Here is a 55,700-nt window from a genome sequence, read left to right as displayed (position 1 = left end):
CGGTCATCCGGCATTCCATCGATTGCGTAGTCTGCCGTCTGGCGCTCATGTGCGGTCTTGTCCCGGGCATCAAACTTGGCCATGGCCAGGCAGGCCTCGATCTCTTCAGCGACTGTCTGCCTGTCGCGATGGCGAAACAGGGCCAACGCCCTGCCACTGTCAACGAACGCCCGAAACAGTGGCGACAGATCGCCGATCACGCCGATATTGCCATCCACGTAGATAGAGTACTCCGCCCGCGGGAATACCTCATGCGGGAAGAACTTGTGGTAGCGATTGATCTCGATCGCGGAGGAGGCCTGATACACCGGCGCAGCGCCTCGCCATCCAGGCGGTGCAGCGGCCTCACTGACACAGACGAACTCTGCGTTCATCTGTTGTCGGGCGGGTGGCAGCACAAGGTCATAGTCGCCCACTACGTTCGTATAGACTGTCACGGCAGGCAATGGCGCCTTCAGGCTCATACGACGCCTCCGACCTGCACCTGCCAGCGATTATCGCGCCCCATGGTCACCACCGTCGAATATACGTTCCACCAGGGCGTCAAGCATTGGTCCCTCCAGCGCCTTCAGTTCCTGAAATCGCCGGCGACCGGCGGCCACGAGCTCGGCGCACAGCTCCTCGTCATGCTGCACTTGCAACACCCGGTTGCGCAGCTCTTCCATGGACCCCACATCGAAGTAAAGCGCCGCTGCAGCACACACCTCGGGGACACTGCTGGTCGCTGCCGCTATGACGGGCGTTTCCAGTTCCATGGCATGCAGGGGGGGATAACCGAAACCCTCATTCTGCGAGGGAAACAACAGGCAGCGCGCGCCGCGAATCAGCGCGGCCAGCTCGTCCCTTTCTACATAGTCGATAAACTCGAACCGACTGCCATTCTGCAGACTTGCGCTCACAGGATTGGGCGCCACCATACCTACGACCTTCGCCGTGGCGGTCCCTAACATTCCCTCCGCCATCAGCGTATCCAGTACCTTGCAGGCGGGCAGGACATTCTTCACCCAGCGATCCGCGCCGAGCAGGAGATAGTAATCGCCCTGCTCTGTATCCGCTGGTATCTGCTCCGCCAACTCGACGACGGGGCTATGGGCAACCGTTATCCGCGACAGGTCCAGCTGGGGAAAAAAAGACTTGAGGGAGTAGCGTGAATGACGCGACACCGTCACAATCTCTGCTTCATTGCGAAAAATCAGCTTCGCCAGTTGTTCCTGTGCTCTACGTACGCGGCGCTCAGACTTCCGAGTTGCCTGCAGGAAAGCCAGTGTCCTTCCAACCCAACTGTCGGCGACCCTGCTCTGGGTGAAATCGACCGGCAGTTCCAGGTTTCGAAGACCGTGAATCGTCATCACGAACCGCACGCCATGGGAATCGACATCGGCATACTCGTAGGGCAGACCGGAATAAAACGTACTATAGCCCCCGGCGCCCAACAGCCCCTCAATCTCGGCCCAGGAAGCGACCTCAATCATTTTAACGCCAGCCGCACGGCACTGAGCGGCGACCGATTGATCAAGCTCCAGGCGAGGGTTGTAAACCGCATGAAATCCGTCCCATCCCCTGCCGACAGCGCGCGCCAGGACCTGCTTGGTATAGTCCGCTCCGCCGTGGAACCGGTACCCGGCGACCGGCTGGGTCGCCAACAAGTCGAACAGTACGGTCATCCCTGTTTCGCCTCGGCGTCAGGTGCTGCAGCAGCACCTGGTACCCGGGCCAGGGCCAGCAAAGTCATCGGATACGATCTGGCCCAGGGGTTCATCTGACTCAGCCGCGAAAAGAGCCGCACCAGAACAGGCGGCAATCCCTGGCTCGCGAAAAACAGGTGCTCGGGCTTTGCCCTGTTTATCTTTCGCACATACACCGGTTCCAACCCGACAGACTCCAGCAGCGCATGCAGCGAGTCAGCGGTAAAAAAATTGACGTGGGTGGGATCCGTATAGTGGTTGAAGGACAGGCCTGACGCACGCAGCTCAGCCGGCGGTTCACAGTTGGGCACACTCAGCAGTACATACCGGGTAGCCACCCTGAGCATCTCGGTTAGCGCTTTCTCAGGTTGCCGCAAGTGCTCCAGCACTTCGAAACTGTATACGGTCGCAAAACTGTCATCCGCGAACGGGATGGCTTCGGCAGAGCCCTGGGAAAATAACCCGGGTGACTGTAGCCACTGATCGTTCTCTTCAACGTCAAAACCACGTACCCGCTCGCCTTGCGCATTGAGCGTCAGCACATAATCACCTGAGGCACAGCCGACATCGAGATACGGACCATCGAGCACCCGCAACGCATCATAGCGCTCGGCAACAATCTTGCCCCAACCCTTGCGATAAACCGCTGTACTGCTCATGAATCGTCACCTTCGGACGCACTACGTCCTTCTCCCAACTGCACCACGTGATCCGCGAACGCGAGTGTTTTTCGCCGATGGGTGATCATGATGGTGGTCAAGGGAGGGTCCAGGCGCTTGAGCTCAGAGAGGACTGCATCCTGGGTGCCTTCGTCGAGCGCGCTCGTGGCCTCATCCAGAAACAAAAGCGGCACCCCTTTATAGAGCGCCCTGGCGATACCGATGCGCTGACACTGCCCGCCACTCAAAAGGCTGCCTCGCTCACCGACCTTGGGCGCATCGTCGGCGGCACTGACAAGATCATCGACCCGCGCCAATCGTGCTGCCCACAGCACGCGCTCATGATCAATATCCTCAGGCGCATCGCCAAACGCAATATTCTCCAATACGGAGCTGTCCGTGAGGTACACATCCTGCGGCACATAGGCGATGGACGCCCGCCAACTCGGCATATCTGCTGCAACCAGCTCGCGCCCATCGACGGCAATACAGCCCGTATCAGGCTGCAGCAACCCCATCAGCATCTCCAGCATCGTGGTTTTACCGGCACCGGAAGAGCCTGTAATTGCAGACAGTTTGCCCGCCGGGAAGCGCACATCGAGGTCATTGAACACCGGGTTCGCCGCACCTTCATAGCGGTAAGACACCCCCTCCAGACGGATACTGTCAGTCGGCGTAATCAGGTCGGGGCTGTCCACCAGGAACGGGTTTTTTTCAGACGAATTGGCAAGATGCACGTAGAGCCGTTCGAACACAGCCTGCGCACCGCGAATCTTGGTTAGCGCCACGTAACACTGCTGCACTTTAGGCACAATCTTAAGTCCTGCCAGGCCATAAAGCGTCAGAACCGGCAAGGCGCCGGCCAGGCCATCATCGCTACCCAGCAGGTAGAGCGTGACCAATACCATACCCGCCAGCATGATCGCTTCTATGACGAAGTACGGTGTCTCACCCAGTATGCTGTTGTCCGCCATCGCGCGATCAGAGCGCTTGGTATCGCGCTGGTAACGGCGCAGATACCCCGCCTCATAGGAGTAGAGCTTTACGTCCCGGATTCCGCCAAGGCTCTCATTGAGCACCTGGTTACGCTTGCGCCCCAGCAGGGAAATCAGCAAGCCGTTGGCGTGAACCCGCCGGCGTACAAAATTAAAAATCACCAGGTAAGCCACCGCCAGGACCAATACCGTATTAATCGCGACAAATGGGTCGACGAAAACAACAAGCGCAGACAGCAACACGATGGAAAACACGCGCGCGTTGATCCGGAGTGCAGGTGTCAGCAATGCATTGCTCAGCAGCAGGGAATCGCGCATGACGCCCTGAATCATTTCAGCGCTGTTGGTTGCAGAGTGAAACGTCATGTCGCGAGAGAGGTAGTAACCGTACAGGCGCGTCGATATTTCCCCGCCAACCCGAAACGAGTAGCGACTCATCAGAAACTGGGAAAAAATCATGATGCTGTTGCCAGTAATAACAAGACCGACGAACAGGGCACCCACCAGCATCAAGAATTCATCGTGTGCTGGCTCGCCCAGGGCACGGTGCAGCATTTTCAGGTATTCGTTGGACTCGGTGACATCCGGTGAAGAGGCCAGCGCGATAAAGGGCATGATAAACGCGGTACCCACCAGCTCGGCAATAGAGGACAACAGCATGAAAAACTGCAAGATAAGCAGCTCTCGACGCTGCTTGCGGGTCAACAGCTGATAGAGTCTGACAAAGGTATTTATCATTCTATTGTGATGGCTGATTGTGTTGTGAGCTGCATGATCCAACCACAGTCTGTAGGGACCTCTCCAGGCTAGGGCAGCCTTGTCCGGGCCCTCAGCCGATCCGCCATTTGTGCTACCACCACTGTTGGTGTAATTCGTCAGAACCGCCCGGAAAGACTACTTCCTGATTTTATTGACGCTTCAGCTCATCAAGGCCTGTAATTCCATCTCATTATCGTAATGCATATTTCGACGCATGGCCAAGGTGTTCAATTCTATCGTCTTTCCTCGATCAAGAGTGTGCTGTCTTCCCACAAAATAAACATCAGCTGGCGTCAGCTTATTGAGCGATTCTTGATAGTATTCGTTTTCGTAATCCAAAAACTCGCCGATACGTTGCTCCAGGTTCCCCGACAGTAGTTATTCTCCTCAAATATCTGATTCTCAAGCGTCTGGTGCCGGTGTTCTATATGCCTTGGATCTTTGGGTGGTACGGTCGGTCTCGCTTGTGGTCCATTCCCCTGTCATCGAGGTAATTCGACAGGTCACTGGCAATGTTCAAGGGGCTGTATTGCGCTAGCAGACGCGGCTTGTTTATTACCTTTATCTGATCAAGGCCTGTGAAGCTCAGTGCGTCTCCAAGCGGATCTGAGACGTCGCAGGCCGCCATTGTTGTGCATAGGAGCCAAGCCAGGATAAATCGGGTGTGGTCGTCGAGAATTTTCTGTAGATAATGCTAGTCCCAACCGATGATCTCGCAGTACGTAAAATACGTCTGCTACATCTCTCTCACTCGCAGGGTGAGATGTTGGAACTTGTCGCTTGCTTCCAACAGGATAAAGGTTGGACTAGTGATCAAATCTTGCGCTTTTAGGGGCCTATAAGTGGTAGATTCAGAGACAAACCGTTCTCTCGTGCATGTTAGTCACTGCGATTTTCCGTAGTAACAGTATCTGCTTCTCCAGCGCAAGATCTACAATAGCAACCTGCTCACCCTCACGCAGTTTGTTTCAGCTAGAACGAATAACAGGTTTGCGGTTTTAAGGTACATCAATATCCCCCCTGCTTCATACCGTTTCAACCTGGCACATAATGGCGATCGCTGGATCTCTCGGCGGGCCAGCGTCTGTTTTCTGACAGGCTGGACTGTTCCACCAGGTGGATCATTTCATGCTTCTCTGAGGCCGAATATCTCATATTCTGTCAGCCCCATCCCCGGTTACCCTTTTATTTGCAGCCGGTTTTCCATGAGAAACTCAGTTACAGCCTCCTTGAGAGCGACAGCTTCATTGCGGAGATCTTTGACCTCCGCAGGTGTGGCTTCCCGCTGTGGAATACTGCCGCGGTGTAGTCCTTCTGATATTGGGTAAGTTTCGTCAGAGTTGGGTTTGTTGAGATTATGGTTCGTCATCGTCATCCCTCTCGATGTTAGCGATGAGCAGAATGTTTTTTTAAGTAATCAGGCCCATAAGTCTAGATGATGCTGATTGGGTGAGAATTACGCTAGAACTGGCCGCGTAGTTAAGCGTTAAGTTGCTCAGGTCTTCGGTTTGGTGGAAATCCTGACATAGCTTCACTATGGTCTTTGCTTTGGTTGAGAGGCCTTTAGGATAGAATACGAAAGGTTCTACTAGGGATTAGTTTGGTTGGTAGGAACTTCCCATATCGAGGAGGTTCTTGACGTTAGGGGCTTTGAATTCTGGCTTTTTTTCATATGACCGAAGATGAGGGAGGCGAGGGCGATGCCAAGTCTATCATCGCATCCGCGACTCGGTGGTTAATCCGTCCTAGGATACCTTCACCATCCAGGCCGATGGCGGCCAATTGCGCCTTATGGTCACCGTGCTCGATGTATTGATCGGGGATGCCACAGTGCAATACTGGCGTTTCAATGCCATGGGCGGCCAGCAGTTCACTCACGCCAGCACCTGCACCGCCTGCGACGGCGTTTTCTTCCACGGTCACCAGCAACTCGTGGTTCGCGGCCAGTTCAAGTACGCGCGTATCATCCATGGGCTTAACCCAGCGCATATCCACCAGGGTAGCGCCTATCTGCTCGGCTGCTTCACGGGCGGCAGGCAGTAGCGTGCCGAAATTGAGAATGGCAATGTGGCGGCCTTCCATCAGAGGTACTGATTTACCAATGGTCATGGGGGTCATGGCTTCCACGATGTTCACGCCCGGACCGGTGCCGCGGGGGTATCTCACCGCCGCAGGCCCAGGATGCTGGTAAGCCGTATACAACATCTGCCGACATTCATTCTCATCAGACGGCGCACCAATCACCATATTGGGGATGCAGCGCAGGTAGCTGAGATCAAACGTGCCGTGGTGCGTCGGTCCGTCCTGGCCCACGAGGCCAGCGCGGTCGATGCCGAAGGTTACGTCGAGGTTTTGCAGGGCCACGTCATGAATGAGCTGATCGTAGCCACGCTGCAGGAACGTCGAGTAGATAGCGACGACGGGTTTGACGCCATCGCAGGCCATGCCGGCTGCCAGGGTCACAGCGTGCTGCTCGGCGATAGCCACATCGTAGTAGCGGTCGGGGAAGCGCGCAGCGAAATCCACCATGCCGGAGCCTTCGCACATGGCCGGGGTAATGCCCACCAGTTTGTCGTCCTGCTCGGCCATGTCGCACAGCCACTGGCCGAATACGTCCTGATACTTGGGCCCCTTGGGTTTGGGTGGTTCGGTCGGTTGGGGGCCTTTGGGCTTGGCCTCGACCTTGTTCAGGGCGTGGTAGCCCACCGGATCTTCCTCGGCCGGTGTGAAGCCTTTGCCTTTTACGGTGCGGATGTGGAGGAACTGCGGGCCCTCCAGATCCTTCATGTTCTCAAGGGTTTTCACCAGCCCGGGAAGGTCGTGTCCGTCCAGTGGGCCAATATAGTGAAAGCCCAATTCCTCAAACAGGGTGCTCGGCGCCACCATGCCTTTCATGTGTTCTTCGGTGCGCTTGGCCCAGTCCCACAGAAAGCTGAAGCGCTCCAGGAAGCGCTTGGAGCGCTCGCGCATGCCGAGGTAGGTCTTGGTAGCCCAGATCTTGGCGAAGTAGTTCGCCAGGCCGCCGGTGTTGTGGCCGATGGACATCTGGTTGTCGTTCAGAATCACCAGCATGTTGGGGCGTTCGTGGCCGGCATGGGCCAGGGCCTCGAAGGCCATGCCGCCGGTAATGGCACCGTCGCCGATCACGGCGATCACCTTGCGGTCCAGGCCTTGCTGGCGCGCGGCCAGGGCCATGCCCATGGCGGCAGAGATGCTGGTGGAGGAGTGGCCCACACCAAAGGTGTCGTATGCGCTCTCGCTGCGCTTGGGGAAGCCGGAGAGGCCGCCGGCGTGGCGCATGCTGTCCATCTGCTGCATGCGGCCGGTGAGGATTTTGTGCGGGTACGTCTGGTGGCCCACGTCCCACACGATGCGGTCATCGGGGGTATTGAACACGTGGTGCAGGGCAATGGTGAGTTCCACTACACCCAGGCCGGCGCCGAAGTGCCCGCCGGACTGACCCACGCTGTACAACAGATAGGCGCGCAGTTCCTCGGCGAGCTGAGTCAGCTCTTCCGTGCTGAGCTCGCCGGTGGGGCGGCCCGCGTCAATGCCGCTTAACAGCGGTGTGGCAGGCGGAGTGAGGGGAATCTCGGAAAACATCCACCAATTCTACCCCAATTTGGGGGCGGCGGTCAGGGTTGTAGGGCAGTCTTGTCGAGCTGATTCTGCACTAATGTGGAGAGTCGCAGGTAGCCGTGCTCATTGAGGTTGGAGCCGTCAGAGCGGAAATAGGCGGCCTCGGGCAGGCCCTCGCGGTTCTGCAGCAGCCGATTGAGGTCCAGCAGGGCCACGTGGGGGCGCTCTTTCACCCATTCCCGGAGAATGACCATGGTCTCATCAATGGTTTCGTGGTCGCTGGGGTGGAGCAGGGTTTTGACCGGGCTGATAATGAAAAACTGCTGGGTGATGTGTGCCCGTTCGTCGGTGGTCACAAGTTCGGCAATACCCTCGGCGAGATCCTCTGCAGACTTGTTGTCGCGAATATGAAACTCGGTCACGCTGGGCAGGAAGATGACTGTTTCCGGCTGATAGTAGCCGATCAGGTCGTCGTAGTGATACACGATGTCGTCGACAATGGCGTCGCCAATGCCCCGCATTAACACGGGTTTGGGGGCGAGCAGCTCGGGCAGGCCGTCCCACATTCTGGCGCGCATGCCGCCCACAACCACGATGGGTTTTTCAGGTAATTCGCGGGACATGTCCTCCCTGCGGTAGTCTTCGATGTCATCGGTCCACACTTCCGGCTCGCTGTTGAGGGCGTCGGCGATATTGGATGACATGAGGAAAACCAGGTGCACGAGCGGTACCGCCAGAATGACGATGCAACTAATGCGTATGGCCTGCCACGAGAACATGGGCTATTTTATTACCAAATTCAGTCAGTTAGGCCGCAGTTTCGCGTAAAATGCCCAGTTGGGCAATAAACGACCTATTTGCTTGTGACCTGGTTCGCAGCTTTTCCCGGCCAGAGTATGATTAATCCCTGCAATGTGTAGGATTTGACCATGATCTACCAACGCCACATTCCCCGGGAGGAGTTGTTTTCCGCCCAGTTGGAGATGCTCATGCAAAATGGGCAGATGGCGACTGTGGTGGCGAATCTGGTCGGCCTGGTAGCCACCATGGGCATTTTCTGGCCGTTCGTGGAGTTCACCAGCATTATGCTGTGGGGCGCCGCGTTTCTGATTCTGTTGCTGGTGCGTTCGCTGTCCATGAGTAATGCACTGGTGAATCACAGCTATCGCACCAATCCCCGGGGCCTGTTCTGGCGCTTGATTCTCGGTTCTGCCGCCACCGGCCTGGTGTGGTCCTCCGCGTATATTTTTGCCGCCACCCGCGTGCCCATTACCATGCAGTACACCTTCCTGCTGCTTATCGTCATGATTACGGCGATCTCGGTGGGCTTCTCGGTGATTGTGCGCGAGTACTTTATTTCGTTCCTGCTCACCGCCCTGTGGCCTATCGCCTGGTGGAGCCTGGTGCATTACTGGCACGAGCCCTACAACCTGCTTATTGGCCTGGTGCTGCTTGCGTTTACCGCGGTGCTGATTGTGATCTGTGATCGGGTGCATCGCACGTTCCGCAATATGCTGGCGCTCAATTGGGAGCGGGAAACCATGGCCCGCGAGCTCGGCGATATGGCCGGTTCGCTGCGCGATCGTAACCGCCAGCTGCGCGATGCCCGGCGCCAGCTCACAGATCTGGCCAACATTGACGAGCTCACAGGCCTGGGTAACCGGCGCATGGTGAACACGGCGCTCAAGGCGGAAATCAACCGTGCCCGGCGCACGGCGATGCCACTTTCAGTCATTCTACTGGATGTGGATTACTTCAAGGCCTACAACGACACCTATGGTCACCCAGCGGGTGACGAGGTGTTGCAGCGCCTCGCAGATATCATGCAGAACGCCACCAGCCGTGCGGGTGAAGTGGTGGGGCGTTATGGGGGTGAGGAATTTATTCTTGTGCTGCCGGGCTCGTCGCCGTCATCGGCCATGCGCATTGCCGAGCGCCTCAAGGAATTTATTGCCGAGGCCGCCATCCCGCACGGTGAATCCCAGGTGGCTGGCCACATAACGGTAAGCCAGGGCGTGGCTACGGTGCAGGCGGATGCGGATGTCACCCCTGAAGACCTGATCAAACTTGCTGACACGGCCCTGTACAAGGCCAAGGCCTCTGGCCGCGATGCCATTGTGCTGGAAGACGCGCCGCGCCAGCCCCGGGTAGCCGAAGCCTAATTCGATTCCTTGAAACGATGGATCTGCCGGCGCTGCTTTTTGGTGGGGCGGCTGACGGGGCGGTCGATCATGCCGCCGGCGGCCTTGCGTGCTGCTGCGGCCTCTTCACGGCGTTGCACGCTGTTCGCGGTTTCGCGGTAGAGTTGCTGTGCTTCGGGGGCGCCCCGGCGCTTGTCTGACAGGGCCTCGACGACAACCACCTTCTCATCCCAGCCCTGGCGAATCTGTAGTTCATCCCCGATCTGAATCTCCCGGGACACTTTCACGCGCTGGCCGGCCAGGTGGACTTTGCCGCCTTCAATCGCGGCCTTGGCGAGGCTGCGGGTTTTGAAGAAGCGGGCGGCCCACAGCCATTTGTCGAGGCGCAGCTTTTCGGTATTGAAATCGTTCATGGGTCAGGGTGGGGGTTGGTCCGGCATGATTTCGTCGAAGTGGTGAATACCGGGGAAGCGGGTGTCGATGCGCTTCTGGCGCTGGCTGTCCGGTTGCAGCAGGGTCAGCAGGTGGGCAATGCCGTAATCGCGGGCGGATTCCAGCACACGCTCGGTGTCGTCAATAAACAGGGTGCGCGCCGGGTCGAAGGGGTGCAGCGCCTGTAGTCGGTGCCAGAAGGCCTGCTCTTCCTTGGGCGCGTCCAGATCATGAGACACCACAATGCGGTCGAACCAGCCGGTGATGTCGACGCGGTCCATCTTGATGTCCAGGGTTTTGCGGTGGGCATTGGTCACCATCACCACGTCCCGGTGGGAGGCATGCAGGCGGGTGAGGAATTCCTCCACGTGGGGCGCATGGCCACCATGTGTTGAACTTCGCGCTTGAGCGCGGGGATATCCAGCTGCAGCTGTTCCGACCAGTAGTCAACGCTGTACCAGTTGAGAGAGCTCTGATTCTGCTCGAACTTGCTGTGCAGGCGCTCGGTGGACTCGGCTTCGCTCAGCTGGTGTTCCCGGGCATAGGCCTGAGGCACGTACTGCATCCAGAAATAATTATCGAAGTGCAGGTCGAGCAGCGTGCCGTCCATGTCCAGCAGGACGGTATCGATGTGTTGCCAATCAATCATGGCTTGATTATCCGGCCCCGGACGGTCTGCGACAAGAGCGACCTGTCCTGCGGTGGTATAATGGGGCCATGATGAATCTTGCGGCCCTGGTGCCACCCCTGCTCGACCTCTGCCGCGAGGCGGGCGAGTTAATCTGTGAGCACTATCATGCGCCGAGCGCCGATCAGTACGAGGCCAAGGGTGACGATTCACCCCTGACCCTGGCGGATATTGCCTCGCATCACTGTCTGGAAGCGGGGCTGGCTGCGCTTGCGCCTGATATTCCCATTCTCTCTGAAGAATCGCCCCCTGAGGCGGTGGCCAGGCGCCGAGAATGGTCCAGCTTGTGGCTGGTGGACCCTCTCGATGGCACCAAGGAGTTTCTGGGCCGCACCGGGGAATTCACGATCAATATTGCCCTGGTGCACGATGGAGCGCCGTTGCTGGGTGTGATTTACATACCCCTGGAGGCTGTGGCATATGTCGGCGTCCCCGGTGAATTTGCCCGCCGGTATGGGCCGGAGGATGAAGTGAGCGATATCGCCACTCGGGCGCTGGTTGCCGGTGAGCCCATGCGAGTGCTGGCCAGCCGGCGCCATAAGGGTGAGCGGCTCGGGGCCTGCCTGGCGTGGCTGGAGCGTCACTGGGGTGAGCTGGCCCGGGATAACAGCGGCAGTGCGCTGAAGTTCTGCCACCTGGCGGAGGGGCGGGGCGATTTCTACCCGCGCTATGCGCCCTGTTGTGAGTGGGATACGGCGGCGGGCCAGGCATTGCTGGAAGCAGCCGGCGGTGCGTTGGTGGGGCTCGATGGCCTGCCATTGCGGTACAACGCCCGCGATACCCTGCTCAGCGAACCCTTTCTGGCGGTAGGTGACGCGGGCCATGCGCTGTGGCAGCAGCTACTGCAAGAAACCTGATTTGGGATTGAACACGATCAAAGCTTGTACAGCTATTCCCTGTGGGGTTAGTCTTGCACTTTGATCGAGGATAGCCGCGGTACTGTGCACTAATGAGTGACCCCACCCACATCGGCCCGAATGGCGATGAAAACCCGGAAGCAGCCAACGAGGTGATGACACCCGCCATGCGCCTGCTGGAGCTGCAGGCCAAACACCGGGCGCTGGACCACCGTATCCACGAAATGTATGCCTACCCCTACCAGAACCAGATTCTGTTACAGCGCCTGAAAAAAGAAAAACTGCGCCTGAAAGACCAGATATCACGCCTCAAGGACGAGATGATCCCTGATCTCAATGCCTGAGGCCTATCCACCCGGGAGAACACTATGAAGCCTTTGATGAGCACCCTGGCCGGCGCGTGCCTGGCCGCGCTGATACCCAATTTTGCCGTGGCTGAGGAAGCGCCGCCTGAAGTGACTGTGACACCCATCGCGGGCCGCTGTATTTTCTACAGGGGCGCGGCGGTAATGTAGTGGCTTCCGTCGGTGAAGACGGCGCGCTGATCATCGATTCTGACTACGAGGCCTACGCACCGGCCCACCAGGCCGCGGTGGCTGAACTGGCGGGCGGGGAAGGGGCGCCCAAGTTCCTGCTCAATACCCACTGGCACTTCGATCACACCGGCGGCAATGCGTTCTTCGGCGAGCGCGGCAGCGTGATTGTGGCCCACGAAAATATTTATCAGCGCATGAGCACCAAGCAGAACATCAAGGCGCTGGGCCGGGTTACCGAACCCAGCCCCAAGCCTGCGCTGCCGGTGGTTACCTACGGTGATGCGATTGCCATGCACTTTAACGGCGACACCATTGAGGTGCAGCACTATCCCACCAGTCATACCGACGGCGACAGCATCATGTTCTTCGCCGCCGAGAATGTGGTGCACATGGGCGATACCTTCTTTTACGACCGCTTCCCCTTTGTCGACATCAGCTCCGGGGGCAATGCGTTCGGCCTGATCAAGACCATTGAGACTGTGCTTGCGCGTATCGACGATAAAACCGTGGTCGTACCTGGCCACGGCCCCCTGACCGACAAGGCGGGGCTGGCGCGCTATCACAACATGCTGGTGACCACGACCGGCCAGATCACCGCCATGCTCGACGAGGGTATGTCGGTGACGGACATTGCGGCCAAGGGCCTCGGTGATGAGTGGGACAGCTGGGGTTCTGGATTTATCGATGAAGGCCGGTTTATCACGTTTGTTGCCAGCAGCCGCTAGGCGAGGGTGAAAGTGGGCGCTGGCTTAGTCCAGTGCCCCTTCGAGATTCAGCAGGGTCTTCTTGGCATCCAGCCCGCCTGCGAAGCCGGTGAGGGAACCGTCGCTGCCGATCACCCGGTGGCAGGGAACCACAATAGGAATCGGGTTGCGGCCGTTCGCAGCGCCCACGGCGCGCATCGCCTTGGGCTTACCCATCTCCCGGGCTATGTCACCGTAACTGCGCAATTCACCAAAGGGAATGCGCGCCAGCTGCGCCCATACCGCATTCTGGAATTCGGTGCCTCCGGGCGCCAGCGGCAGATCAAAGCTGCGCCGGGTGCCAGCAAAATACTCCTGTAGCTGTTCAACACACTGCGCCAGCGCAGCGTCGCTCTGTTCGATCTGGCCCGCGGTGTCGCTGTGCTGCTCCGGCCATTCAATGGCGGTGATGTGCTGGCCATCGGACAGCACCCGCAGGGTGCCGATCGGGCTGTTGAGATATTGGTAGTTCATTAGCTGAGGCTCCTCCACAGCAGGTTGGCGGCATAGGAGCGCCAGGGGCTCCAGGGCTCGCAGTCGTGTTTGAGAGTTTTGCCGTTGCCGCCCAGCGCTTCCCAGGCTTTGACCAACCCCAGGTCGCCCAAGGGGAATACATCGGGGTGGCCGGCACCGCGAATTGCGGCCATGGCCACCGTCCAGGGGCCGACGCCTTTGAACTCGGCCAGGGCTTCGAGTGTCAGGGTTTCTTCGCAGTCGCTGAAGGCCGTGCACAGCGCCTTGAGGGTGTCGCGGCGCCGGCCGGGCATGGGGAAGGCGCTGTCTTCCAGTGCTGCCAGCGCTGCAGCGCGGGGAAACACCAGATAGTTCTCGCTACAGGCAGCGGCAAACCGGCTGCAGATGCTGCGCGCGGCAACCGTGCTCACCTGTTGGCCGACAATCGCCCGCACGGCCGCTTCGTAAAGCGACCAGTGGCCAGGTGAGCGGCTGCCCGGGCTGCGCTTGAGTAGCGGGCATAGCTCCGGGCTGGCGGTCAGACTCTGGTGAATCACTTCCGGGTTGGCGTCGAGATCAAACATACGCCGCACTCTCTGTACTATTGTGCGCAGCTGGCGGTGGTCCGGCAGGCTGACCGTCAGGGCCAGCGCCGGGCGGCTCTTTACCGGCGTAACTTCGAGCCAGGCGGGCTGCCTGTCGCAGGTAAACTGGCGCCGATACGTCTGCCCGGTGACCTGTTCTACACCTGCGATCTCATGGTGGGCAAAAAAATCGATGACGCCAGCCCAGTCGTAAGGCGGGCGGTACTGCAACTGCAGCGTGATGGTACTGGCTGTATCAGGCCGCCGGCCGCGCCCCCGCAGTTGGGTCGGTGTGAGCCGGAAGTGTTCCTGCAGGGCGCTGTTGAAACGCCTCACGCTGCCAAAGCCGGCAGCGAAGCCAATGTCAGTAATCGGCATGTCGGTTTCCGCGAGCAGCTTCTTGGCGAACAACAGGCGTTGGTTCAGTGCGACGGCCTGGGGTGACACCCCGAGTTCCTGTTCAAACAACTTGCGCAGGTAGCGCTCGCCTATGCCCAGCCGCGCGGCAAGATCCGCCAGGCTGCCGCTGTCCAACGCGCCGGCGCGTATCAGGTTGAGGGCCCGATCGACAGTGGTCGCTGTGCCTTCCCAGGCCGGGCTGCCGGGGGCGGATTCCGGGCGGCAGCGCAGGCAGGGGCGATAGCCGGCGCCGGCGGCCTGGCTGGCGAGGCGGTAGTAACTGACGTTTTTTTCTGCGGGGGGCGCGCCGGGCAGATGGGGCGGCAGTAAATCCCCGTGGTGCGCACCGCTAGGAAGAACTCGCCGTCAAAGCGCGGGTCTCTGGCGAGGCGGGCGCGGCGGCAGGTTTCGTGGTCGAGTTCGGGGCGGTGTGCAGTGTCCATGGAGAGCAATATAGCGCCCGTCAGGCCTTGCGACTAGCCAGAATCGGCCCTGTATTGACTGCTGCAATCTGGCGCCCGCCGTATTAGACTCGGCGGTCTTGCTATACCTGTGAGGTGGTCTGTGGACCTGATTGAATTAGCTATTCCCTTTTTCGTGCTGGCCATGCTGGTGGAACTGGCCTGGGGCGTGAAGAAAGGGCGCAATACTTATCGCCTGAATGACAGCGTCAGTAGTTTGTCGCTGGGCGTGCTCAGCCAGGCGCGGGCCTTTGTCACGCTCGGTGTGGGGGCTATGTGTACCACCTTGTGACCGAGCACTTCTCCCTGCCGCTGATGGATGCCAACAGCGTTTGGACGTGGATGCTGGCCATTGTGCTGTACGACTTCTGCTACTACTGGCTGCACCGGCTGGGCCACGAGCGCACGATTCTGTGGGCAGCTCATGTGGCCCATCACCAGAGCGAGGAATACAACCTGACGACGGCATTGCGTCAGACCAGCACCGGCTTCTTGTTTGGCTGGCTGTTCTATATTCCCATGTTTGCGCTGGGTATTCCCGCTGAGGTGGTGGTCACCGCCGGCGCGATTAACCTGATCTACCAGTTCTGGGTGCACACCAAGCATGTGGGCAAACTGGGCTGGTACGAGGCCATTTTTGTCACGCCGTCCAACCACCGCGTGCATCACGCCCAGAACGATGTGTATCTCGATCGCAATTACGGTGGCATTTTCATTTTGTGGGACCGTCTGTTTGGCACCTTCCAGGAAGAACTGGATGAGGAACCGGTGGTATTTGGTATTCGCGGGCCGTTGCGCAGCTTTAACCCGATTCATGCACTCACCCATATCTATGTCGATATGGCTAAGGACAGCTGGCGCGCACAGCGCTGGTCCGACAAGCTGCGGGTGTGGGTGGCGCGCACGGGATGGCAGCCAGTGGAAGTTGCCGAGCGCTATCCACGTCACAAGAATGATCTGTCTACCTTTACCAAGTACGACCCAGAGGTGCCCGCCATTGTCTCCCGCTACGGCTTTTTCCAGCTGGTGGTGGTGATTGCGCTACTCGTGTACCTGCTGCTGTCTGAGCTGAGCTACTGGCAGGGCGTTGCTGGCTGGGCTATGTTACTGGCTACCACGATGACCACCGCCTACTGGCTTGAAGGGCGGGCGGTGCAGGCGGTGATGCGCTGGGAGTGGTTGCGCCTGGTCGCACTGGGGCTGGCCATGGTGTGGAGCGGGGCCGGGGCCGGCCTGATCACTGCGGTGGGCATTTATGGCCTCGTGAATGTCGTGTGGCTGTGGTGGATGGGGCGCGACACAGCGATAGCGGCGCAACCTGTCACCTGATCAATGCAGCCGTGTCGGTTCCACGCTGATCGACGCTGAGCCGTTGTCGATGTAGATCACGCCACCGGCCACGCTGATATTCAGCTGCATGGTGCGCGTGACCATCTCCGCCAGGGCCTGGGCATCGTCCCAGTCAATTTGCCAGACCTGTAGCCTTGGCAGTGCGGCGATGGCTTCGCCGTTCAGTTTCCACCAGGTAGCGGCACTCTTGCCAAAGGCATACACCATAACTTCGCGCGCGCGGCCTGTGGCCTTGCGCAGGCGCGGTTCTTCGGGCTGGCCTACCTCTATCCACTGCTCCAGTTCGCCGCCGTCGCTGTGGCGCCACAGGTCGGGCTCGTCGGTGGTCGACAGGCCCCGGGTAAACTGCAGGCCCCGGGCATTGTTGAGACAGAACGCCAGCAGGCGTACTCCCATGCGTTCCACCGTTTCTGAGGGGTGTTGGGCCAGGGTCATTGCCAGGCTTTCATAACAGTGGCGATCGCTGTCGGCGAGTTCGATCTGGGCTTTGTAAATTGTCGGTTTAAGGGCCATGGATAGTTAAGCGTTGTTGCTCAGTTGGGCGGCGGCGTGCTCGGCGAAGCCGGCACCGGCCTGAGCGTAAAGGTTAAAGACGGATATGCCGTGTGTCTCGAGCTCTTCGGCTTCCTCGCGGAATCGCACCACCGCAGCCACGCGACCCTGGTAGTCCAGCTCGCGCAGAAGATCTGCCACCAGCACATTCTCGGGATGATTGGTCAGTGCGAGCAGCACCAGGTCCACCTCGGTGAGGTCGACCTGCACCCAGAAGTCGGGGTCGGAAGCGTCGGCGGGCACGACACGCCGATGCCGGCGTGTATGCTCGGCAAGCTTTGCTTCGTTTAGATCAACCCCGAGTACTTCTGCGCCGTGGGTTTCTGCGAGCGTATCGTAGGCACCGGTACCAATGTTACCCATGCCGAGTACGATGATGCGTGCGCCGCTGGTGTCAGGGCGCTCCCGGCGTAATCGGTCTGACTCAAACTTTCGCCAGAAGCTGTGGTACTTCCAGTACAGCTCATGGGCGTAGCGGTTGAGCGGCGCGGAGATAACAAAGCTGATCGCAATGGCGAGTGAAATGGCACTGGCCCACTGGGCATCCAGCCAGCCGGCCTTGGCGGCCACGGCCACCACCACCAGGCCGAATTCACTGAAATTGCCCATGGCACAAGCAGCCAGTAGAGCGGTGCGCGGGCCGGTGTGCAGCTTCGTCATCAGCGGGAAGTACAACGGAATTTTGACGATGGCCAGTACCCCGAGCAGTACCGCGAGGATCAGCGCTTCCTGTTGCGGCCAGCCGCCCAGGCCAATGGATAGAAAGAAGCCCACCAGGAACAAGTCCTTGAGGTTCATCAGGTTGCGGCTCAGTTCCTTGCCTTTTTGCGAGCCGGACAGCAGTGCGCCGATGATCAGCGCGCCGAGGTCACCCTTAATGCCGACAAACTCAAACAGGGCGGCCCCGCCGAGGGCGAGGGCCATGCCGGCCAGGGTGAACAGTTCGCCGTGGCCGGCGTAGCTGAGCAGCCGCAGCACGGGCGCGCGCAGCAGCCAGAGCGCAGGTAGTAACAACGCAGTGGGCTCGGGCCACATGCCCTTGGTAGCTGACAGAAACAGTACCGCGGCCAGATCCTGGATGACCAGAATGCCAATGGCGAGATTGGCATGCCGCGAGGACATCTCGCCTTTCTCCTGCATGACCTGGATAACGAACACGGTGCTGGAGAAGGTGAGGCCAAAGGCAATCACCAGAATCTCGGTAAAACTCATGTTCATGCTGGGGACCAGCGAGTCGTAGAGCCACAGCACGCCCATGAAAAACAGCTGCATGAGCTGCATGTGTATCAGCGTGGTGCCCCAGACCTTGGCCTGTAACAGGTCGCGCGGTGACAGCTTCAAGCCAATGGTGAACAACAGTAATGTGACACCCAGGTCGGCCAGGTGATTCAGCAACGAGCCGGCTTCGATGTTGGTTTCGTGCAGAACAAACCCTGCGGCTAGATAACCTATCAGCGCAGGCAAGCCGGCAATGCGCGCCACCAGGCCACAGCCCAGGGCGATCAGAATAATGAGAGGGTCGAGAATCATCAGCCGGGCGTTTGTTTCCAACGCAGAATTAACACGGCGATGCAGCATAGCATTGCGGTGGTATCGGTCGCGATGGCCAGTTGGGTGGTAGGTGTCAGTGGCTCAGGCAAGGCTTGCAGAGACATGAGTATGTTGACCGCGCACAATGCGGTGGCCACAAATAGGGTGAAGCGCGATTGTCCGAACAGGCCGAGCCCGACGATGAGGTAAGTAGCGCCGAGCACAATCGCCATCACCGCGGCGGCGTCCAGCGGCCGGAACCAGGGGGAGGCGAGGTAGGCTACGCCGCTGGCACACACCAGCCAGGCGGCAAAGGTTCGAATCGTGGATGCGCGCGAGGACAACATGCGCGCAATGTACCACGGTTATATGACAAGTGCTCTCGCCGCGCGCGAGCCTGTCTCTCTGCCGAGGGCGGCGGAGATGCGATTGCCCGCCGCGATCAATTTTTCGAGATCGACGCCGGTTTCAATGCCGAGGCCATCGAGCATGTAGACCACGTCTTCCGTGGCGACATTGCCGGAAGCCCCTTTGGCGTAGGGACAACCACCGAGGCCCGCCACGGACGCGTCCACAGTGGCAATGCCGTACAACAGTGCAGCGAGAATATTCGCTAGTGCCTGGCCGTAGGTGTCGTGGCAGTGCACCGCAAGTTGGTCGGCCTGGAATTCGGCGAGCAATACATCCAGTAATCGGCTCATGCTGCCTGCGGTGCCGGTGCCGATGGTGTCGCCCAGCGACACTTCGTAGCAGCCCATGTCGAGCAGGGTGCCGGTAACACCCTCAACCGCCTCGGGGGCAATCTTCCCCTCGTAGGGGCAGCCCAGCACGCAGGAGACATAGCCGCGCACGGGAATCTTATGGGTCTGGGCAGCGGCCGTGACATCCTCGAAGCGCTGCAGGCTTTCGCTGATACTGCAGTTGATGTTCTTGCGTGAAAACGATTCAGAGGCGGCCGCAAACACGGCGACTTCATCTGCGCCGGCTGCCAGTGCCCGCTCAAAACCCTGTAGATTGGGGGTGAGTGCGGTGTAGCGCACGCCGCTGCGGCGCTGCAGCCCGGCGAAGACCTGCTCACTATCGGCCATTTGCGGTACCCACTTCGGGTTGACGAAACTGCCAGCTTCGAGCGCTTGCAGGCCGGCTTCGGCCAGGTCATCAAGTAGGGTCAGTTTGGTCTCGAGGGGAATAGTTCCCGCCTCGTTCTGCAGGCCGTCTCTGGGACCCACTTCAACGAGAGTGACGCGTTCTGGCATGCTCATGACTTAGTCTTCCGCTGCTGTGAAGGCGAGTAACTCGGCGCCGCCGTCGACGAGATCTCCTGGTTGGTAGTAAAAGCTGTCGACGGTGCCGTCGGCGGGCGCGCGAATCGTCTGCTCCATTTTCATGGCTTCCATCACAAGCAGAGCATCGCCTGTATTTACTTGCGCGTTTGGCTCAACCAGTAGTTCAACAATGGTGCCGTTCATGGGGGCATCGAGGCCGCCATCGGTGCCGCTGCCATCAGCCTCGCCGGTGTCGGGGGGAACCTCGTGGAAGTGGCAGGCACCGTCGCTCATGTACAGGGTGAAGCCATCGTGTGTTTGCGCCAGCGTAGCGCGCAGGCGATGGCCCTCGCGGTCGATGAGTAATTGCTCGCCCTGTAGTTCACCGCGCAAGGGGGTATCCTTGTCGGCTGCACGGACAAGGTAGAGATCGCCGCGTTGCTCAACTTCGACGCTGTGGTCGGCCTGATGGCAATGTACCGTCAGGCGATGCACGTGCGGCTCGTTCATGCGCCAGCCGCTGCTGTCATTCCAGGGCGATGAGGAATCGCTGTTTGCGGGTGCGGCGGCGTTCTGTTGCTTGTTCAGGAGCAGCGCCAGGGCGGCCAGGGGGAGTTCCTGGGCGAGATCCTGATGGCGGTCATGGAAGATCAGGTCGCTGTGCTTCTCGATAAACCCGGTGTCGAGCTCAGCCTCTACGAACGGGCGTGAAGTGCTCAGGTTGTAGAGGAACTCGAGGTTGGTGACGGTGCCGCCGATGCGGTATTCCGCCAGTGCCGAGGCGAGGCGCTGCAGCGCGCGCTCGCGGTTCTCGTCCCACACAATGAGTTTGGCAATCATTGGGTCGTAGTAAACGCTGATCTCATCGCCCTGGCGTACACCGGTGTCGACGCGCACATGGCGTGATTCGGCCGGTGGTTGCAGGTACCCGAGCGTGCCGGTGGCGGGCAGGAAATCATTGTCTGGGTCTTCGGCGTAAACGCGTGCCTCGAACGCGTGGCCGTTGATGCGTACCTGCTCTTGCGTCAGTGGCAGCGGCGCGCCGCTGGCTACCAGTAATTGCCAGCGCACTAGGTCCTGGCCAGTAATCATCTCAGTGACGGGGTGTTCCACCTGCAGGCGGGTGTTCATTTCCATGAAGTAGAAGCTGCCGTCTTCATCGAGCAGGAACTCCACAGTACCCGCGCCGCGATAGTCGATGGCGCGTGCGGCGGTGACGGCCGCGTCGCCCATGCGCTGGCGCAGTGCCTCGGTCATGCCAGGGGCGGGGGCCTCCTCGATCACCTTCTGGTGACGGCGCTGAACGGAGCAGTCCCGCTCGGCGAGGTACACGCCGTTGCCGTGGTTGTCGCAGAAGACCTGCAGCTCTACATGGCGTGGCTTGGTCAGGTATTTTTCAACCAGCATGTTGTCGTCGCCAAAGCCTGCCATGGCTTCGCGCATGGCGGCGGCCAGTGCTTCATCGAATTCGTCTGCTGACCAGACCTGGCGCATACCCTTGCCACCGCCACCGGCGGTGGCTTTGAGGAGCACGGGGTAGCCCATGTTGTCGGCGGATTGCTTGAGAATGGCGGGGTCCTGATCGTCGCCGTGATAGCCGGGCACGAGCGGCACGCCGGCCTGCTCCATGATGCGCTTGGCCGCAGATTTGGACCCCATGGCTTCAATCGCCGCCGTGGGGGGGCCGATAAAGACCACACCGGCTTCGGCGCAGGCCTGGGCGAAGCCGGCATTCTCAGAGAGGAATCCGTAACCGGGATGGATGGCGTCCGCATTGGTGGTGACCGCCGCATCCAGAATGCGCTCGGCGAGTAGATAGGAGTCACGGGCGGGCGAGGGGCCGATATGGATGGCTTCGTCGGCCATATGCACATGCAGCGCCTGGCTGTCGGCGTCGGAGTAGACGGCCACGGTCGCGATGCCCATTTCCCGGGCCGTTTTGATCACTCTGCAGGCGATTTCGCCGCGGTTGGCGATGAGGATTTTGTTAAACATACCTTACTCTCCGGCTATCCAGCGCGGTTGTCGTTTGTTCAGGAAGGCACCCAGACCTTCCTGGCCTTCCTCGGAAATGCGAATACGGGCAATGGCCTCGCAGGTGCCTTCAACGAAGGCAGGGGTGATGGGTTGGCCCGCCACATCGTGGACCAGCTTCTTGGCTTCACGCACGGCCAGCGGGCCATTTTGCAGCAGTGCTGATATCAGCGAATTCAGCACGTTATCCAATTCATTGTCACTCGCCAGTTCGCTGATCAAGCCTAGGTGCAGCGCCTGGGCTGCTTGAAATCGTTCGGCGGTGGTGAAGTAACGCCGGGCGGCGCGTTCGCCGATGGCCTTGATCACGTAGGGGCTGATGGTGGCGGGGATCAAACCGATCTTTGCCTCGGAAAGCGAAAAGCTCGCCCGTTCGCTGGCCACTGCCATATCGCAACAACTCACCAGCCCTACAGCGCCGCCAAAGGCCGCGCCCTGCACCCGGGCAATAGTGGGTTGAGGCATGTCGTAGAGTGCCTTGAGCATATCTGCGAGCAGGCGCGCATCCGCCAGGTTGTCGCTGTAGTCATACGCTGCCATGCGCTTCATCCAGCCCAGGTCTGCGCCGGCGCTGAAGCTCTTGCCCTCAGAGGCGAGCACGACCACGCGCACGGTGTCATTGGCTGCCAGTGCATCAAAGGCCGCCCGTAGTTCGGCAATCACCACATCGTCGAATGCATTGTGCTTGTCGGGCCGATTGAGCGTGACAGTAGCCACGCCTCGCTCGTCAATTGTTGTGCTTACTGTGTCCATCTTATCCATCACTGCATCGCGTTCTCTTCAGACAACCCTTGGGGTCAGGTCCTAAATGTCTCAGACATTCAAGACCTGACCCCAGGGTTGTCTGAGAAATTTGAGACCTGACCCCATGGTTTACATGCGGAAGACGCCAAACTGGGAGTCTTTTACCGGGGCGTTCAGGGCGGCGGAGAGGGACAGGCCGAGGACCATGCGGGTGTCCGCGGGGTCGATGACGCCGTCGTCCCAGAGGCGCGCTGAAGCGTAGTAGGGGTGCCCCTGTTTTTCGTAAAGCTCGAGGGTGGGCTGTTTGAAGGCCGCTTCCTCTGCTTCGGTCATGGCCTTGCCTTCGCGGGCCAGTTGTTCCTGTTTGACAGTGGCCAGTACGCCGGCGGCCTGCTCGCCGCCCATGACGGAGATGCGGGCATTGGGCCACATGAACATAAAGCGAGGCTCATAGGCGCGGCCGCACATGGCGTAGTTGCCGGCGCCGAAGGAGCCGCCGATGATTACGGTGAACTTGGGCACCTCGGCGCAGGCCACGGCATGGACCATTTTGGCGCCGTGGCGGGCGATACCACCGTGCTCATACTGTTTACCCACCATAAAGCCGGTGATGTTCTGCAGGAACACCAGCGGGATTTTGCGCTGGGCACACAGTTCCACGAAGTGGGCGCCTTTTACCGAAGACTCGGCGAACAGAATGCCGTTGTTGGCGATAATGCCCACCGGGTAGCCGTGAATGCGGGCAAAGCCACACACCAGAGTCTCGCCGTAGAGGGCTTTGAATTCGTCGAACTCGGAGCCGTCGACCACCCGCGCAATCACTTCGCGCACGTCGTAGGGCTGCTTGGCATCGGCGGGGATAACGCCGTAGATGTCTTCTACCGGGAAGGCGGGCTCAATACTGTCGCGCACATCAATGTCGATCTGCTTGACACGATTCAGGCGGCCAACGCTGCGGCGCACCAGCTCCAGGGCGTGGTGATCGTTGTTGGCGTAGTGGTCGGTCACACCGGAGGTGCGGCAGTGAACATCGGCACCGCCCAGTTCTTCCGCGGACACAATTTCACCGGTGGCAGCTTTAACCAGCGGCGGGCCACCCAGGAAAATCGTGCCCTGTTCCTTCACGATGATGGATTCATCCGCCATAGCCGGCAGGTAGGCGCCGCCAGCGGTACACGACCCCATGACCGCAGCGATCTGAGGGATGCCCTGGGCCGACATACGCGCCTGGTTGTAGAACGCATGGCCGAAGTGATCTTTGTCTGGGAATACTTCGTCCTGCAGGGGCAGGAACGCGCCGCCGGAATCCACCAGGTAAATGCAGGGCAGGTTGTTCTCCGCGGCAATGGTCTGGGCGCGGCCCTGCTTTTTGACGGTAAGCGGGTAGTAGGTGCCGCCTTTTACCGTGGCATCGTTAACGAAGATCATGCACTCCTGGCCTGCCACGCGGCCGATGCCGGTGATGATGCCCGCAGCGGGTACGTCGTGTTCGTACACGTCGTGGGCGGCCAGCTGTGACAGCTCCAGGAACGGTGAGCCGGGGTCGAGCAGCGCATTGAGGCGCTCGCGGGGCAGCAATTTGCCGCGGGAGACGTGGCGCTCCTGGGCCTTGGCGCCGCCGCCCTGGCGAACCTTGTCGACCAGCTGGCGCAGGTCGTCGACCTGGGCCTGCATGGCGTCGCGATTGGTGGCGAAGGCCGCGTCGCGGGTATTAATGCGTGATTGCAGCACGTTCATAAGAGTGCTCCGTGATTTATTTGGTGGCGTTAAACAGTTCGCGGCCGATCAGCATGCGGCGGATCTCCGAGGTGCCCGCGCCAATTTCATACAGCTTGGCATCGCGCAGCAGGCGCCCGGCGGGTGCGTCGTTGGTGTAGCCGATGCCACCCAGTGCCTGGATGGTCTGCAGCGCCATCTGGGTGGCTTTCTCGGCGGTGTACAGGATGACCGCTGCGCAGTCCTGGCGAGTCTCTTCACCGCGGTCACAGGCGGCGGCCACGGCGTACAGGTAGGCGCGACAGGCATTCATGTCGGCGTACATGTCAGCCAGCTTGCCCTGCATGAGCTGGAATTCGCCAATGCTCTGGCCGAACTGCTTGCGGTCGTGCAGGTAGGGCAGGGTGGCGTCGATACAGGCCTGCATAATGCCAACCGGCCCGCCGGAAAGAACGGTGCGCTCGTAGTCCAGGCCGGACATCAGAATCTTCACGCCGTCGCCCTCATTGCGCAGCACGTTTTCGGCCGGCACTTCGCAGTTCTCGAACACCAGTTCGCAGGTGTTGGAGCCGCGCATGCCGAGCTTGTCGAGCTTCGGCGAGCGGGAGAAACCGGGAAAATCGCGTTCCACGATGAAAGCAGTAATGCCTTTGGAGCCGGCTTCGGGGTCTGTCTTGGCATAAATAATGTAGGTGTGGGCGTCGGGACCGTTGGTAATCCACATCTTGGCGCCGTTTAGGATGTACTTGTCGCCCTCCTTGCGCGCATTCAGGCGCATGCTGACCACATCGGAGCCCGCATCCGGTTCTGACATGGCCAGCGCACCAATGTGCTCACCGCTGCACAGCTTGGGCAGGTATTTCTGCTTCTGGGCCTCGGTGCCGTGTTTGCTCAGCTGGTTGAGGCACAGGTTGGACATGGCGCCGTAGGACAGGCCGACCGAAGCGGAGGCGCGGCTGATCTCTTCCATGATGATGGAGTGCGCGAGGTAACCCATGTTGCTGCCACCGTACTCCTCTTCAACGGTCACACCTAGCAGGCCCATGTCGCCAAATTTGCGCCATAGATCCATGGGGAAGTCGTTGTCCTTGTCGATGGCCTCTGCCCGGGGGGCGATTTCCTTCTGGCTCATCTGGTAGACCGCATCGCGCAGCATGTCGATTTCTTCGCCAAGGCCGAAGTTGAGGGTGGGGTAGCTGGTATTCATGAAACTGTCCTGGGTTAGTTGTGTTTTGTGGGCGTGGCTGGGGTTTTCTTCAGGGCTTGTTCACACAGGCCCTGAACTTCGTCCAGGCTGGCCATGATGTCGTTGATGTCGCGGATTTGTTGTTCGAAGCGGGCGCGCTTTTCCTTCACCGTGGCGATAAGAGAGTGTAGCTGTTCGCTGTTGTTGTGCTCGGGGTCATACATGTCGATGACCTCGACGGATTCATCGAGGGTCATGCCAATGCGTTTGCCACGCAGAATGAGCTTGATACGCACCCGGTCAGCGGGGGTATAGAGGCGCTTCTGCCCCTGACGGGCAGGCGTCACCAGGCCTTTTTCTTCGTAGAAACGAATCGTCCTGGGGGTGACCCCGAACTCCTTGGCCAGCTCTGAAATGGTATAAGTTTTCCGTTCTGCCACGGTGGGATGCCCACGGTTGGGAAACAGGCCAGGAAATCTAGCACAGCTTTACGTTAACGTAAACGTTATATAGCGCGGTCTCGATCGCGTATGTGAGCCCTGTTGCCCTGCGGCGGGTCTGCTATTATCGCCGCTTTCCACAAGGACCCGGCTCATGCCTAACACTGATTTACTGCCCCTGCTGGCCAGTGGCGATTTTGTCTCTGGCCAGGAGATCGCCGATGTCCTGGGCGTGAGCCGCACTGCGGTCTGGAAACAGCTCAATAGGCTGTCTGAGCTCGGCCTGGAGGTGGAGTCCGTCAAGGGACGTGGCTATCGCATCGAAGGTGGCATCGACTTGCTGGATGGTGCCGCCGTTCAGGCATGTATGAGCGCCGCGGCGCAGGCACTGCTGACAGAACTCGATATTCATCAGGGTATTGGTTCCACGAATGCAGAAGCGATGTCCCGGGTCGCGGCTGGCGCGGGCTCCGGCTATGTCTGCACTGCAGAGCAGCAAACCGCTGGCCGCGGCCGGCGCGGGCGGGCCTGGGTCAGCCCTTATGCACGCAATCTCTATGTATCTGCCGTATGGGAGTATCAGGGCGGCGCCGCAGCGCTGGAAGGCATGAGCCTGGCGGTGGGTGTGGCAGTGGCCCGCGCCTTGGCGGCCTGCGGTGTGCCGCCGGTGCAGCTCAAGTGGCCGAATGACGTGCTACACGAGGGTGCCAAACTCGGTGGCATTCTGCTGGAGATGACTGGCGACGCCGCCGGTGTGTGTCAGGTGGTGGTTGGCATCGGTCTGAATGTTGATATGCCTGCCCAGCAGGGAGGGGACATTGACCAGGCCTGGACGGATGTCCGCCATGTGAATGGAGGTGACCCCGTATCCCGCAGCCAGCTACTGGGTGTACTGCTCAGTGAATTACTGCCCCTGCTGGCGGGCTTTGAAGCGACCGGCTTTGCGCCCTGGCGGGAAGCCTGGCAGGGCCTCGACGCCTACACAGATACCGAGGTGGTCTTAAGTAGCGGCGAGCAGCAAATGGCAGGCGTTGCCCGGGGTGTTGATGATCGTGGGGCCCTGCAGCTCGAAACGGCCACCGCCGGCATCAAGCCGGTGTTTGGCGGCGAAATTTCCCTGAGGCCGCAGGCATGATGCGTTGCCTCCAGTTTGATGTCGGTAATAGCAGTGCCAAGTGGCGGCTGGTGATTGATGGTCAGGTGACGGCGCGCGGCAGCTATCGGAAGGACGACGCCGGCGCCAAAAAGGCTCTGCTGGCGTGCGCCGCTGGGCTCGATGCAGTGTGGATCTCCAGTGTGGCCGGACCGACGGGTGAAGCGCATCTTGCGTCCCTGGTGCACGAGCAGTGGGGGATAACGCCCTGGTTTGCCCGCACCGAGGCGCGCAGCGCTGACCTGGTGAACAGTTACGCTGAGCCTACCCGAATGGGTGTGGATCGTTGGCTGGCCATGCTTGGCGCAAGGGCCCGCAATGGGGCGCGGATCTGTGTCGTCGATGCGGGCTCCGCGCTGACGATTGACCTGGTGAGCGCTGGCGGTGTGCACGAGGGCGGTTACATTATTCCCGGGCCCGCACTTATGGAGCGGGCCCTGCTGCTGGACACCGACCGGGTTCGTTTCGACGAGGATGTGGGTTACGACCTGGCCCCGGGGCGCTCCACCGCTGAAGCCGTGCGCCATGGCATTGCTCTGGCCCAGGTGGGGGCGGTCGCGGTGGCCCTGGACCAATGCAGCGAGGATCAGCCCGCGCTGTTCTTCACTGGCGGCGCCGGTGAAGCCCTTCAGGGGTTGCTGGGCCGCGGCGGCACCTACGCGCCGGATCTGGTGTTTGAAGGCCTGGAAGTCATGGCCGGTCTGGCCGGGCTTTAAACGCGGTGGCGGGTTCCAAAAGCAGGTGATCGCCGAGATAGTTGGAACCTTGCAGAGACAAATGTGAGCGGTCGCGGTACAGCACCTGGTCGCCTTGCATAACCCGGCACTGCCCCTTGGCGCAAAACGCGCTGGAGGTATCCCACACCTGAATGTCAGGGTGTGCGGCTGTAACCTCGGCAATCACTTCACGATAAACCCTGTTGCGCTGCTGGTGGCGGGCATTGCTAACCGTGCATTCGGCGCCTTGGAATGCAGTCAGGCGCAGTGGGCGGGTATCGACACAACGCTTCGGATCAAAGTGCAGCGAGGGCCAGTCTACGACCACCACCACCTGTTTGCCGGCGGCCTTCAGTTTCGCGACGGTGTCGCTGAGGCCGAGGGCAAACACATCGCGGTGCTCGGTGAGTTCAGGCCATTCCTTTATCTCCAGCGAGAAGCGTTGCTGCCCCGGATTCACGTACATGGGGCCAAGCGAAGACAGGTAGACGGTGTCGAGTTGATCATTGCCCGCTACCCAGTCGATATTGATGTTATTGGCGGCGCGGCAAGTGTCGGGATTGCCCCGGTCCCGAATTGCGGTGTTGTAGAGCGGCGGGCAGCCCCCTTTGCCCAGGCGAATCACGCCTTGCTCGCTATCGCGGTAGTGATTGGCCAGCGCGAAGAAGGTATTGGTGCTGTGGCTGTCGCCGAGCACTGCGATGGTGGAGGGTTTGCCGTCGCGCAGACAGCGCCCGGCAGTCCCGAATGTTGTGGAACAATCATCGCGTACTTGCAGGCCCAGTTCCTGCCAGTAGAACTGGGCGGCGATCTCATTCTGTGGCGCTGTGCGATCGGGCAGGCCGCCGTTTTTGAATATGACCAGGCCTACAGCGCCCGCTGCCAGCAGGCTTGCACTAATCGTCCAGGGCGTGAGCTTCCCGGGGCGATACCGCAGTGGCATTTCCACCCAGCGATAGCTGGCCCAGGCCAGCGCAACAGCGAGTAGCACCGCCGCGCTGCGCAGCATGGCTGAGGGTTCCCCGTCCTCCATAATTCTGGCAAAGCTGAGTAAAGGCCAATGCCAGAGGTAGAGCGGGAAGCTGATTTTACCGACGAATACCAGCGCCTTATGGCCGAGCCACCGGTTGCAGACGTTGTGGGCGCCTGCGGCAATCATCAAGGCGGCGCCTGCGGTGGGCAACCAGGCCCACCAGCCGGGAAAGGTGCGTTGTGCCGAAATCAGGCTCACCGCCGCAAGGAGTAGCAGCAGACCCGGCGCCGCTGCGGCGATCCCCAGTTCTCTGGCGTGACCGCGCATTTGCTGCCAGGCCAGCAGGGCCCCTACCAGTAATTCCCAGGCGCGGTAGTGTGGCAGGAAGAAGCTGGCGGCGCGGTCGCTGTCCCCGGTGATCCCCAAGGAAAAGGACGTTGCCAGCAAGATGGCGATTAGCAGGCCGGTATTCATCCCCAGACGAGCGCCGGCCAGCAGGATAAGAGGCCAGGCGAGGTAAAACTGCTCTTCGACACCTAGCGACCACAGATGCAGGAGCGGCTTGAGCTTGCTGTCGACGTCGAAATAGCCCGCCTCTGCCCAGAACACCAGATTGGGTACAAATGTTGAGGCAGCTGCGGTGTGCTTCCCCAGTTGCGCGTATTCTGCGGGCAGCAGTGCGAAGTATCCCAGTGCCAGGCAGAAGATCAGTACGGGAATCAGGGGTGGGAAGATGCGCTGCACGCGGCGGCGATAAAATCCGGCCAGGCTGAATCCTGAATCCGCGATTTCCCCGAGGATAATGCGGGTAATGAGATAACCCGAGATTACGAAGAACACGTCCACGCCGACGAAACCGCCCGGCAGCAAGGTGGGGAAGGCGTGGTAAATCAGCACGGCAATAATCGATAAGGCTCGCAGGCCGTCGATGTCCGGGCGGTAGTTGTCGATGCTTTGGTTCATCCAGTCTAACGGTAGCGTAAGTCGATGTTGAAGTGTTCTTCCATCCACTTTATGTCAGCGCTGGACAGTTCCGCTACCCGCTGTATGGCGTCTGGTGGCGCCCGGAATGGTTCGCCGGGCAGGGCGGCCAGTGCTCTCACCCGTTGTGCGGAGCGCTGGGGGTTGGCCACGCCCTCAATAAAGGCGGGGTTTTCCCGATTGTAGCTATCAAGCTGCTGCGCAGCCTGTGCGCTCATGCTGCTGTTGGCGTGTGTTGCCACATCGAACAGTAACCCGGAATCGATGCCCAGCTCCGCCAGTAGCGCGGTCGCCAGGCCGGCGGGGTGCTCCAGTGCACGATGAAAGCTGTAAGCGCGCACTGCGCCTGCTCCAAATATTGCTTTCAGGGCCGTAAACTTGTCACGCAACTGATGATGGGGCGGATTGCGATACAGGTTCTGAAGCTTGGCGCCAATGCGCAGCCGTTGCTGTATCTCACTGGACAAGGCATGTTCCGGGTGGCGTACGCAGGCGATGACGGTTACCTGTTCAGCCAGTTGTGTTGCCCATTGTGCCAGGCCGGTTAGGTCCTCCGGCTGGAAGTGGGTGATGACTTCCGCGGAAAACAAAACGCTGTCGGCATGGGTCGCCGCGAAGCCTTGCTGCAGGTCGGCGAGGGTGGCTCGATTATAGCGTTCGATATCGGCTTCAGTGTGCAGTCCCATGCCGGAAAGCCGCCGCCTTGCCCGGGGAAATTCGCAGAATAGTGGGCGCAGGTAGGGTGAATGGTTGCCGTTGAACTTCTTGCGGCCGGTGAATGTGCAGGGGAAGTGCAGATTGCGCTGTCGCTCCAGCGCATCCGCCTTGGCAGCGAAGGCCTCCTGGACGCTGGTGGTGCCTGTTTTATCCAGGCCAATATGCAGGTAACAGTGTTTAAAGCGAGGGGCAGCGGTCATTCAGGAGCGATGGGGCAGTCCAGTTCAGGCGAGTAATGATAGGCCTTCATCTCCTCGGCATAAATAGCGCTGAGCAAGCGCATGGATTCGTCGGTCATGAAATCTTCGTAACTGAACCGCTGGCCTTGTTCGATCAGGGCGTTGAGCTCGGCGAAATCGCAGCCTGCCAGTTTGGCCCCCTGGTACTGTGTCTGGTATTCGCCGCTGAAGCTGCGATTCAGCTTGTTGCTGGCGGTGTCGATGACGCGATCTTCCAGGTCCAGCGATTCGTAGGCGTCGCCAAAGCCCGCCCGAAAGATATCCAGGAGGCTGTCGACGGGGTCTTCGATGCGATAGTAGGTGTCGATCTTGGTTCTGCTGTTCCACTGGCGGTCAAAGTGAATGTCCAGGGGGCGACGCTGTTCGAACGCCTGTTCGAGGTAGTGGAGGAATTCCAGAAAACTGAAACCCTTCTCCCAGTCGGGGTCACGGCCCAGCGCGGCGAAGATCTGCCGGTACATCCACTGGACGTGATCCTGGACCTGAAACCGCTGCGCTTGGGGGGTGTTGATATCAACGCATTTATCCAGATAAGCGCTGACCAGTCTCGGGTAGGGATGGCGGACAATCGTGTAGCTGAAACGGTCGCAGCCGGTGCCGCGCAGCACGGGATTGAAGTGCTGGAAGGCATTATGAATATTGAGCGTCGCCCGCTGAGGTTCGGGCAGCTCCTGACGATGCAAATCCACGAACAAACTACGATAGCTACTGCTCGCGCTTTTGGCATTGAAGTAATAAGTGTAGCGGTATTCCGCGCTCGCTAGAGGAATCATCCCTGCCCCATGCGTATTCTTTTTTTGAAAAAATAATCAATTTGCAGTGGGAAGGCAATGCCTGCGATGGGTGTTAAGCCCTTTGGCTTGTGGAATGTTCTCGCGTCAACTCCTTGAGTATCCAAAATGCCCTCCCGCTGCCTGGCATGATTCATGATCTCACTATCGCTGTCGGAGTCAGTGCATTGCGGACCGCGGCTGTATGACGTTGAGGTCGTAGCATATCAACTTGTGCTATTAGCACGATATCGCAACGTTTTTAGGCGTTTCTCGGTAAATTGGGGAACATAGTCATCGGTATGATCGCCCAAGACTTGGTACCCCTTGGGGCATGCTTGTATGGACGTACGACAGGTGATCGCTATTTCTCTGCTGGTGTTACTATCGCCGCAGGCACTTGCTCAACTGGTGACCATTGAGCCAGGCAGTCCCGGAGGATGGTTTCCGGGCTCGGGTAATACGGGCACGGGCTCCCTGAGTACGAACAATCCCCACGGCACCGGGGTAATGGTTCGCTGGAATTGATACTCGATGGCAGTGACGGGCAAATCGTCAATGCCACGCGCATCCCAATTCTCACACTCCATGATATCACCAAGATCAACTGGGACGCGGCGACCAACAGCAGTAATGTGCCGGTGCCAAAGGTGGAATACTGGTCACCCACGGCCTTCGGGACATTGTTTCCCCAGCCTTTGCACCCGGGAGACGGCTCCTGGCAAACCTATGACGGCATGACGTTGCAGTGGTTCACCACCCAGGCCGGCTATCCAGCTTCTAGAACGTTTGCCGAATGGCAGGCGGAACTGGGTGATGTGCGCGTGAACTTCTTCTCGGTGGGCATAGGGTCCTCCAGCGGTGCTGTGGCGGCTACGACCGCTTATATTGATATGGTGAGCCTGAACGCGACGACCTGGGATTTCGAGGGCGATGCCCCTTTGCCACCAGTACCTGAGGCGGATGTTGCGGTGGTGAAAACGCTGGATAGCGCGGGCCCCTTTGTCGCGGGTGATGTCATCCAGTACACGGTCGCCGTTAGTAATGCGGGGCCTGATGCGTCAGTGGATGTGCTCGTAGATGATGTACCGACCAACCTGACGATTCTGACCGTTTCCAGCGCCAATTGCGCCGCACTGCCCTGCACACTGGCCTCATTGGCCGGTGGCGTGTCCGAAATTATCACGCTTAGCGCCAGAATTGACGCAGCGGGGGCCTTTGATAACGCCGCAGGTGCCGGCTCCTCCCTGACATTTGACCCCGATACCAGCAACAACATTGATAACACAGGTAATGGGGGTATTGCTCAGGCGCAAGAGATGGGACCCGGGCCTCCCGATACCTCTCCACCGGGTGAGGTGACTGAGGTTCCCTTATTTTCAGGCTGGGACTTAGTCATCCTTGCCTTATTGATGGTCTGGGTGGGTTTTATCCGTCTGGGCCTGTTTGGCTTGGCAAAGTGGCCATAGTCGTATCGTGTTCGGATTTCTGATGCGGCGGAGCGCAGTGATCTGCCCCAGCGGCTCATATTTACCTCGTTTGGGCTAAATCCGTGGCTTCTGTATCTCCGTAATAACCATAAAACGGAGGAATGGACATGACTGCTGCACAAGAACTGGAAAGACAAGATGCCCTGGCGCGCGAGCTGACCGAGCGTGTAGAGGCGCTGCTACCTAATATCCGCGCGCGTGCCGATCAGGCCAGGGCTCTGCGGCGGGTGCCGGATGAAACTATTGCCGAGCTCCAGCAGGCGGGTTTTTTCCTGGCACTGCAGCCCGAGGCTTACAGCGGGTATCAACTGGATCCCCAGCACTTTTTTAAGTTGCAGGCAGCGATTGCGTCCGCCTGTATGTCGACCGCCTGGGCCAGCGGCATTATTGCCGTGCATGCGTTCCAGCTGGCGTTAATGGACCCGCGGGCTCAGCAAGAGGTCTGGGGGGATGACATCAACACCCGGGTGTCTTCTTCCTACGCCCCCCTGGGCAAGGTGGAAGTGGTGGAAGGTGGGTTCCTATTGAGCGGGCGCTGGGGCTGGAGTTCCGGTTGCGATCACTGTACCTGGGTACTGTTGGGTGCCATTGTGCCCGGAGAGGGGTACCGGACGTTCTTGTTGCCCCGGTCGGACTACACCATCCACGATACGTGGAATTCCATGGGCCTGCAGGGCACCGGATCCAACGATATTGAAGTCGACAATGTTTTTGTGCCGGAGTACCGCACCCACAAGCAAATGGACGGTTTTACCGGTAACAACCCCGGTGTGGACGAGGGCAGCCCGAGCCTTTACCGCCTGCCCTGGGCGCAGACGTTTATCCGTGTGGTTTCGACACCGGCGATCGGGGCCGCCAGGGATGCCTTGCGACTCTATCGCGAACTCGTGCGCAGCAAAGCCAGTGGCGATGTCACCAAGCTGGCGGGCGATACTTCGGTGGCGGAGCGCATGGCCGCCGCCGAGAATTCGCTGGATGAAATGGAGTGCGTTCTGTATCGCAACTTCGATGCCATGATGGCCAGTCTCCGCGCGGGCGACCCCATCGCCATTGAGGATCGGGCTCGATATCGGTATCAGGCGTCGCTGGTGATCGAGAAGTCCATGGATGTAGTGGATAGCCTATTCTCGTCAGCCGGCGGCAGCTCGGTGTTCGCAGGCAGTGAGATCCAGCAGCGTTTCCTCGATATCCATACCGCCCGTGCCCATGTGGCTAATAACCCGACGGGATTTGCCCGGAATCTGGGGGGCGTGCTGCTGGGGGCCGACAACCAGGATCTGTTCATCTAAATGTCCACACGATCGCTGATGGCCTCGCTTGGTTATGCGGGGCTGACACCGTTCTATGGCAGCGCCGGATGGGCGTTGACAGGGCTGCCAGGCGCTGAGTGGGCAATCGAGCTATTCATTATCTATGCAGTGGCGATTTTGGCGTTTCTTGGCGGTACGCTTTGGGGGTATGCGGTTCAGGTTGGTCCGGATTCCAAGCGTCTCAGGCTTGTGCTGAGTAACGCCGCTGTTCTATTTGCCGTCGTTGCAGCCTTGGTGGGGTCGCCGTTGGTATCTATATCGATGCTCGCGTTAGGGCAAGTTCTAGTGCTCATGTATGAGCGCAGCGGGCGTGATTCGCGTGACTGGTATATACGCCTGCGGACCCGGTTAACACTGGGTGTTCTGCCTGCCCACGGTGTCGCTGCTCTGGCGGTGTCTTAACATCCTTTTTTGTGCCTGGAGAGCGTGGCCTGAGAGGGTGTCAGATCACCGTGCTTTCGATGGCGCGGACGTGAAACCAGCCACCAATATCTCCAGGCCACGGGCGTGATCCTTTTTTGTGCTCTGATGATGGCCAAACCTATTGCATCCCCCCAATGCTTCCCCTAGAATTGCCCGCCGTTGAGTCAGGTGCGTATCGCAAGTTTCCTCTTTCTATACAGTCCTACTCACCGGTCTGGATTTGGCTGGCGTAGCTCAGTAGGTAGAGCAGCTGATTTGTAACAAGTCGTAGTCGCAGACCTTCCTCAAGTATCTCCATGAAAAATATGTTGTTTTTGTTGCCCTGAGCTTACAGACGTTCCTTGCTGAAGCTATTCCGAGGCTTGAATAATTGTTTTCAATCCGAGTAGCTAGCAGGCAGATCGATGCACGAACTGCGCAGCCCGATCCTATACCGGCGTGTTACTCGGTCACCTGATGCGATGAGTGTCAGTAAGGAATACGGCCAGCGTTGATGCAGCTCCAACCGCTAGTTTGGCGTGTCGAGTCTGCAATCCCTTGTCCGTGTGCGCCTTGCCGTGGCCGGTACCGTAATAATTACGTAGTTCCGATAGACCTTGCGTGATGGAAACCATGTTGCTCAGCAAACGCTTGATAGTGTCAGCTGCTTTAGCCGCATCTGGAATTTCTGCAGGGGTAAGTTCCAAGGTCCTCACGGTCGTCTTTACAAGTTTGGGTAAGTCGTCGGTTCTAGCCCAGGATTGCCCTCTTTCGTGGAATAGCTCTTGCAGCAGGTTTCGACCAGTTCTTTGGCTGTTCCAATCGCTAGTTCTGGGTCTTGGTTAACGGCAGATTCCATTCGGGTGATTTGTTGAGTTATATAGCCGATATCTGCGCCTGAGAAAGTTTCCCTCACAGAATCGATGCCGGGTGTCGTATGGTTGCCAATAAACCTACCTGAGTATACGGGTTTGCCCGATATTCTTGTGCGCTCGGACAGTTGGTATCCGTCAGCTCTCAGGTATTGATTGTACAATTGGGATAGTGCCGCACACTCAGTTGTGTCGCTTCGAACCACAGGGTGAACGGTCTCGCAAAGGAATCGAAGAAACGTCTCGTCGTCTCCCGTCATTAATTCGAACCGTGGGTCATGGAACACCCAGTCCATATCCCAGTCGTTGTTGTTAACAGTGTGTTGCCAAATATCGCCAGTTGCATTCGGAAACCGATTATCCGTCGATGGAATAGAATCGAGTTCCCAAACGCGGGATAGGAATTCGGTCTCTTCGAGGCGGCCATAGTAGAGCGTTTCGGATTCGAAAATTGCGTCAATTATGTCCCGTCTCGTAATTACTGTGATGCGTTGACTCACTGATGGTTTGTCGGCTATTCCTGCGTGGGCGGTGTCCAGTCGATTGATTCGATAAATAGATAATCGGCGATCGTCTTGAAGTACTGTGAGTATGAGGCAGTATCAACCGATTGGATCATTGTAGGCGAGTGTCCCTTCATTTCCCAAAAATAGACTCGAAGCCGGACTGTTGTCGAGTCATTTTCAATGTCTGATGCTACGTAATCAATTTTTGCCAACTGCCCCTCGGGTATTTTGGCTTTGAAGAATCCAGGCTTAACTTCGGCAGTCCAGATGCACCTCGCCCGCACGCCATCGGCTGCGACTTTTGTTCCTAGTGCGCCAAGGTCTTCGCAAAGTGTACGGAGAGATTCGATTACTTCAGGATTCGCTTTTTCAAAAATTCTTGTCTGCATGACACGCATCTCTAGCGGTGTGAGCTCCGCGCTTGCCAGCGATGGTAGGAGAAGCAGCAAAATTACGATTATTTTGTTCATGTTCAAGCTCCGAAACTGAAAGGGGTCGGGTTAGTAGCGCATGTTGCGGTACTTTACATCAGTAACCTTGTTGGCATTGTCGAAGTAAACGGTAACGATCATCGCGTTGGAAGTACGGACGCTGGTCGACCCTCTACTGAAAACACCCGTCGCGCCACTTTCGGTCTCCTGTAGTACAGTAATTTTGTCGTAGACCCATGTTTCTCCTCCGTCTTCATTCGAAGTGATTATCTCTGGTGTTCCCAGTCGCTCAATCACGGACGTGTTGGTATCCCCTGGTTTGATCGATTGGACGCTAGCGATAGTGATTCGTTCGTGCTCGGTTGCAGTCGAGTCAATAACTCTTGTTTCCGCGCAACCTATGAGGCAACTGGTAATCAGTGCGACAGAGATAAGTGATGAGATGGTGGAAGTAGGCATGATTAAAATCCCTTTTTGCAGTTCCATGCTAATAACGTAGCATATTGGTTGAGGGGGGTTACTTCAAATACATTAAGTCGGTCCATCTTTCTGACGATCTCCGTTGTGCATTGCGTTCTCAAGGTAGTCAGCAATGTTGTCGGTGCCCTGTCGTAGAGACTGACCAGAAGCATGAAGGTACTTCTCTGTAGTGGAGATATCGGCATGGCCCAGTATGTCCCGCACAGTGGCCAGATCGGTTCCTGAGGCGATCATGGACGATGCAGCGTGGTGGCGCAGTGAATGGACGACTATGCCCGTCTGGTCGAGTCCAGCTGCCTTCCTCAAGCGTTGGAACACCTTGTCCACTGACTTTAGACGCTCCCCGTTCTTCGAGTTCAAGAACACCCATTCCGAGTCTTTGCCTTCTGACAGTTCGTCCAGTATTTCCAGTGCGCCAGAATTCAGGGGCACCATGCGCCGCTTCTTGCTCTTGGCATTGACAGCTTGAATCGTCCAGGTGTTGTTATCTCGGTTGATGTCAGGCCAGCGTAAGTGCAGAGCCTCGCCCTTGCGGCAGGCGGTCATGAGACACCACTTGATGACCAAGCATGGCGTACGGGCAGAGTCAGTATCCAGAACGTGCATGAGCCGTTGCAGTTCGCTATCCGTCATCAGGCGATCACGGCGGTTGTCCTCAGCGTACTTTTTCAGGCCCTGAGCAGGATTTTCCTGGATCAGCTTCCATTCGGTAGCCAGTTTCAGGCACCGGGACATCAAGCCTAGGTGGTGGTCGCAGCTACTGGCAGACAGCTCTGAGCGTAGGTCGCTGTGCATCTGCTGGAGTGAATGCCGGGTGATCATGTCCAAGCGGGTATCCCCGAATAAGGCTTTGAGCCGCCTGTTGTAGAGCTTCTCGTCGTCCCGCCATGATCGCTTGCGGGGCTTGGCGAAGGGCAGGTACTTGTCAACGAAGAACTCACGGAACAGCATGCTCGCGCCGGTTTGGACCTGCTTGCCTGGAAGATTGCCCTCCAGGATGGCACCCCGAAGTACAGCAGCTTTCTTCCTTGCTGATGCCAATGGCAGGTCGATGTGGATGCCGAGCTTCACATACTTGGCAGTGCCGCGTTCAGGGCAGGTGTAGCGCAGGTAGTAGGTCTTGCCACCAGTGTGGCGTACCTCCAGAAAGAGTCCTGGAACGGTGGTGTCGCAGTATTCGACCCGCTTCATGCCTGGAGGGCATTCCAGCTTCGCGATCTGGGGTTGGGATAGTGTAATTTTCGGCATGGGGCAGTCCTCCGTGGAGCCGGTGATGGTATTGAAGTGAATGGAATTCAGCGGGGTGGCCGCTTTAAGAGCCCCTGTGGAATTCGGAGCCAGATATGTATGGAAAGTGGCTGGCAATGGGGGGTGATACCCCATGATGGGGGGAGGTGGTACTGAAAATCTGGAAACCTGAGAAGCTGATTGATCGTGGCTACCGCGATGGCAACCACGACCATTTCAGTTCCTCAGTTCTGCAGATCCTCCAGGTCTGCGATATCGTCGTCCAGACTGAGCAACTCGTAGTTCATCATGCCGCGCTCTCCGATGGTGAAATTCCATTTGTGCGCGGTGGGGTTATCACCGGTTTCTGTTTCGAGAACGTTTTGTACTTGCCGCTTGCTCTCGCCAGTCGTCTTTGCTGCTTCCTCGATGAGCCTGGTCTTGGCGGTGGTGCCGGACTTGATAGCAGCTACGATAGCCTTGATCACAGGCTGTCGAGGGTCAGCAGCCGCAGAGAGGGCGGTCTTGAGGGCTGTTGCCTGTGTGTCGTCCACGCGTTGCACTGAGTCCAGCAAGTCCCGATAGCCAATTCCTGTAGCAGTGCTGTACTGGTACACGGCCCGCTTGGGGACCATGCCACGGCTCTTCCGGTTCTCGAACTCAACCGTGCGGACATCGTTCTCGTCACTCAGCGTGTCAATCACGTAGTAACAGTCGGCATCATCGGTGATGTCAGTAGTACCCGCGAACACCAGTTTCTCGTCAGCGCCCCGGTTCTTGTTGACATGCGCCAAGCAGATCATGGTGCCCCCTTGCTGGTGAACTCGCGCACTTCCCGGCCAAAGTCAGATGCCCGGCGCTTGTCCATGAGGTCGGTGAACTTCTTCAAAGTGTCCAGGAAAACTACGGTATTCTTGGCTTGGCCGTTGCGGTTTAGAGTCTGCAGGTAGTCGAGAAAGCTGTCTGCTCGGAAGTCCTGATAACCCGGCGCAAGCATGTGAAAGCCGTGCTCTTCTGCCAACTTGAGCTTGTACGTCAACCCGTGGTGATTGTCATCGGCGTTGATGTAGTACACCTGTTCCGGATCTATCTTCCCAGACTGGATGCCCTCGGTGACCAACTTCAAGGTGAGCAAGGTTTTACCTGCGTTGGGCGGTGCGTAGAGCACTGTCCACTGGCCTCTGATAGCGATGTCACCAAGAATCGGTACCTGATCCTGCATCTCGGCCTCGAACTGGCTGCTCATGCCACGAAGCGAAAACTTGGCCCAAGCATGTGCTTCGGATGACGGAGTGTTGTCCTCTTCTACGACCTCGAATTCCTCGGCGCAGATGTCAGCAGGGTTGGTCCCAGCATCTGAAACCAAGTGGCGGATCGAGCCGATGGTGACCGGGAATCCACCGAATTGATCGAATGATCGCCATTTCTTCTCGACCTTGGCAGTGCCGGGGTACTTGTTCCCCTTGCTGCTCCAGCTATCCACGAGAGCGAGCCCATCATCACTGCCGCCTGATTCGTGGTGAACTGCCATCAGAACAGTGCGCCAGTCGTCGTAGCTGCAATCTGGGTCGATGTGGTCCAGCAATGCATTGATCTCGCATAGACGAGAATGATGAAGCTCAAGGCTGGGGTTGTGTAGTCCCCGGTTTTCCGGCTCACGGGGAATGTTACGACCGTTGTGGTGGTATACCGCATCGACGAAAGCCTGGTCGATCTGATTCAGGTCCGTCACGCTCTCCGCCTCTTCCAAGGACATCACTTTTCCAGGGCTGGGCGGTAGCACCACGAGGGCGCGTCCAGTCTTAATGTCCAGCCTCTCTGGATGCTTCATGGTGCTGTGGGAGTCAGATTTTGCCACCGCACCAGGCGCAAGCCTGAAGTAGTAGTGCTCACCACGGCTTGTGCTGACTATGTGGTTACAGGAGACGTCCAAGGCCTTCATCAGTTGATTGAAAGCCACTTCCGCTTCAGGGGTGTCAGCGTCGAACACGATCAAGTCCGGGCCCGCGATGGCACCAACCTGGTGATCGGGATGCCGACTCCAGTGCAGGTTGATATTGGAGGGGGACAGGGCTGCCAGCCATGGGTCCCACTTACAGGCTGGCTGTTTGGTGTCTGGTACCACCGGGATGACCTGAAGACCGAATTGGTGCCACCGCAGCGCGGCATCGACCATGGTTTCTGGCTCGCCAGGCGGCGTGTTCACCGGCTTGGGGGGAGGGGAAAGAGTCTTGATCCACTTGAGCCAGGCCGGCTCATCTAGATCATGCTGCACGATGGCGGGGAGTAAGGTTGAGGCGGCAGGACTTGCACTGCCACCAGCTAAGCTGTTGTTATACATGGTATTTTCCTAATGCAATTTGTAAGATCGCATGCGGAAAACGCGGAACTACCCAGTTGTCAGTTTTGTTCGAGGATGTTGCCGAAGACGTTGTTCGAGATTTTTGCCCAGTATGTTAAGAGTGATGGCCTTGAAGACGTTGGGAGAGTATTTTGTTCAAGACTTTTGGCGGCGATTGCGATTAAGATCCAGCCATCTACTCCGGTGTTCGCAGCGCTTCAGGCGCATGCACAGCTCTTCATTGTGGGCTGCATTGGAATCGTCCCACAGCTTGCTGCCGTGAGCAAGCCCCCTTTTCGAGAAATTTCACAATATGTAGTGGTTGTGTTCGCGATGGTTTCGATATGTGCTATCTGGATATGAAGCTGCAAATCTGGAAAACTGAATTCCTGCACCATAATGGTGCAATGATCTTGTGGTGACCAGGCTGGTCAGGATTTCAGAATTCCAGATATTCAGTTTCTCGGTGCTATGGAAAGATGGGCAGCACACTCATCAGGTGCCGCCAGGTTTGGGGTCAGATCTCGTCAGGTGATGGACATTCCAGTAGTCCCAGCTCAATCTGCCGGATATAAAGGTATGACATGAGCAGCTCTTGAAGGTGGCCCGGCGGATACCAGTCATGTTCGCTGTCCAGCATTGCGGTGCTGACCATTTCATACCTGTTCAGCAGGTCAGTTGGTTCCGGGGCATCACCGGCAAGACCCGACACGGCTTTTTCGAGACGTGGTCGAACCTCCGCTATGTCGCGGATCGTCATGTTGTATTCCTCAATTTGTGATTGGAGTACTGCTAGAAGCGCAGCGCATGGTAGGGGGTGTCGTCGATCAGGTAGGTGAATGGCTCAACATCAGTCTCAACCAGCAGCATTGCCTGGCCATTTACTGCGTCAGCCCATGCCGAGTCTTCAAGTCCCCACGCATCCACCTGAGCGATGGCCTGTTCGATAGCATCTTCGATAGTCATGGTTGTTTACCTCTTCAAGTAGTTGATGCTCCACGCGATGACAGTGCCAATCAGCATCAGCATGTATCGCGGGAACGCTTTGATGGACATGAACAGCAGTCCGAGTGAGAAAAGCCGGATCGAGTCGATGAAGACCCCGATCGCGACGAGGGTGAACAGCAAAAGCCAGATCATGTTGGTCCTCTGTTAGTGGGTGAAAAATTCATGTGTAAACCGGTATAGCCCCAGTGGCGGGACGGGTGATTACCAGAAGCCTTGCGCTTCATGGGTTTCAGGGGTGACACCAGCTGATTGGGGATTCCTCGTAGTAGCAGGCAGTCGGGTGTGGATGGGGTGGTGGCACTGACCCCGAGGCGATGTTGGTGCGCTTTTAGGCGTGATTCCTCATGCCGGTCTTATATGCAGTGGCAACACTGTGTCGGCAGAAAGCCATGTACCGCATGGGATTGGCGGGGGGAATACCGGCAGGCGATTGAATTGAAAATTGATATTCGGTGGCGGTTCGGATGAATTCCTGGCTGCCGAGGAATGAATTTTGTTGATTATTTGCGGGTAACAGCGGCATACCGCCACTGCTTACGCCGCTTGATCGTCCTTCCCCTTGGGGGAGTCGCTATGCGCAGCCTTTAACTTCTCGATTTGCTGTCGGAACGGGGCTGGATCACAGAGCTGAAATCGCCGCTTGTTGTCCGACAGGGGTTCGATCAGACCTTCTGCCAGCAGTACGGCCATGAGAAATGACCAGCTGTTGATGCTGGTTCCAGGGTAGAGGGGCTGCAGCGCGAGACTGGTGAGCGGGTACTGGATGGCAAACTCTTCCAGGGTGTCCAGCGCGTGGTCCAGTTTGATCCAGGCCTTGCAGAAGAACCCTGTGCCCGAATTGCTGGCCAGGGCCATCAGGATGTTGTCACCGTCATCGAGCGCTATCTGGTATCCGATGGTGCCGGACTGAGAGAGGGTGGGGCAGGTGGCCTGCTTCAGGATGGTAAAGGTTGGGTTGGTTGTTGAAGTCATGACTGACTCCTTGGTTGTGGTTGATAGTGGTGAGTTTCCCCTGATAGATACGTCCTGTTGCTCGATTTTTCCGTGAGATTTCTTTGGTTTACTGAAAATATGCCTCGCTTTGCGCGGGGTTGCTATGTCATTTGTGAGTCTGAAAGGGGATATGCCCCGGGGGTGGTTTGGAGGCTATCTGGGAGCTGGGTAGGAGGGGTGTCCTGTTACAGGGGAGCAGAATTAGCGAGGTGGAAAATGGCGCAAAGCCATGCAGGGCATAGACTGAATGATAAAAATTGTGAACTGAGTTGGGTCCGGAGTTTTGATAACTGGAATAGTGAAGAGGTATAATTTAACAACGGTAGGGGCGATTGGCGCACACGGTCTCAGTTGTGGCGCGATTGGTCATTTCTACTCATGGATGAAATATTCACTCTACCTGTATTGATATGGAGCAATCAGGGTAAATCACAATACGGTTATTGTATTAGCTGGCGGGGTGCGGTTGGGCGCTCTGCCCGCTAACGTGATGGACGCACTCAAGCGGAGTTTGTAATGGAAACGAAAACTAGGCGCCTGCTAGGTATTGGCCTTCTCTCCTTACTTATGTCTATGCAAGGCGCATTGGCACAAAATGTTGTGGACGCCTCTTCTGGCCAGGTGGAGCTGGCTCAAGAGCAGAACATAGTCCAATTGAAGAGAAAGGTAGCGATCGCCCGATTCTCCAACGAAACGCAATCTAGAAATAGCTTCTTGGTTGATGACTCTGGCGACCGAATAGGCAAGCAGGCAGCGGACATTCTGAGCGCAAGATTGGCCGAGACAGGCCAGTTCTTGATGTTTGAGAGAATGGATGCTGACAAAACATCCGCAGAGCAAATGCTAGCTGGCCTGGATGAAGCTGGTGTTAGTGTTGATTACTTGATCGTCGGCTCTGTAAGTGAGTTTGGCCGTTCAACAGAGAGTGACACTGGCGTTTTTTCCCGAACTAAAATTCAGAAAGCCTACGCAAAGGTAAATGTCCGGCTTATTGACGTAGAGACTGGACGAATCATTTATGCCGCCGAAGGAGCGGGCGAGGCGTCATCTGAGGCAAAGCGTGTAGTCGGCGTGGGATCCAGTGCGGGCTTTGATCAAAGCCTAACGGACAAGTCTATCTCTGCTGCTATTTCACAGCTAACCAGCAACCTGACTGAAAATATGACTAAAAACCCGTGGCGTTCATATCTGCTGGCAGAGGATCAGGGTGTGTACATCATCGCTGGAGGTGCAAGTCAGGGGCTTGTTCCCGGAAAGGAGTTGTATGTGTACGAACACGGAAGAGAAATCAAGAATCCACAGACGGGCGCAATGATTTCTTTGCCTGGTCAAAAAATAGGGTCGGTGTCTGTTATCTCATCATCGGGTGAGGATGAGTTCAATGAAATATCCTTCGTAAACGTTACTAGCGGTCGTATCACCAAGCCGTTGGAAACTTACTATATATCGGAGAGGTAAGCTCAAATGAATAGGATGACGCTCGTAGTTCTCCTTGGCTTTTTTCTTGTTGCCTGTGGTGCGCCTGTACAGCGGAAATCTGTAGGGCTAGAAGAAAGCACCATGCTGGTTTTGAGGAGTGAGGTTCTCGTGGGGTCAACGATCACGATCGGCGAGTCGTTCAGGAAAGTCGTGAATGAAAGTGATCTCACGCCTTATGAAATAGGTGTGCTCGGGGCAAAGGATCGTGAAAACGAAAACTTGGAGACTATTACATTGAAGGTAGATGAGGGATCCCAGCGGATCACCGTTCAAAAGAATAGTCAGGTTGTCGTAGACAAGACTATGTATTTTTCAAAGGGACAAACCAGGGAGATAAGGGTTCCATGATGAGAATTGTTGTTGTACCACTACTAGTATCGCTACTGCTCGCTACAGGATGTGCGACCGTGACGGAGGCGGGGTACTACTGGGGAGATTACTCCACGACGCTATATAATTTCACGAAAAATCCATCAGAGGAAACGCTGGCAGCTCATGAGGAAGAGTTGCACGAGATTATTGAATATTCGGCTGACAACAGTTTGACGGTTCCTCCTGGAATATACGCTGAACTCGGTTACATCAATGCCAAACGAGGCGATGATGACAAGGCTTTGGCTTACTACGAAGCAGAAATGCAAAACTTTCCCTCATCTCGGCATTTTCTAGAGAGGTTGGTGGCTGTGAATAAGGAGGCATCATGATGAGTAAAGTCAGAACTCTTAGTGTTGTGCTTCTGGGATTCTTTCTAGCCAGTTGTGCTGAGATGCAAACCAAGCAACAGGCATTCCCGGCCATGTATACGGATCAAAAGCCCGTATCCATGGTGATCGTCCCTGCAATTAACGAAACTACAGCGGCAGACGCTGGAGATTTATTGAACGTCACGATTTCGCAGCCATTCGCAAATCATGGCTATTATGTGATGCCGATTCCGATCGTCGCCGATATTTGGAAGTCTGAGGGGGTCCTTGAGGGCGACCAGTTAAAAGGAATGCCCACTTCAGTGTTCCTGGAGACGTTTGGTGCCGATTCTGTTTTGTTTCTTACTATCAATACCTGGGACACAAACTATGCAGTGATCGCTGCAAATGTAACAGTGGGCCTTGAGTATGTTCTGCTGTCAACGCGCACCAACGACGTTCTCTGGTCTTATGAAGAGCAGGTCATAATAGATACTGGGTCATCTTCAGGAAACCTTTTGGTAGATGTCATTGCTACAGCCGTTAGTACGGCGGTGACTGACTATGTTCCAATCGCCCGTAGCGTTCATCAGGAGGCGGTGAAGGCGATGCCTTATGGTGTCTACCACCCAAAAAGTGGTCAGGATGGGGCCGAGCAAACAGTTTTGACTAGTTCAAAAGAGGCCGCCCTGTTTGAGGACTAGGGTATAGGGGGGGAGGCAAAGAAAGTTAGGGTGTAAATCGCCCTTAAACCTATTGCATCCCCCCAATGCTTCCCCTAGAATTGCCCGCCGTTGAGTCAGGTGCGTATCGCAAGTTTCCTCTTTCTATACAGTCCTACTCACCGGTCTGGATTTGGCTGGCGTAGCTCAGTAGGTAGAGCAGCTGATTTGTAATCAGCCGGTCGGGGGTTCGATTCCTCTCGCCAGCTCCATTCCACCCTTGCTTCTCTTCTCGACTTCGCCCTCGATTGCGGCGCATTGACCGCAGCGGGAGAGCGCCTGAAAGCGGCGTTTCAGGCTGGCTCAGAAAGTGTGCGTAAGTCGATAATTTTATTGGGAGAAGCGGTTGACATAAGGGGTGGTCATCCGGACAATATGCCGCCTTCTGGAGGGGTTCCCGAGTGGCCAAAGGGATCAGACTGTAAATCTGACGCGAAAGCTTCGGTGGTTCGAATCCACCCCCCTCCACCATGTTTTGACTGAGTCAGTGGGCCTGGTTCAGGGGTAAAGCCCAGAAGGGCAAGACAATTAGGTTTAGCGGTACCGCGGGTATAGTTCAATGGTAGAACCTCAGCCTTCCAAGCTGATGATGCGGGTTCGATTCCCGCTACCCGCTCCAGAGTTGAAGGTTTTGAGGCTCATATAGCTCAGTCGGTAGAGCACTTCCTTGGTAAGGAAGAGGTCACCGGTTCAAATCCGGTTATGAGCTCCACTTTCGCTCTTAAGTAATTGAAGTTGTTAGGTTTTTAACTAAGCGGTTGATACGGCCCAGGGCCGGCGTAGACAGGAGATTGTCGTAATGGCAAAAGAAACGTTTGAACGTACTAAGCCCCACGTAAACGTGGGCACCATCGGTCACGTTGACCACGGTAAAACTACCCTGACAGCGGCCCTGACCCGCGTATGCTCCGAAGTATGGGGCGGCGACGCGGTAGCCTTCGACGGTATCGACAACGCACCTGAAGAGAAAGAGCGTGGCATCACCATCGCGACTTCTCACGTTGAGTACGACTCTCCGATTCGTCACTACGCGCACGTTGACTGCCCCGGACACGCTGACTACGTGAAGAACATGATTACCGGTGCTGCGCAGATGGACGGCGCGATCCTGGTTTGTGGTGCTACTGATGGCCCCATGCCCCAGACTCGTGAGCACATCCTGCTGTCTCGTCAGGTAGGCGTACCTTACATCGTTGTATTCCTGAACAAGGCTGACCTGCTCGCAGAAGACTGTGGCGGCGCCGACACCGAAGAATACGAAGAGATGAAAGAGCTGGTTGAAATGGAGCTGCGTGAGCTGCTGGACCAGTACGAATTCCCCGGTGACGACACTCCGATCATCTGTGGTTCCGCGCTGATGGCGCTGAACGGCGAAGACGAGAACGAGCTGGGCACCACTGCCGTTAAGACCCTGGTAGAGACTCTGGATTCTTACATCCCTGAGCCCGAGCGTGCCGTTGACGGTGCCTTCCTGATGCCGGTTGAAGACGTATTCTCCATCTCCGGTCGCGGTACCGTAGTAACTGGCCGTGTTGAGCGTGGCATCATCAAGGTTGGTGAAGAGATCGAGATCGTTGGTATCAAGGACACTCAGACCACTACCTGTACTGGTGTTGAGATGTTCCGCAAGCTGCTGGACGAAGGTCGTGCGGGTGAGAACGTAGGTATTCTGCTGCGTGGCACCAAGCGTGACGAAGTTGAGCGTGGCCAGGTGCTGTCCAAGCCCGGTTCTGTAAACCCTCACACCAAGTTTGAAGCTGAGGTTTACATTCTGTCCAAGGAAGAAGGCGGTCGTCACACGCCTTTCTTTAAGGGCTACCGTCCGCAGTTCTACTTCCGTACTACTGACGTAACCGGTGCATGTGAACTGCCCGAAGGCGTTGAGATGGTAATGCCTGGTGACAACGTACAGATGGTTGCCACTCTGATCGCTCCGATTGCGATGGAAGATGGCCTGCGCTTCGCGATCCGCGAAGGTGGTCGTACTGTTGGCGCTGGTGTTGTAGCCAAGATCATCGAGTAATCGATGCTCGCTGGAGCGGAACTTAAGGTTTCGCTCCGGATCAGACCAAGCCGAACCGCTTGAGAGAGCAGTTCGGCTTCGTCGTCTAAATGAGAGATTTAGGCCAGTAGCTCAATTGGCAGAGCAGCGGTCTCCAAAACCGCAGGTTGGGGGTTCGATTCCCTCCTGGCCTGCCATTTTATGGCAGGGAGCAGCCACTGATGGGTTGCTCTGAATAAAGGATAGTTGAATGAGTGCTGAAACTAGCGCGAGCCGTTTCGATGGGTTGAAGTGGCTTGTTGTCTTCGCCCTGATCGGCGTAGCGGTTGTCGGCAACAGTATGTACGCAGACCAGTCACTGCTTTACCGCGTGCTGGGTATTGTTGCGCTCGGAATTGTTGCTGCTCTGGTTGCCCTGCAAACCGCCAAGGGGGCGGCGTTCTGGGCGCTGGTAAAAGGTTCGCGTACCGAAATTCGCAAGGTGGTCTGGCCGACGCGTCAGGAAACCGTGCAGACCACGATGATCGTGGTGGTATTTGTGTTGTTGGTGGCGCTGCTGCTCTGGGGCTTGGATAGCTTCCTGGGTTGGCTGGTGTCGCTGGCGATTGGTTAAGAACAGGTAAAAGGGTTAGCGATGGCAATGCGTTGGTATGTGGTTCACGCCTATTCCGGGTATGAGAAGAAAGTCGCCTCTGCCCTGAAAGAGCGCATCGAGCTGCACGGCATGCAGGACCGCTTTGGCGAAGTCCTGGTTCCCACCGAAGAGGTGGTTGAGATGCGCGGCGGCCAGAAGCGTCGCAGCGAGCGCAAGTTCTTCCCCGGCTACGTGCTGGTGCAGATGGAGCTGGCGGACGAAACCTGGCACCTGGTCAAGGAAACCCCCGCGTGATGGGTTTCATCGGCGGCAAGGCGGATGCGCCGGCGCCGATTACCGAAGCGGAGGCTGCGGCCATTCTGCAGCGCGTGGAAGATGGTGTGGAAGCACCTCGTCCCAAGACATTGTTCGAGCCCGGCGAAATGGTGCGGGTTATCGATGGCCCCTTCAACGACTTCAATGGTGTTGTTGAAGAGGTTAACTACGAAAAGAACCGCCTCAACGTGGCGGTGCTCATTTTCGGTCGTTCCACCCCGGTGGAACTGGAATTTGGTCAGGTCGAAAAGGCCTGATGATGGTGTCGCCCCCGCGAAGGCGGGGGCCCAGCTTTTTGTCTGGATCCCCGCCTCCACGGGGGTGACGAACTAAATGGCGGTTATCCGCCTTGATGGGGAGTCTTAGTAGGCCCAGCCGAACAGACGTTTGAACCCGGGAGTAAAATCATGGCTAAGAAAGTCGAAGCTTATATCAAGCTGCAAGTGCCTGCTGGTCAGGCCAACCCGAGCCCCCGGTAGGTCCGGCTCTGGGTCAGCACGGTGTGAACATCATGGAATTCTGTAAGGCGTTCAACGCCGAGACTCAGGGCACTGAGCCCGGTCTGCCGATTCCCGTTATTATCACTGTGTATAACGATCGTTCCTTTACCTTCATCAAGAAGACGCCTCCGGCTTCCGTTCTGCTGCGCAAAGTCGCCAAGATCAAGAAGGGCTCCGGTACCCCTAACACCAACAAGGTGGGCAAGGTAACCCGTGCGCAACTGGAAGAAGTGGCTACCCAGAAGTGGCCTGACCTGACCGCTGCCGACATGGATGCAGCCGTGCGCACTATCGCCGGTTCCGCCCGCAGCGCCGGTATCGAAACTGAGGGGGTGAATTAAGATGGCCAAGCTGACCAAGCGCCAGAAGGCATTTAAAGAGAAGGTGAACCCTGAGAAGGCCTACCCGCTGGAAGAAGCGGTAAGCCTGCTGAAGGAGCTCGCCACTGCCAAGTTCAACGAGACCGTTGAAGTGGCCGTAAACCTGGGCATCGATGCCCGTAAATCTGACCAGGCTGTTCGCGGCGCAACCACTCTGCCTAACGGCACTGGTTCCGACGTACGCGTTGCGGTTTTCACCCAGGGTGAAGCTGCTGAGAAAGCCAAGGCCGCCGGCGCTGACCTGGTAGGCATGGAAGACCTGGCGGAACAGATCAAGGGCGGCATGATGGACTTCGACGTTGTCATCGCCTCTCCCGACGCGATGCGCGTTGTTGGTCAGCTGGGCCAGGTACTGGGTCCTCGCGGCCTGATGCCCAACCCCAAGACTGGCACCGTAACTCCCGATGTGGAAACTGCGGTTAACAACGCCAAGGCTGGTCAGGTGCGCTACCGCACCGACAAGAACGGCATTGTTCACGGCGGTATCGGCAAGATCGATTTCGACCTGGATGCCATTCGCGGCAACCTCGAAGCTGTACTGGCTGACCTGAAGAAGGCCAAGCCTGCCGCTGCCAAGGGCGTCTACATGAAGAAAATCAGCCTGAGCACCACTATGGGCCCGGGCATCACCATCGACCAGGGGTCGTTGGAGTCGTAATTGTTGAGCTGCCCCCACAAGGGGCGGCTCCTCAAAGCTTTCCCAGGGAAGGGAAAGCGGTAGGTCGGTGAAAACCCACAGGTTGGATCCGATCCACTTTGAGGTCTTTGGACAAGGCGGGGCGCAAGCCCACTAGCTGAGAACTAAAGGCCATCAAAGACCGTAGGTGCCAATGCTGATGCGGTTTATCAGTGGCGGTTTAATTGAGGCGAGTTGTATCAACGCCAAAGCCTACGCAGATGGTGAAAGTGTTCACCACGCGAGCAGTACTCACATAGGTTTGTGAGTACCAATGTAAAGCAACCCAGGAGTATATCCAGTGGCAATTGGACTCGAAGACAAGAAAGCGATCGTAGCTGAAGTTAACGAGACAGCCACCAGTGCACTGTCCCTCGTTATCGCGGATGCCCGCGGTGTACAGGTAGACAGCATGACTGCTCTGCGCAAAGAAGCGCGCGAAAACCAGGTGACCCTGCGTGTAGTACGCAACACCCTGGCCAAGCGGGCTCTGGAAGGTACCGAATACGAGTGCGTTAACGACACTCTCGCCGGTCCCTCCCTGTTTGGTTTTTCTATGGAAGACCCGGGCGCAGCGGCACGACTCTTCAAGGACTTCGCGAAAGACAACGAAGAATTTGAAGTAAAGGCATTGGCGGTAAGTGGCCAGATGCTGGGTGCTGAGCAATTGGATGTTCTGGCTAAGCTGCCGACCCGCGACCAGGCACTCTCAATGCTGATGAGTGTTATGCAAGCGCCGGCAACCAAGCTGGTACAGACCATGAACGAAGTACCTGGAAAACTGGTTCGCACACTCGCTGCAGTACGCGATCAGAAGGAAGCGGCGGCGTAAGCCCCATTTCCCGAAATTTTTATCAGCTAGATAGGAGACGAAAGTCATGTCTAAAGAAGACATTTTGAATGCAATTGCAGAAATGAGCGTAATGGAAGTCGTTGAGCTCATCGAAGCAATGGAAGAGAAGTTTGGTGTAACCGCTGCTGCAGCTGTTGCTGCTGCACCGGCTGCTGCTGGCGGCGACGCTGGCGCGGCTGCAGAAGAGAAGACTGAGTTCGATGTAGTTCTGACTTCTGCTGGTGACAAGAAAGTTAACGTCATCAAGGTAGTACGTGCAGTAACTGGTCTTGGCCTGAAAGAAGCCAAAGGCCTGGTTGACGGCGCTCCTTCCCCCATCAAGGAAGGTGCTTCCAAGGAAGAAGCCGAAGACATCAAGAAGCAGCTGGAAGAAGCCGGCGGCGCTGCAGAACTCAAGTAAGTTCTGCAATCGTCCGCACCGCCCTCGGGCGGCCGGACAAGGACAAGGCTGGTGGAGCGAAAGCCCACCGGCCTTTTCCCGCTTAATGCGGGCAGATTTTTGAAGTCAGAAAATGGGGGCAGGCCTCAATTCCAGGCTCAAAAATGGACCGCAAAAGCTTGAATGAAGAAAAAGGGGTCTGTCCCCTTTACATCAACATGCTGGGGAGTACTGATGGCATACTCGTACACTGAGAAAAAGCGTATTCGCAAAGATTTCGGCATGCTGCCGAAGGTAATGGATGTACCTTACCTGCTTGCGATTCAACTCGATTCATACCGTAAATTTACCCAGCAGGGTGTTCCACTGGATAAGCGCGGCGCCTATGGCTTGCACGCGGCTTTTAAATCCGTATTCCCCATTGTCAGCTACTCCGGTAACGCTGCCCTGGAATACGTCGATTACGCATTGGGCACGCCTGTCTTTGACGTCAACGAATGTCAGCTGCGCGGTGTGACCTACTCCTGCTCCCTGCGGGTGAAAGTGCGCCTGATCATCTACGATAAGGATTCGTCCAACAAGACCATCAAGGACATCAAGGAACAGGAAGTCTACATGGGGGAGATCCCCCTGATGACCGACAACGGTACCTTCGTCATCAACGGTACCGAGCGTGTAATCGTGTCCCAGCTGCACCGTTCCCCGGGTGTATTCTTCGACCATGACAAGGGCAAGACCCACTCCTCCGGCAAGCTGCTGTACAGCGCCCGGGTGATTCCCTACCGTGGCTCATGGCTGGACTTCGAGTTTGACCCCAAGGATCTGGTATACGTACGTATCGACCGTCGCCGTAAGCTGCCTGCCACCGTGCTGCTGCGCGCGCTGGGTTACCAGTCAGAGGAAATCCTCGACATGTTCTACGATGTAAATACCTTCCACTCCGACGGCGAAGGTAATTACACAATCACCCTGATTCCCGAGCGTCTGCGCGGCGACGTTGCTGCGTTCGACATCAAGGCTGGCAAAAAGGTTGTGGTTGAACAGGGCCGTCGTATTACCGCCCGCCACATTCGCGAGCTGGAAAAAGCCAACGTTACAGAACTGGAAGTCCCCGGCGATTATCTCAATGGCCGCGCCCTGGCCAAGAACATCGTTGACGAGAAGTCCGGTGAAATTCTGGTTGAATGTAACACCGAGCTGACTGAAGAGATTCTGGCCCAGCTGGACGAAGCCGGCGTTAAGGAAATCGAGACTCTGTACACCAATGAGCTGGACTGCGGTCCGTTCATCTCCGACACGCTGCGTCTGGACACCACGCGCAACGAACTGGAAGCGCTGGTAGAAATTTACCGGATGATGCGCCCTGGTGAGCCGCCCACCAAGGAGTCCGCCGAGAACCTGTTCCAGAACCTGTTCTTCTCTTCCGACCGCTACGATCTGTCAGCCGTTGGTCGCATGAAGTTCAACCGTCGCCTGGGTCGTGAAGAAGTCACCGGCGAAGGCATTCTGGACAAAGAAGATATTGTTGCAGTGCTGTCTACCCTGGTCGACATCCGCAACGGTAAAGGCATTGTCGATGACATCGACCACCTGGGTAACCGCCGTGTTCGCTCCGTGGGCGAAATGGCAGAAAACCAGTTCCGCGTCGGTCTGGTACGTGTAGAGCGCGCTGTAAAAGAGCGTCTTTCCATGGCCGAGAGCGAAGGCCTCATGCCCCAGGACCTGATCAACGCCAAGCCGGTATCCGCTGCTGTGAAGGAATTCTTCGGTTCCAGCCAGCTGTCCCAGTTTATGGATCAGAACAACCCGCTGTCTGAGGTGACCCACAAGCGCCGCGTCTCTGCACTCGGCCCCGGTGGTCTGACCCGCGAACGCGCCGGATTCGAAGTGCGCGACGTACACCCGACCCACTACGGTCGTGTATGTCCGATTGAAACGCCTGAGGGTCCGAACATTGGTTTGATCAACTCGCTGGCAACCTATGCCCGCACCAACGAGTACGGCTTCCTGGAAAGCCCGTACCGTAAGGTGAAAAACGGCAAGGTCACCGACGATATCGAATTCCTGTCCGCGATTAACGAAGCCGAGCACGTCATTGCCCAAGCGTCTGCACCGCTGGACAAGAACAACAACTTCGTTGAAGAGCTGATTAACGTTCGCCACCTCAATGAGAACACCCTCAAGGGCGCTGATGACATCGATTACATGGATGTCTCGCCCAAGCAGGTAGTTTCCGTTGCGGCAGCATTGATTCCGTTCCTCGAGCACGATGACGCGAACCGCGCCCTGATGGGCTCGAACATGCAGCGTCAGGCTGTACCGACCCTGGTGAGCGACAAGCCGCTGGTAGGTACCGGTATGGAGCGCCACGTTGCCGCCGACTCCGGCGTGTGTGTGGTTGCCAAGCGTGGCGGTGTCATCGACTCCGTCGACGCCAGCCGCATCGTGGTACGCGTGAACGACAAGGACGTAGGTGTCGATGAGGCGCCGGTTGATATTTACAACCTGACCAAGTACACCCGTTCCAACCAGAACACCTGCATTAACCAGCGCCCGATCGTTAAGACCGGCGACGCGGTTGCCCGCGGCGATATCCTCGCCGACGGTCCGTCGATTGACATGGGTGAGCTGGCCCTGGGTCAGAACATGCGTATCGCGTTCATGCCCTGGAATGGTTACAACTTTGAGGATTCCATCCTCGTGTCTGAGCGTGTTGTGAAGGAAGACCGCTTCACCACCATCCACATTCAGGAACTGACCTGTATCGCCCGTGACACCAAGCTGGGGCCCGAGGAAATCTCCTCTGATATCCCCAACGTTGGCGAGAGCGCCCTGGCCAAGCTGGATGAGTCCGGCATTGTCTACATCGGTGCTGAAGTTGACGCCGGCGATATCCTGGTAGGTAAGGTCACGCCGAAAGGTGAGACCCAGCTGACCCCGGAAGAGAAACTGCTGCGTGCGATTTTCGGTGAGAAGGCCTCCGACGTAAAAGACACTTCCTTGCGCGTGCCTTCCAGCACCAAGGGTACTGTCATCGACGTGCAGGTATTCACCCGCGACGGTCTGGAAAAGGACGCTCGCGCCCTGCAGATCGAAAAGCACCAGCTGGACGAGTACCGCAAGGACCTGAAAGAAGAGTTCCGTATCTTCGAAGAAGCGACCTTTGCGCGTCTGGGTAACCTGATCAAGAACAAGACTACCGTCTCCGGCGGTGGCCTGACCAAGGGCACCAAGCTCACCGAGAAGGTACTCAACGAACTGGATCGCGAACAGTGGTTCAAGCTGAAGCTGTCTGACAGCGAGCTGAACGAATCCCTGGCTTCTGCCCAGCGTCAGCTGCAGGAGCAGGAAAAACTGCTCGAAGAGCGTTTCGAAGACAAGAAAGGGAAGCTGCAGTCTGGCGACGACCTGGCGCCTGGCGTACTCAAGATCGTCAAGGTTTACCTGGCGATCAAGCGTCGCATCCAGCCCGGTGACAAGATGGCTGGACGTCACGGTAACAAGGGTGTGATCTCGGTGATCATGCCGGTAGAAGACATGCCCTATGACGAGAACGGTGAGCCGGTCGATATCGTGCTCAACCCGCTGGGTGTACCGTCGCGTATGAACGTGGGCCAGATTCTCGAAACTCACCTTGGCATGGCGGCGAAAGGTCTTGGCGACAAGATTAACGTCATGATCGAAGAGCAGAAGAAGGTTGCCGAGGTGCGCAAGTTCCTCGAGGCGATCTACAACAACGGTGCCGGCCGCACAGAGGACATCAAGTCCCTGAGCGACGAAGAAGTGATGGAACTCGCCAAGAACCTGTCTGGCGGTGTACCCATGGCGACGCCGGTATTCGATGGTGCTGCTGAATCTTCTATCAAGGACCTGCTGACCCTGGCCGACCTGCCAGACAGCGGCCAGTTCACCCTGTACGACGGCCGTACCGGCGATTCATTCGATCGCCCCGTAACGGTTGGCTACATGTACATGCTGAAGCTGAACCACCTGGTAGACGACAAGATGCACGCTCGTTCCACAGGCTCTTACAGCCTCGTTACCCAGCAGCCGCTGGGTGGTAAGGCCCAGTTCGGTGGCCAGCGCTTCGGTGAGATGGAAGTGTGGGCACTGGAAGCCTACGGTGCGGCGTACACCCTGCAGGAGATGTTGACCGTGAAATCGGACGACGTCACCGGTCGTACCAAGATGTACAAGAATATTGTTGATGGTGACCATCGTATGGAGCCGGGCATGCCCGAGTCCTTCAATGTGTTGGTTAAGGAAATCCGTTCGCTCGGTATCGATATCGAGCTTGAGAACGAGTAACTGGCCAACAACGAATACGTGGAGGAATAGCCTTGAAAGACTTACTTAATCTGCTGAAAGCCCAGGGCCAGACAGAAGAGTTCGATGCGATTCGCATCGGCCTCGCTTCGCCGGAAATGATCCGTTCGTGGTCATTTGGCGAGGTGAAAAAGCCCGAAACTATCAACTACCGTACCTTCAAGCCGGAGCGTGACGGCCTGTTCTGTGCCAAGATCTTTGGCCCGGTAAAGGACTACGAGTGTCTCTGTGGCAAGTACAAGCGCCTCAAGCACCGCGGTGTTATCTGTGAGAAGTGTGGCGTTGAAGTTGCACTGGCGAAAGTACGCCGCGAGCGTATGGGCCACATCGAGCTGGCGAGCCCTGTGGCTCACATCTGGTTCCTGAAGTCCCTGCCGTCTCGTATCGGCCTTC

General features: G+C 57.5%; 56 protein-coding genes, 5 tRNA genes and 4 pseudogenes (2 of these 65 running past the window's edge). 31 read left to right on the top strand and 34 right to left on the bottom strand.

The features are described 5' to 3' along the window. The 6 genes from BST95_RS19250 to BST95_RS19215 form a co-directional block, all read right to left on the bottom strand. Positions 1-464: the 5' portion of a glycosyltransferase domain-containing protein gene (locus BST95_RS19250; protein ID WP_084200993.1), read on the bottom strand. Its footprint begins 322 nt before the window's first position; 464 of the gene's 786 nt are visible here — the first part of the coding sequence; it begins with the start codon at positions 462-464; its stop codon lies beyond the left edge, outside the window. 30 nt (positions 465-494) lie between these two features. Then, positions 495-1,664: a glycosyltransferase gene (locus BST95_RS19245; protein ID WP_084200992.1), complete on the bottom strand. Its 1,170-nt coding sequence runs from the start codon at positions 1,662-1,664 to the stop codon at positions 495-497. After that, entirely contained in the window at positions 1,661-2,344 is a 684-nt protein-coding gene (locus BST95_RS19240; RefSeq protein ID WP_084200991.1) for a class I SAM-dependent methyltransferase, read from the bottom strand. Before BST95_RS19240 ends, BST95_RS19245 begins: the two co-directional genes overlap by 4 nt. Continuing rightward, positions 2,341-3,999: an ABC transporter ATP-binding protein gene (locus BST95_RS19235; protein ID WP_169844008.1), complete on the bottom strand. Its 1,659-nt coding sequence runs from the start codon at positions 3,997-3,999 to the stop codon at positions 2,341-2,343. The genes BST95_RS19240 and BST95_RS19235 overlap by 4 nt, the downstream gene beginning before the upstream one ends. A gap of 1,767 nt (positions 4,000-5,766) precedes the next feature. Continuing rightward, positions 5,767-7,701, bottom strand: coding sequence for a 1-deoxy-D-xylulose-5-phosphate synthase (gene dxs / locus BST95_RS19220; RefSeq protein ID WP_084200987.1), 1,935 nt, complete (start codon positions 7,699-7,701; stop codon positions 5,767-5,769). Between the two features lie 32 nt (positions 7,702-7,733). Continuing rightward, positions 7,734-8,456: an SGNH/GDSL hydrolase family protein gene (locus BST95_RS19215; protein WP_084200986.1), complete on the bottom strand. Its 723-nt coding sequence runs from the start codon at positions 8,454-8,456 to the stop codon at positions 7,734-7,736. A 150-nt stretch (positions 8,457-8,606) separates the two neighbouring features. Here BST95_RS19215 and BST95_RS19210 point away from each other — a divergent pair, with 150 nt between their 5' ends. After that, positions 8,607-9,839 carry a diguanylate cyclase gene (locus tag BST95_RS19210; RefSeq protein ID WP_084200985.1) on the top strand — a complete coding sequence of 411 codons (1,233 nt, stop codon included), beginning with the start codon at positions 8,607-8,609 and terminating at the stop codon, positions 9,837-9,839. On the opposite strand, the gene BST95_RS19205 is transcribed toward BST95_RS19210, so the two are convergent. Together BST95_RS19205 and yrfG are read right to left on the bottom strand one after the other, a co-directional pair. Next, positions 9,836-10,231 (bottom strand): RNA-binding S4 domain-containing protein, encoded by a 396-nt coding sequence (locus BST95_RS19205; protein WP_084200984.1) that lies wholly within the window; start codon positions 10,229-10,231, stop codon positions 9,836-9,838. The genes BST95_RS19210 and BST95_RS19205 overlap by 4 nt on opposite strands. A gap of 3 nt (positions 10,232-10,234) precedes the next feature. Continuing rightward, positions 10,235-10,899 (bottom strand): annotated as a pseudogene (yrfG, locus tag BST95_RS21480) (GMP/IMP nucleotidase). Positions 10,900-10,967: 68 nt separating this feature from the next. On the opposite strand from yrfG, the gene cysQ reads away from it, so the two are divergent. The 4 genes from cysQ (at position 10,968) to BST95_RS19185 (ending at position 13,056) form a co-directional block, all read left to right on the top strand. After that, entirely contained in the window at positions 10,968-11,795 is an 828-nt protein-coding gene (gene cysQ / locus BST95_RS19195) for a 3'(2'),5'-bisphosphate nucleotidase CysQ (protein WP_102106438.1), read from the top strand. Positions 11,796-11,887: 92 nt separating this feature from the next. Further along, positions 11,888-12,139 carry a YdcH family protein gene (locus BST95_RS19190; protein ID WP_082850301.1) on the top strand — a complete coding sequence of 84 codons (252 nt, stop codon included), beginning with the start codon at positions 11,888-11,890 and terminating at the stop codon, positions 12,137-12,139. Between the two features lie 24 nt (positions 12,140-12,163). Next, on the top strand, positions 12,164-12,310 hold the full coding sequence (locus BST95_RS19885; protein WP_157114524.1) for a hypothetical protein: 147 nt from the start codon (positions 12,164-12,166) through the stop codon (positions 12,308-12,310). Further along, positions 12,310-13,056: an MBL fold metallo-hydrolase gene (locus BST95_RS19185; RefSeq protein WP_169844007.1), complete on the top strand. Its 747-nt coding sequence runs from the start codon at positions 12,310-12,312 to the stop codon at positions 13,054-13,056. Before BST95_RS19885 ends, BST95_RS19185 begins: the two co-directional genes overlap by 1 nt. A gap of 24 nt (positions 13,057-13,080) precedes the next feature. Here the strand turns inward: BST95_RS19185 and BST95_RS19180 are convergent, their stop codons facing one another. The 3 genes and pseudogenes from BST95_RS19180 to BST95_RS21475 all read right to left on the bottom strand — a co-directional run. Then, positions 13,081-13,548, bottom strand: a complete 468-nt coding sequence (locus BST95_RS19180; protein ID WP_084200982.1) for a methylated-DNA--[protein]-cysteine S-methyltransferase — start codon at positions 13,546-13,548, stop codon at positions 13,081-13,083. After that, positions 13,548-14,645, bottom strand: coding sequence for an AlkA N-terminal domain-containing protein (locus tag BST95_RS20195; protein WP_205737305.1), 1,098 nt, complete (start codon positions 14,643-14,645; stop codon positions 13,548-13,550). The genes BST95_RS19180 and BST95_RS20195 overlap by 1 nt, the downstream gene beginning before the upstream one ends. Positions 14,646-14,735: 90 nt before the next feature. Then, positions 14,736-14,953 (bottom strand): annotated as a pseudogene (locus tag BST95_RS21475) (Ada metal-binding domain-containing protein); the annotation flags it as partial. Positions 14,954-15,074: 121 nt separating this feature from the next. Between BST95_RS21475 and BST95_RS20760 the strand changes: the two are divergent. Both BST95_RS20760 and BST95_RS19170 read left to right on the top strand, forming a co-directional pair. Then, positions 15,075-15,263, top strand: a complete 189-nt coding sequence (locus tag BST95_RS20760; protein WP_240500234.1) for a hypothetical protein — start codon at positions 15,075-15,077, stop codon at positions 15,261-15,263. Continuing rightward, on the top strand, positions 15,248-16,300 hold the full coding sequence (locus BST95_RS19170; RefSeq protein ID WP_240500233.1) for a sterol desaturase family protein: 1,053 nt from the start codon (positions 15,248-15,250) through the stop codon (positions 16,298-16,300). Before BST95_RS20760 ends, BST95_RS19170 begins: the two co-directional genes overlap by 16 nt. Here BST95_RS19170 and BST95_RS19165 read toward each other — a convergent pair whose 3' ends face one another. The 9 genes from BST95_RS19165 to BST95_RS19125 all read right to left on the bottom strand — a co-directional run bounded on the left by BST95_RS19165 (position 16,301) and on the right by BST95_RS19125 (position 25,788). Further along, entirely contained in the window at positions 16,301-16,834 is a 534-nt protein-coding gene (locus tag BST95_RS19165; RefSeq protein WP_084200981.1) for a YaeQ family protein, read from the bottom strand. Between the two features lie 6 nt (positions 16,835-16,840). Beyond that, positions 16,841-18,403, bottom strand: a complete 1,563-nt coding sequence (locus BST95_RS19160) for a cation:proton antiporter family protein (RefSeq protein ID WP_229801894.1) — start codon at positions 18,401-18,403, stop codon at positions 16,841-16,843. After that, on the bottom strand, positions 18,403-18,750 hold the full coding sequence (locus BST95_RS19155; RefSeq protein ID WP_084200980.1) for a hypothetical protein: 348 nt from the start codon (positions 18,748-18,750) through the stop codon (positions 18,403-18,405). Before BST95_RS19155 ends, BST95_RS19160 begins: the two co-directional genes overlap by 1 nt. Before the next feature lie 18 nt (positions 18,751-18,768). Continuing rightward, positions 18,769-19,665 (bottom strand): hydroxymethylglutaryl-CoA lyase, encoded by an 897-nt coding sequence (locus BST95_RS19150; RefSeq protein ID WP_084200979.1) that lies wholly within the window; start codon positions 19,663-19,665, stop codon positions 18,769-18,771. Between the two features lie 3 nt (positions 19,666-19,668). Further along, positions 19,669-21,663 carry an acetyl/propionyl/methylcrotonyl-CoA carboxylase subunit alpha gene (locus BST95_RS19145; RefSeq protein WP_084200978.1) on the bottom strand — a complete coding sequence of 665 codons (1,995 nt, stop codon included), beginning with the start codon at positions 21,661-21,663 and terminating at the stop codon, positions 19,669-19,671. Positions 21,664-21,666: 3 nt separating this feature from the next. Then, entirely contained in the window at positions 21,667-22,455 is a 789-nt protein-coding gene (locus BST95_RS19140) for an enoyl-CoA hydratase/isomerase family protein (RefSeq protein ID WP_102106463.1), read from the bottom strand. Between the two features lie 120 nt (positions 22,456-22,575). Next, a complete protein-coding gene (locus tag BST95_RS19135) occupies positions 22,576-24,183 on the bottom strand; it encodes a carboxyl transferase domain-containing protein (protein WP_084200976.1) in 1,608 nt (535 codons plus the stop codon). Positions 24,184-24,199: 16 nt separating this feature from the next. Continuing rightward, on the bottom strand, positions 24,200-25,369 hold the full coding sequence (locus BST95_RS19130; protein WP_084200975.1) for an isovaleryl-CoA dehydrogenase: 1,170 nt from the start codon (positions 25,367-25,369) through the stop codon (positions 24,200-24,202). 14 nt (positions 25,370-25,383) lie between these two features. Beyond that, entirely contained in the window at positions 25,384-25,788 is a 405-nt protein-coding gene (locus BST95_RS19125) for a MerR family transcriptional regulator (protein ID WP_084200974.1), read from the bottom strand. 154 nt (positions 25,789-25,942) lie between these two features. On the opposite strand from BST95_RS19125, the gene birA reads away from it, so the two are divergent. Together birA and BST95_RS19115 are read left to right on the top strand one after the other, a co-directional pair. Next, positions 25,943-26,923 carry a bifunctional biotin--[acetyl-CoA-carboxylase] ligase/biotin operon repressor BirA gene (birA, locus tag BST95_RS19120; protein ID WP_084200973.1) on the top strand — a complete coding sequence of 327 codons (981 nt, stop codon included), beginning with the start codon at positions 25,943-25,945 and terminating at the stop codon, positions 26,921-26,923. Further along, positions 26,920-27,657 carry a type III pantothenate kinase gene (locus BST95_RS19115; RefSeq protein WP_084200972.1) on the top strand — a complete coding sequence of 246 codons (738 nt, stop codon included), beginning with the start codon at positions 26,920-26,922 and terminating at the stop codon, positions 27,655-27,657. The genes birA and BST95_RS19115 overlap by 4 nt, the downstream gene beginning before the upstream one ends. Here BST95_RS19115 and BST95_RS19110 read toward each other — a convergent pair. The 3 genes from BST95_RS19110 to BST95_RS19100 are packed head-to-tail and all read right to left on the bottom strand — an operon-like array spanning position 27,632 to position 31,340. Further along, positions 27,632-29,593, bottom strand: coding sequence for an acyltransferase family protein (locus tag BST95_RS19110; RefSeq protein ID WP_084200971.1), 1,962 nt, complete (start codon positions 29,591-29,593; stop codon positions 27,632-27,634). The genes BST95_RS19115 and BST95_RS19110 overlap by 26 nt on opposite strands. A 5-nt stretch (positions 29,594-29,598) precedes the next feature. Further along, positions 29,599-30,528: a hypothetical protein gene (locus BST95_RS19105; protein WP_084200970.1), complete on the bottom strand. Its 930-nt coding sequence runs from the start codon at positions 30,526-30,528 to the stop codon at positions 29,599-29,601. Continuing rightward, positions 30,525-31,340, bottom strand: coding sequence for a sulfotransferase family 2 domain-containing protein (locus tag BST95_RS19100; protein ID WP_084200969.1), 816 nt, complete (start codon positions 31,338-31,340; stop codon positions 30,525-30,527). Before BST95_RS19100 ends, BST95_RS19105 begins: the two co-directional genes overlap by 4 nt. Before the next feature lie 339 nt (positions 31,341-31,679). Here BST95_RS19100 and BST95_RS19875 point away from each other — a divergent pair, with 339 nt between their 5' ends. The 4 genes from BST95_RS19875 (at position 31,680) to BST95_RS19085 (ending at position 34,539) form a co-directional block, all read left to right on the top strand. Next, complete coding sequence (locus tag BST95_RS19875) at positions 31,680-31,865, top strand: hypothetical protein (protein ID WP_157114523.1); 186 nt, start codon at positions 31,680-31,682, stop codon at positions 31,863-31,865. Beyond that, positions 31,862-32,806 (top strand): DUF11 domain-containing protein, encoded by a 945-nt coding sequence (locus BST95_RS19095; protein ID WP_084200968.1) that lies wholly within the window; start codon positions 31,862-31,864, stop codon positions 32,804-32,806. The genes BST95_RS19875 and BST95_RS19095 overlap by 4 nt, the downstream gene beginning before the upstream one ends. Before the next feature lie 128 nt (positions 32,807-32,934). After that, positions 32,935-34,116 carry an acyl-CoA dehydrogenase family protein gene (locus tag BST95_RS19090; RefSeq protein ID WP_084200967.1) on the top strand — a complete coding sequence of 394 codons (1,182 nt, stop codon included), beginning with the start codon at positions 32,935-32,937 and terminating at the stop codon, positions 34,114-34,116. Continuing rightward, positions 34,117-34,539 (top strand): DUF3429 domain-containing protein, encoded by a 423-nt coding sequence (locus BST95_RS19085; protein WP_084200966.1) that lies wholly within the window; start codon positions 34,117-34,119, stop codon positions 34,537-34,539. Positions 34,540-35,009: 470 nt separating this feature from the next. On the opposite strand, the gene BST95_RS20185 is transcribed toward BST95_RS19085, so the two are convergent. From BST95_RS20185 to BST95_RS19040, 11 genes are all read right to left on the bottom strand, one after another. After that, entirely contained in the window at positions 35,010-35,255 is a 246-nt protein-coding gene (locus tag BST95_RS20185; protein ID WP_229801892.1) for an abortive infection family protein, read from the bottom strand. A gap of 8 nt (positions 35,256-35,263) precedes the next feature. After that, positions 35,264-35,911: an AbiJ-related protein gene (locus tag BST95_RS21470; protein WP_205737303.1), complete on the bottom strand. Its 648-nt coding sequence runs from the start codon at positions 35,909-35,911 to the stop codon at positions 35,264-35,266. A 14-nt stretch (positions 35,912-35,925) separates the two neighbouring features. Beyond that, positions 35,926-36,387, bottom strand: a complete 462-nt coding sequence (locus BST95_RS19075; RefSeq protein WP_084200965.1) for a hypothetical protein — start codon at positions 36,385-36,387, stop codon at positions 35,926-35,928. Between the two features lie 30 nt (positions 36,388-36,417). Next, a complete protein-coding gene (gene bamE / locus BST95_RS19070) occupies positions 36,418-36,834 on the bottom strand; it encodes an outer membrane protein assembly factor BamE domain-containing protein (RefSeq protein ID WP_084200964.1) in 417 nt (138 codons plus the stop codon). Between the two features lie 45 nt (positions 36,835-36,879). After that, the gene (locus tag BST95_RS19065; RefSeq protein WP_169844006.1) at positions 36,880-38,076 is read right to left on the bottom strand and encodes a site-specific integrase; all 1,197 of its coding nucleotides are present in this window, start codon (positions 38,074-38,076) and stop codon (positions 36,880-36,882) included. Between the two features lie 224 nt (positions 38,077-38,300). Next, positions 38,301-38,858, bottom strand: coding sequence for a hypothetical protein (locus tag BST95_RS19060; RefSeq protein WP_084200962.1), 558 nt, complete (start codon positions 38,856-38,858; stop codon positions 38,301-38,303). Then, entirely contained in the window at positions 38,855-40,396 is a 1,542-nt protein-coding gene (locus tag BST95_RS19055; protein WP_084200961.1) for a PriCT-2 domain-containing protein, read from the bottom strand. Before BST95_RS19055 ends, BST95_RS19060 begins: the two co-directional genes overlap by 4 nt. Before the next feature lie 517 nt (positions 40,397-40,913). Continuing rightward, positions 40,914-41,156 (bottom strand): hypothetical protein, encoded by a 243-nt coding sequence (locus tag BST95_RS19045; RefSeq protein ID WP_084200959.1) that lies wholly within the window; start codon positions 41,154-41,156, stop codon positions 40,914-40,916. A 32-nt stretch (positions 41,157-41,188) separates the two neighbouring features. After that, the gene (locus tag BST95_RS19870; protein ID WP_157114522.1) at positions 41,189-41,362 is read right to left on the bottom strand and encodes a hypothetical protein; all 174 of its coding nucleotides are present in this window, start codon (positions 41,360-41,362) and stop codon (positions 41,189-41,191) included. A 6-nt stretch (positions 41,363-41,368) separates the two neighbouring features. Beyond that, positions 41,369-41,536 carry a hypothetical protein gene (locus BST95_RS19865; protein WP_157114521.1) on the bottom strand — a complete coding sequence of 56 codons (168 nt, stop codon included), beginning with the start codon at positions 41,534-41,536 and terminating at the stop codon, positions 41,369-41,371. A 402-nt stretch (positions 41,537-41,938) separates the two neighbouring features. Next, complete coding sequence (locus BST95_RS19040) at positions 41,939-42,376, bottom strand: hypothetical protein (RefSeq protein WP_084200958.1); 438 nt, start codon at positions 42,374-42,376, stop codon at positions 41,939-41,941. Between the two features lie 537 nt (positions 42,377-42,913). Here BST95_RS19040 and BST95_RS19035 point away from each other — a divergent pair. The 18 genes and pseudogenes from BST95_RS19035 to rpoC form a co-directional block, all read left to right on the top strand. Further along, positions 42,914-43,855: a CsgG/HfaB family protein gene (locus BST95_RS19035; RefSeq protein WP_084200957.1), complete on the top strand. Its 942-nt coding sequence runs from the start codon at positions 42,914-42,916 to the stop codon at positions 43,853-43,855. A gap of 6 nt (positions 43,856-43,861) precedes the next feature. Further along, positions 43,862-44,224, top strand: coding sequence for a hypothetical protein (locus BST95_RS19030; protein ID WP_084200956.1), 363 nt, complete (start codon positions 43,862-43,864; stop codon positions 44,222-44,224). Then, entirely contained in the window at positions 44,221-44,580 is a 360-nt protein-coding gene (locus BST95_RS19025) for a DUF4810 domain-containing protein (protein WP_084200955.1), read from the top strand. The genes BST95_RS19030 and BST95_RS19025 overlap by 4 nt, the downstream gene beginning before the upstream one ends. Then, the gene (locus tag BST95_RS19020; RefSeq protein ID WP_084200954.1) at positions 44,577-45,263 is read left to right on the top strand and encodes a GNA1162 family protein; all 687 of its coding nucleotides are present in this window, start codon (positions 44,577-44,579) and stop codon (positions 45,261-45,263) included. The genes BST95_RS19025 and BST95_RS19020 overlap by 4 nt, the downstream gene beginning before the upstream one ends. A gap of 154 nt (positions 45,264-45,417) precedes the next feature. Next, positions 45,418-45,493 (top strand) — tRNA-Thr (locus BST95_RS19015). 175 nt (positions 45,494-45,668) lie between these two features. Further along, positions 45,669-45,752: transfer RNA gene (locus BST95_RS19010), tRNA-Tyr, on the top strand. 74 nt (positions 45,753-45,826) lie between these two features. Beyond that, positions 45,827-45,900, top strand: a tRNA-Gly gene (locus BST95_RS19005). Positions 45,901-45,917: 17 nt separating this feature from the next. Beyond that, positions 45,918-45,993: transfer RNA gene (locus BST95_RS19000), tRNA-Thr, on the top strand. Between the two features lie 87 nt (positions 45,994-46,080). Then, complete coding sequence (gene tuf / locus BST95_RS18995) at positions 46,081-47,304, top strand: elongation factor Tu (protein ID WP_066058696.1); 1,224 nt, start codon at positions 46,081-46,083, stop codon at positions 47,302-47,304. A 100-nt stretch (positions 47,305-47,404) separates the two neighbouring features. Beyond that, a tRNA-Trp gene (locus BST95_RS18990) sits at positions 47,405-47,480 on the top strand. 53 nt (positions 47,481-47,533) lie between these two features. Further along, the gene (secE, locus tag BST95_RS18985; protein ID WP_084200953.1) at positions 47,534-47,896 is read left to right on the top strand and encodes a preprotein translocase subunit SecE; all 363 of its coding nucleotides are present in this window, start codon (positions 47,534-47,536) and stop codon (positions 47,894-47,896) included. Positions 47,897-47,917: 21 nt separating this feature from the next. Next, positions 47,918-48,450, top strand: a pseudogene (gene nusG, locus BST95_RS18980) (transcription termination/antitermination protein NusG). 150 nt (positions 48,451-48,600) lie between these two features. Next, positions 48,601-49,034 (top strand): annotated as a pseudogene (rplK, locus tag BST95_RS18975) (50S ribosomal protein L11). A 1-nt stretch (position 49,035) separates the two neighbouring features. Next, a complete protein-coding gene (gene rplA / locus BST95_RS18970) occupies positions 49,036-49,731 on the top strand; it encodes a 50S ribosomal protein L1 (protein ID WP_066050944.1) in 696 nt (231 codons plus the stop codon). 319 nt (positions 49,732-50,050) lie between these two features. Further along, positions 50,051-50,581 (top strand): 50S ribosomal protein L10, encoded by a 531-nt coding sequence (gene rplJ, locus BST95_RS18965; RefSeq protein WP_066050947.1) that lies wholly within the window; start codon positions 50,051-50,053, stop codon positions 50,579-50,581. 46 nt (positions 50,582-50,627) lie between these two features. Then, positions 50,628-51,002, top strand: coding sequence for a 50S ribosomal protein L7/L12 (rplL, locus tag BST95_RS18960; RefSeq protein ID WP_066050950.1), 375 nt, complete (start codon positions 50,628-50,630; stop codon positions 51,000-51,002). 213 nt (positions 51,003-51,215) lie between these two features. Then, the gene (gene rpoB / locus BST95_RS18955; RefSeq protein ID WP_084200952.1) at positions 51,216-55,289 is read left to right on the top strand and encodes a DNA-directed RNA polymerase subunit beta; all 4,074 of its coding nucleotides are present in this window, start codon (positions 51,216-51,218) and stop codon (positions 55,287-55,289) included. 32 nt (positions 55,290-55,321) lie between these two features. Next, positions 55,322-55,700 carry the 5' portion of a DNA-directed RNA polymerase subunit beta' gene (rpoC, locus tag BST95_RS18950; protein ID WP_066050956.1) on the top strand. The gene runs 3,839 nt beyond the window's last position, so the window shows 379 of its 4,218 coding nt (coding positions 1-379); its start codon is at positions 55,322-55,324; its stop codon lies off the right edge, out of view.

Source organism: Halioglobus japonicus (genome assembly GCF_001983995.1).
Classification (GTDB): domain Bacteria; phylum Pseudomonadota; class Gammaproteobacteria; order Pseudomonadales; family Halieaceae; genus Halioglobus; species Halioglobus japonicus.
Note: the sequence above shows the minus strand (reverse complement) of the source record. Positions and strands in the feature narration are given on the sequence as shown.

Excerpts from the sequence above, each read along its gene's own strand:
- BST95_RS19245 (WP_084200992.1), bottom strand. The coding sequence starts at position 1,664 with ATGACCGTACTGTTCGACTTGTTGGCGACCCAGCCGGTCGCCGGGTAC.
- BST95_RS19240 (WP_084200991.1), bottom strand. The coding sequence starts at position 2,344 with ATGAGCAGTACAGCGGTTTATCGCAAGGGTTGGGGCAAGATTGTTGCC.
- BST95_RS19235 (WP_169844008.1), bottom strand. The coding sequence starts at position 3,999 with ATGCTGTTGTCCTCTATTGCCGAGCTGGTGGGTACCGCGTTTATCATG.
- dxs (WP_084200987.1), bottom strand. The coding sequence starts at position 7,701 with ATGTTTTCCGAGATTCCCCTCACTCCGCCTGCCACACCGCTGTTAAGC.
- BST95_RS19215 (WP_084200986.1), bottom strand. The coding sequence starts at position 8,456 with ATGTTCTCGTGGCAGGCCATACGCATTAGTTGCATCGTCATTCTGGCG.
- BST95_RS19210 (WP_084200985.1), top strand. The coding sequence starts at position 8,607 with ATGATCTACCAACGCCACATTCCCCGGGAGGAGTTGTTTTCCGCCCAG.
- BST95_RS19205 (WP_084200984.1), bottom strand. The coding sequence starts at position 10,231 with ATGAACGATTTCAATACCGAAAAGCTGCGCCTCGACAAATGGCTGTGG.
- cysQ (WP_102106438.1), top strand. The coding sequence starts at position 10,968 with ATGATGAATCTTGCGGCCCTGGTGCCACCCCTGCTCGACCTCTGCCGC.
- BST95_RS19190 (WP_082850301.1), top strand. The coding sequence starts at position 11,888 with ATGAGTGACCCCACCCACATCGGCCCGAATGGCGATGAAAACCCGGAA.
- BST95_RS19885 (WP_157114524.1), top strand. The coding sequence starts at position 12,164 with ATGAAGCCTTTGATGAGCACCCTGGCCGGCGCGTGCCTGGCCGCGCTG.
- BST95_RS19180 (WP_084200982.1), bottom strand. The coding sequence starts at position 13,548 with ATGAACTACCAATATCTCAACAGCCCGATCGGCACCCTGCGGGTGCTG.
- BST95_RS19165 (WP_084200981.1), bottom strand. The coding sequence starts at position 16,834 with ATGGCCCTTAAACCGACAATTTACAAAGCCCAGATCGAACTCGCCGAC.
- BST95_RS19160 (WP_229801894.1), bottom strand. The coding sequence starts at position 18,403 with ATGATTCTCGACCCTCTCATTATTCTGATCGCCCTGGGCTGTGGCCTG.
- BST95_RS19155 (WP_084200980.1), bottom strand. The coding sequence starts at position 18,750 with ATGTTGTCCTCGCGCGCATCCACGATTCGAACCTTTGCCGCCTGGCTG.
- BST95_RS19150 (WP_084200979.1), bottom strand. The coding sequence starts at position 19,665 with ATGAGCATGCCAGAACGCGTCACTCTCGTTGAAGTGGGTCCCAGAGAC.
- BST95_RS19145 (WP_084200978.1), bottom strand. The coding sequence starts at position 21,663 with ATGTTTAACAAAATCCTCATCGCCAACCGCGGCGAAATCGCCTGCAGA.
- BST95_RS19140 (WP_102106463.1), bottom strand. The coding sequence starts at position 22,455 with ATGGACACAGTAAGCACAACAATTGACGAGCGAGGCGTGGCTACTGTC.
- BST95_RS19135 (WP_084200976.1), bottom strand. The coding sequence starts at position 24,183 with ATGAACGTGCTGCAATCACGCATTAATACCCGCGACGCGGCCTTCGCC.
- BST95_RS19130 (WP_084200975.1), bottom strand. The coding sequence starts at position 25,369 with ATGAATACCAGCTACCCCACCCTCAACTTCGGCCTTGGCGAAGAAATC.
- birA (WP_084200973.1), top strand. The coding sequence starts at position 25,943 with ATGCCTAACACTGATTTACTGCCCCTGCTGGCCAGTGGCGATTTTGTC.
- BST95_RS19115 (WP_084200972.1), top strand. The coding sequence starts at position 26,920 with ATGATGCGTTGCCTCCAGTTTGATGTCGGTAATAGCAGTGCCAAGTGG.
- BST95_RS19110 (WP_084200971.1), bottom strand. The coding sequence starts at position 29,593 with ATGAACCAAAGCATCGACAACTACCGCCCGGACATCGACGGCCTGCGA.
- BST95_RS19105 (WP_084200970.1), bottom strand. The coding sequence starts at position 30,528 with ATGACCGCTGCCCCTCGCTTTAAACACTGTTACCTGCATATTGGCCTG.
- BST95_RS19100 (WP_084200969.1), bottom strand. The coding sequence starts at position 31,340 with ATGATTCCTCTAGCGAGCGCGGAATACCGCTACACTTATTACTTCAAT.
- BST95_RS19875 (WP_157114523.1), top strand. The coding sequence starts at position 31,680 with ATGGACGTACGACAGGTGATCGCTATTTCTCTGCTGGTGTTACTATCG.
- BST95_RS19090 (WP_084200967.1), top strand. The coding sequence starts at position 32,935 with ATGACTGCTGCACAAGAACTGGAAAGACAAGATGCCCTGGCGCGCGAG.
- BST95_RS19085 (WP_084200966.1), top strand. The coding sequence starts at position 34,117 with ATGTCCACACGATCGCTGATGGCCTCGCTTGGTTATGCGGGGCTGACA.
- BST95_RS19075 (WP_084200965.1), bottom strand. The coding sequence starts at position 36,387 with ATGAACAAAATAATCGTAATTTTGCTGCTTCTCCTACCATCGCTGGCA.
- bamE (WP_084200964.1), bottom strand. The coding sequence starts at position 36,834 with ATGGAACTGCAAAAAGGGATTTTAATCATGCCTACTTCCACCATCTCA.
- BST95_RS19065 (WP_169844006.1), bottom strand. The coding sequence starts at position 38,076 with ATGCCGAAAATTACACTATCCCAACCCCAGATCGCGAAGCTGGAATGC.
- BST95_RS19060 (WP_084200962.1), bottom strand. The coding sequence starts at position 38,858 with ATGATCTGCTTGGCGCATGTCAACAAGAACCGGGGCGCTGACGAGAAA.
- BST95_RS19055 (WP_084200961.1), bottom strand. The coding sequence starts at position 40,396 with ATGTATAACAACAGCTTAGCTGGTGGCAGTGCAAGTCCTGCCGCCTCA.
- BST95_RS19045 (WP_084200959.1), bottom strand. The coding sequence starts at position 41,156 with ATGACGATCCGCGACATAGCGGAGGTTCGACCACGTCTCGAAAAAGCC.
- BST95_RS19870 (WP_157114522.1), bottom strand. The coding sequence starts at position 41,362 with ATGACTATCGAAGATGCTATCGAACAGGCCATCGCTCAGGTGGATGCG.
- BST95_RS19865 (WP_157114521.1), bottom strand. The coding sequence starts at position 41,536 with ATGATCTGGCTTTTGCTGTTCACCCTCGTCGCGATCGGGGTCTTCATC.
- BST95_RS19040 (WP_084200958.1), bottom strand. The coding sequence starts at position 42,376 with ATGACTTCAACAACCAACCCAACCTTTACCATCCTGAAGCAGGCCACC.
- BST95_RS19035 (WP_084200957.1), top strand. The coding sequence starts at position 42,914 with ATGGAAACGAAAACTAGGCGCCTGCTAGGTATTGGCCTTCTCTCCTTA.
- BST95_RS19030 (WP_084200956.1), top strand. The coding sequence starts at position 43,862 with ATGAATAGGATGACGCTCGTAGTTCTCCTTGGCTTTTTTCTTGTTGCC.
- BST95_RS19025 (WP_084200955.1), top strand. The coding sequence starts at position 44,221 with ATGATGAGAATTGTTGTTGTACCACTACTAGTATCGCTACTGCTCGCT.
- BST95_RS19020 (WP_084200954.1), top strand. The coding sequence starts at position 44,577 with ATGATGAGTAAAGTCAGAACTCTTAGTGTTGTGCTTCTGGGATTCTTT.
- tuf (WP_066058696.1), top strand. The coding sequence starts at position 46,081 with ATGGCAAAAGAAACGTTTGAACGTACTAAGCCCCACGTAAACGTGGGC.
- secE (WP_084200953.1), top strand. The coding sequence starts at position 47,534 with ATGAGTGCTGAAACTAGCGCGAGCCGTTTCGATGGGTTGAAGTGGCTT.
- rplA (WP_066050944.1), top strand. The coding sequence starts at position 49,036 with ATGGCCAAGCTGACCAAGCGCCAGAAGGCATTTAAAGAGAAGGTGAAC.
- rplL (WP_066050950.1), top strand. The coding sequence starts at position 50,628 with ATGTCTAAAGAAGACATTTTGAATGCAATTGCAGAAATGAGCGTAATG.
- rpoB (WP_084200952.1), top strand. The coding sequence starts at position 51,216 with ATGGCATACTCGTACACTGAGAAAAAGCGTATTCGCAAAGATTTCGGC.